32 protein-coding genes (1 of these 32 running past the window's edge) are annotated in these 57,671 nt (G+C 36.8%); 14 read left to right on the top strand and 18 right to left on the bottom strand.

What is annotated here, in order from left to right; all coding sequences use genetic code 11:
• The 10 genes from DSM02_RS06875 to DSM02_RS06830 form a co-directional block, all read right to left on the bottom strand.
• Nucleotides 1–1,420, bottom strand: the 5' portion of a protein-coding gene (locus DSM02_RS06875) for a glycoside hydrolase family 97 protein (RefSeq protein WP_128764923.1). 542 nt of this gene lie to the left of the window's left edge; the window shows 1,420 of its 1,962 coding nt (coding positions 1–1,420); it begins with the start codon at nucleotides 1,418–1,420; its stop codon lies beyond the left edge, outside the window.
• A gap of 10 nt (nucleotides 1,421–1,430) precedes the next feature.
• Nucleotides 1,431–4,538, bottom strand: a complete 3,108-nt coding sequence (locus tag DSM02_RS06870; RefSeq protein ID WP_128764922.1) for a glycoside hydrolase family 2 TIM barrel-domain containing protein — start codon at nucleotides 4,536–4,538, stop codon at nucleotides 1,431–1,433.
• Between the two features lie 30 nt (nucleotides 4,539–4,568).
• Nucleotides 4,569–5,900 (bottom strand): BNR repeat-containing protein, encoded by a 1,332-nt coding sequence (locus DSM02_RS06865; RefSeq protein WP_128764921.1) that lies wholly within the window; start codon nucleotides 5,898–5,900, stop codon nucleotides 4,569–4,571.
• Between the two features lie 55 nt (nucleotides 5,901–5,955).
• Nucleotides 5,956–7,173: a hypothetical protein gene (locus DSM02_RS06860; protein ID WP_128764920.1), complete on the bottom strand. Its 1,218-nt coding sequence runs from the start codon at nucleotides 7,171–7,173 to the stop codon at nucleotides 5,956–5,958.
• Nucleotides 7,174–7,200: 27 nt separating this feature from the next.
• Nucleotides 7,201–8,370, bottom strand: a complete 1,170-nt coding sequence (locus DSM02_RS06855; RefSeq protein ID WP_128764919.1) for a hypothetical protein — start codon at nucleotides 8,368–8,370, stop codon at nucleotides 7,201–7,203.
• 75 nt (nucleotides 8,371–8,445) lie between these two features.
• Nucleotides 8,446–10,188, bottom strand: a complete 1,743-nt coding sequence (locus DSM02_RS06850) for a DUF4998 domain-containing protein (protein WP_164918253.1) — start codon at nucleotides 10,186–10,188, stop codon at nucleotides 8,446–8,448.
• 22 nt (nucleotides 10,189–10,210) lie between these two features.
• On the bottom strand, nucleotides 10,211–11,413 hold the full coding sequence (locus tag DSM02_RS06845; RefSeq protein WP_128764918.1) for a DUF4959 domain-containing protein: 1,203 nt from the start codon (nucleotides 11,411–11,413) through the stop codon (nucleotides 10,211–10,213).
• Nucleotides 11,414–11,441: 28 nt separating this feature from the next.
• Entirely contained in the window at nucleotides 11,442–13,397 is a 1,956-nt protein-coding gene (locus tag DSM02_RS06840; protein WP_240673998.1) for a RagB/SusD family nutrient uptake outer membrane protein, read from the bottom strand.
• A gap of 36 nt (nucleotides 13,398–13,433) precedes the next feature.
• A complete protein-coding gene (locus DSM02_RS06835) occupies nucleotides 13,434–16,604 on the bottom strand; it encodes a SusC/RagA family TonB-linked outer membrane protein (RefSeq protein ID WP_128764916.1) in 3,171 nt (1,056 codons plus the stop codon).
• Between the two features lie 206 nt (nucleotides 16,605–16,810).
• A complete protein-coding gene (locus DSM02_RS06830) occupies nucleotides 16,811–17,938 on the bottom strand; it encodes a glycoside hydrolase family 43 protein (protein ID WP_128764915.1) in 1,128 nt (375 codons plus the stop codon).
• Between the two features lie 284 nt (nucleotides 17,939–18,222).
• Between DSM02_RS06830 and DSM02_RS06825 the strand changes: the two genes are divergently transcribed.
• On the top strand, nucleotides 18,223–22,293 hold the full coding sequence (locus DSM02_RS06825) for a hybrid sensor histidine kinase/response regulator transcription factor (protein WP_240673997.1): 4,071 nt from the start codon (nucleotides 18,223–18,225) through the stop codon (nucleotides 22,291–22,293).
• A 245-nt stretch (nucleotides 22,294–22,538) separates the two neighbouring features.
• On the opposite strand, the gene DSM02_RS20770 is transcribed toward DSM02_RS06825, so the two are convergent.
• Both DSM02_RS20770 and DSM02_RS06820 read right to left on the bottom strand, forming a co-directional pair.
• Nucleotides 22,539–22,721: a DUF6922 domain-containing protein gene (locus DSM02_RS20770; RefSeq protein WP_394342620.1), complete on the bottom strand. Its 183-nt coding sequence runs from the start codon at nucleotides 22,719–22,721 to the stop codon at nucleotides 22,539–22,541.
• 1,858 nt (nucleotides 22,722–24,579) lie between these two features.
• A complete protein-coding gene (locus DSM02_RS06820) occupies nucleotides 24,580–26,745 on the bottom strand; it encodes a family 43 glycosylhydrolase (protein WP_128764913.1) in 2,166 nt (721 codons plus the stop codon).
• Nucleotides 26,746–27,168: 423 nt separating this feature from the next.
• Between DSM02_RS06820 and DSM02_RS06815 the strand changes: the two genes are divergently transcribed.
• The 4 genes from DSM02_RS06815 to DSM02_RS06800 all read left to right on the top strand — a co-directional run bounded on the left by DSM02_RS06815 (nucleotide 27,169) and on the right by DSM02_RS06800 (nucleotide 34,114).
• Complete coding sequence (locus tag DSM02_RS06815) at nucleotides 27,169–30,153, top strand: SusC/RagA family TonB-linked outer membrane protein (RefSeq protein WP_128764912.1); 2,985 nt, start codon at nucleotides 27,169–27,171, stop codon at nucleotides 30,151–30,153.
• A 31-nt stretch (nucleotides 30,154–30,184) separates the two neighbouring features.
• Entirely contained in the window at nucleotides 30,185–31,819 is a 1,635-nt protein-coding gene (locus DSM02_RS06810; protein ID WP_128764911.1) for a RagB/SusD family nutrient uptake outer membrane protein, read from the top strand.
• Between the two features lie 172 nt (nucleotides 31,820–31,991).
• Nucleotides 31,992–33,098, top strand: a complete 1,107-nt coding sequence (locus DSM02_RS06805; protein ID WP_128764910.1) for a mechanosensitive ion channel family protein — start codon at nucleotides 31,992–31,994, stop codon at nucleotides 33,096–33,098.
• 134 nt (nucleotides 33,099–33,232) lie between these two features.
• A complete protein-coding gene (locus tag DSM02_RS06800) occupies nucleotides 33,233–34,114 on the top strand; it encodes a cation diffusion facilitator family transporter (RefSeq protein WP_128761149.1) in 882 nt (293 codons plus the stop codon).
• A 14-nt stretch (nucleotides 34,115–34,128) separates the two neighbouring features.
• Here the strand turns inward: DSM02_RS06800 and pgl are convergent, their stop codons facing one another.
• Nucleotides 34,129–34,839 carry a 6-phosphogluconolactonase gene (pgl, locus tag DSM02_RS06795; protein WP_128764909.1) on the bottom strand — a complete coding sequence of 237 codons (711 nt, stop codon included), beginning with the start codon at nucleotides 34,837–34,839 and terminating at the stop codon, nucleotides 34,129–34,131.
• A 30-nt stretch (nucleotides 34,840–34,869) separates the two neighbouring features.
• A complete protein-coding gene (gene zwf / locus DSM02_RS06790) occupies nucleotides 34,870–36,408 on the bottom strand; it encodes a glucose-6-phosphate dehydrogenase (protein ID WP_128764908.1) in 1,539 nt (512 codons plus the stop codon).
• A gap of 205 nt (nucleotides 36,409–36,613) precedes the next feature.
• Between zwf and gndA the strand changes: the two genes are divergently transcribed.
• The 4 genes from gndA to DSM02_RS06770 all read left to right on the top strand — a co-directional run bounded on the left by gndA (nucleotide 36,614) and on the right by DSM02_RS06770 (nucleotide 42,177).
• Nucleotides 36,614–38,026, top strand: coding sequence for an NADP-dependent phosphogluconate dehydrogenase (gndA, locus tag DSM02_RS06785; RefSeq protein WP_128764907.1), 1,413 nt, complete (start codon nucleotides 36,614–36,616; stop codon nucleotides 38,024–38,026).
• 211 nt (nucleotides 38,027–38,237) lie between these two features.
• Nucleotides 38,238–39,641, top strand: a complete 1,404-nt coding sequence (locus DSM02_RS06780; protein WP_128764906.1) for an amidohydrolase family protein — start codon at nucleotides 38,238–38,240, stop codon at nucleotides 39,639–39,641.
• A gap of 113 nt (nucleotides 39,642–39,754) precedes the next feature.
• Nucleotides 39,755–41,254 carry a S10 family peptidase gene (locus DSM02_RS06775; RefSeq protein ID WP_128764905.1) on the top strand — a complete coding sequence of 500 codons (1,500 nt, stop codon included), beginning with the start codon at nucleotides 39,755–39,757 and terminating at the stop codon, nucleotides 41,252–41,254.
• 92 nt (nucleotides 41,255–41,346) lie between these two features.
• The gene (locus tag DSM02_RS06770) at nucleotides 41,347–42,177 is read left to right on the top strand and encodes an HAD family hydrolase (RefSeq protein ID WP_164918252.1); all 831 of its coding nucleotides are present in this window, start codon (nucleotides 41,347–41,349) and stop codon (nucleotides 42,175–42,177) included.
• 70 nt (nucleotides 42,178–42,247) lie between these two features.
• On the opposite strand, the gene DSM02_RS06765 is transcribed toward DSM02_RS06770, so the two are convergent.
• Entirely contained in the window at nucleotides 42,248–42,670 is a 423-nt protein-coding gene (locus tag DSM02_RS06765; protein ID WP_128764904.1) for a secondary thiamine-phosphate synthase enzyme YjbQ, read from the bottom strand.
• Nucleotides 42,671–42,830: 160 nt separating this feature from the next.
• Between DSM02_RS06765 and DSM02_RS06760 the strand changes: the two genes are divergently transcribed.
• The 4 genes from DSM02_RS06760 to DSM02_RS06745 all read left to right on the top strand — a co-directional run bounded on the left by DSM02_RS06760 (nucleotide 42,831) and on the right by DSM02_RS06745 (nucleotide 50,501).
• Entirely contained in the window at nucleotides 42,831–43,841 is a 1,011-nt protein-coding gene (locus tag DSM02_RS06760) for a pirin family protein (RefSeq protein WP_128764903.1), read from the top strand.
• A gap of 108 nt (nucleotides 43,842–43,949) precedes the next feature.
• Nucleotides 43,950–47,654: a gliding motility-associated C-terminal domain-containing protein gene (locus DSM02_RS06755; RefSeq protein ID WP_128764902.1), complete on the top strand. Its 3,705-nt coding sequence runs from the start codon at nucleotides 43,950–43,952 to the stop codon at nucleotides 47,652–47,654.
• A gap of 13 nt (nucleotides 47,655–47,667) precedes the next feature.
• Nucleotides 47,668–48,612, top strand: a complete 945-nt coding sequence (locus DSM02_RS06750; protein ID WP_128765077.1) for a PorP/SprF family type IX secretion system membrane protein — start codon at nucleotides 47,668–47,670, stop codon at nucleotides 48,610–48,612.
• Between the two features lie 17 nt (nucleotides 48,613–48,629).
• On the top strand, nucleotides 48,630–50,501 hold the full coding sequence (locus DSM02_RS06745; protein WP_164918251.1) for an OmpA family protein: 1,872 nt from the start codon (nucleotides 48,630–48,632) through the stop codon (nucleotides 50,499–50,501).
• Nucleotides 50,502–50,672: 171 nt separating this feature from the next.
• Here the strand turns inward: DSM02_RS06745 and DSM02_RS06740 are convergent, their stop codons facing one another.
• The 3 genes from DSM02_RS06740 to DSM02_RS06730 all read right to left on the bottom strand — a co-directional run bounded on the left by DSM02_RS06740 (nucleotide 50,673) and on the right by DSM02_RS06730 (nucleotide 54,064).
• Nucleotides 50,673–52,136 carry a MoxR family ATPase gene (locus tag DSM02_RS06740; RefSeq protein WP_128764900.1) on the bottom strand — a complete coding sequence of 488 codons (1,464 nt, stop codon included), beginning with the start codon at nucleotides 52,134–52,136 and terminating at the stop codon, nucleotides 50,673–50,675.
• A 29-nt stretch (nucleotides 52,137–52,165) separates the two neighbouring features.
• Nucleotides 52,166–53,287 carry a vWA domain-containing protein gene (locus DSM02_RS06735; RefSeq protein WP_128764899.1) on the bottom strand — a complete coding sequence of 374 codons (1,122 nt, stop codon included), beginning with the start codon at nucleotides 53,285–53,287 and terminating at the stop codon, nucleotides 52,166–52,168.
• Between the two features lie 177 nt (nucleotides 53,288–53,464).
• Nucleotides 53,465–54,064, bottom strand: coding sequence for a fasciclin domain-containing protein (locus DSM02_RS06730; protein ID WP_128764898.1), 600 nt, complete (start codon nucleotides 54,062–54,064; stop codon nucleotides 53,465–53,467).
• A 182-nt stretch (nucleotides 54,065–54,246) separates the two neighbouring features.
• Here DSM02_RS06730 and DSM02_RS06725 point away from each other — a divergent pair, with 182 nt between their 5' ends.
• Nucleotides 54,247–57,462, top strand: coding sequence for a VPS10 domain-containing protein (locus DSM02_RS06725; RefSeq protein ID WP_128764897.1), 3,216 nt, complete (start codon nucleotides 54,247–54,249; stop codon nucleotides 57,460–57,462).
• Nucleotides 57,463–57,671: the final 209 nt, after the last annotated feature.

Here is a 57,671-nt window from a genome sequence, read left to right as displayed (position 1 = left end):
GTGTAAAAACCAAATTCTCTGAAGCCAATACCGCTTCTGAAGAAACAAAGTTAGGATACATACGTTGCCATCCTCTAGGCAATGTACAGCCGTGAAAGACAACTGCAAGACCATAGGTATTAGCATCAGTAAGAATATCTTCATAAAGCTGCATGGTTACCTGCTTGTCTCCACCAAAGAAGTCAACCTTTATTCCTTTAACTCCTATTTCTTGAAGCCACGCCATTTCTTTTTGGCGTTTATAGGCAGTATTCATCAAATCTTGTGGAGTCTGTGGAGCATTATTCCAAAAGCCGTTAGAGTTGTACCAAAGTAAAATTTCGACATCTTTAGATTTGGCATAGTTTACCAATTCAACAAAACGCTCCCGACCAATTACAGAGTCCCAGTTAGCATCTACAAGAATATACTCAAACTCCATCTCTGAAGCCAGATCTATAAATAGTACCTGATCGTCATAATTCATACTGGCATCTTGCCAAACGATCCAACTCCAGGTTGCTTTACCCATTTTATAAGCTACAGATGCCTCGTAACGTTCCTCTACAACATCAAAAGCAATAGTAGACTCAACAATAGGTTTTAATGATTTTCCTATAGAAATGGTACGCCATGGTGTGCTAGCAGGCATTGCCATACTTGCAAAAGCTTCTCCTATACCGTTATTCTCACCTTCTTGAGGAAATGCAAGCGGGAATAATCCGTCTTGTGTAGATTCTCCCAATCGCGAACCGGGATACGTTCCATCTACTCCGGTTTCAGAAATTAGAACCCAACCCTGCTCTGCATTTTTAAATAACGCAGGAAACGTATAACCAACACCATATTGTGACGGAGTTCCTAATTTTTCATCAAAAGTATATTCTTCTTCATAAGAAGGTTTGGTTTCTTCCCAGCCTGTTAACGGTAAGGCTTGATGCGTAATAAAAGAAGTCGCATCGTCTGGTAAATTAAAACCTGTAGCCTCAGATAAGATCTTAACTTTAGTATTCAGATCTTTTCCTATTAATTTGTAAGAAAATGCGATATCGTTATCTTCAACTCTAAAAACTACTTTTAAGGTATCTTTTTTAGCATTAGTGAAAGTTGCTACAAGTTCGTTTGCTGTATAACTCACCTGATTCACTTTAGCATTTTTCAATTCATACGATTCAGAAATAGTTTGTATGTCTGAATTTTCAAAAGTCAATCCTTTTGTGAAATCTCCTATCGAAGTCATTAAGCCTAAAGGCGAATCTTCCAAAAAAGATTCGCCATCAAGTTCTACTGAATAAAAAATGTTGCTTGCTTTAAGCTTAAGCTGAACTACCAAGCCTTCATCTGGACTCGTAACACGGGTAAGCGTATCTTGACTCCAAACTAAAGGTGCTGTTATTAAAATTAAAATCTGAACTACTTTCTTAAAGCTTATATTTTTCATCTATCACGTATTAAAATAAAGAGATTGTATAACTGTATGAGTACGTTTTGTCCTCTAATCTATATTCTCTAAAAGGATATTGTCCCCAACTGTTAAGTCCACCTAAACCGCGTTGTTTAAGATCTACGTGAAGAAATACTTTATCTTCTACGGTTAAATCTGTTGGATGCTTTTGTGCTTTGGTCATGCCAGGATCAAGATCTTCTGTAGAAACATCAAGCGCACTAAAACCTAACGGTTGATCTCCTACTATTTTCAAACCATTTCCTGAAGCATCAGTTAAGGTTAACCAACGCGTATCTGTATGATACCCTGACTCCTGTGGACGGATATACGTCCATGTAAATTGATTTTCTACTTTGTCTGTATAAATCCCTAAAAAAGCAGATTCATTTCTATCTGAATAATTTTCCCAAGGTCCGCGACCGTAATACGCTAAATTGTCAAAATCCCCATCTAAAACCAATCGCATTCCAAAACGAGGCATCTCAGGTGTTTTTTCATTTTTAAGTTCGATGTGAGCAGTAACTTTAATTGCTCCTGAATTTTCAATCAAATAATCAACGGTGTAAGCCGCAGCTATATTCGGTAAAGTATAGGTTACTGTAACAGGAAGACCTGCTTCAGTTTTTAAACCTACAAGCGTTTTGGTCACCACAGGACTTTTTGTTGCTTCTTTCCAGGCAGCTAGTTTACTTGGCATTCCGTTACCAAAATCATTATCTGTAGGAGCTCTCCAGAAGTACGGTTGTGGAAATTGAGTAATTACAGAAGCATCACTTTTCAATTTATATTCCTGAATTTTACCGGTTTTTAAATTGAAAATACCGGTTACTTTTTCAGTACTAAAAATCAAAGAATCACCTTCTTGTTCATAGACTAATTCTCCTCCTGTTGAAACCTCTTTAGGTTCATCAAAAAAGTCTGTACCTCCTACTTTAAATTGTTCGCTAGCTAAATTATATCCTGCAGGTATTAATGCAGAACCCGATTTTGTCGAAGCAAAAATACTAAGGTAATACTCACCATCTATAGTTTCGGGTAGATTCAACGCAACATTTTCTTTAGTCTTTGGTGCTGCTGAAACATTAAATGTACCGTTTGAAACCTCCTGACCATCTTTAAGTAATTTCCAAATAAAATTGAATTCTTCAAGATTGGTATAGTTGTATTTATTAATCACTTGAAGCGTATTTCCGTTAAGCTCAAATTCTATATTTTGATATACTTTTTTAACTTCAGCTAGTGAAGGATGTGGTTCACGGTCTGCAGTAATCAGTCCATTAGCAAGAAAGTTCTCATCGTTGGGCTGATTCTCTGCTCCTAGGTCACCACCATAAGCCCAGAATTCACGACCGTCTTCAGTCTCTGCACGCAATCCCTGATCTACCCAATCCCAGATAAAACCTCCTTGCATATGCGGGCTGCTGTCTATAATATCCCAGTATTCCCTAAAGTTTCCACTACTGTTACCCATTGCATGAGAATACTCACACATAATAAATGGTCGTGTTACATCGGTACGTTCTGCATATTCTTTCATGCTGCGAATACCCGGATACATAGGTGCTACCACATCTGTATCACGGTTTTGACCCGCTTGTTCAAAAGTTACTAATCGTGTGGGGTCTGTAGCTTTTAACCAATCGTAAGCTTCATAAAAAACAGGACCGTTACCACACTCATTCCCCATAGACCATAAAATGATGGAAGAATGGTTTTTGTCCATCTCATACATTCTTTTAATACGATCTAAATGTGCCGGCGCCCATTCTTCTAGATATGCAGGATGCTTATCCTTATCAATTCTTCCTTGCCATTCTGCTCCCATACCATGAGTTTCAATATTAGCTTCATCTACAATGTAAAAGCCCAATTCATCTGCAAGATCATAAACCTGCTGCCCATGCGGATAATGACTCATACGCACTGCATTGATGTTGTTACGTGCCATCAATTCAAAATCTTTACGTGTCATTTCAAGGTCAGGAACGTGACCTTTATCCGGGTGATGCTCGTGAAGGTTCACACCGTGAACGGTTACCGCTTTGCCATTGACCAAAAGCTGTGCATTTTTAAGTTCAACTTTTCTAAAACCGGTACGGCCAGCAATAGTTGCCAGTGTTTGTCCGTTTTTATCTTCGAGCTTTAAACTGTAAGTATACAATGTAGGTGTTTCTCCACTCCATTTTTCTACATTAGGAATTGTTCTTTCAAAAGAAATTGTACCACCCTCGCGAGGGACCGCTTTCTTTTCTGCATACATCAAGTTTCCTTTTTCATCAAAAAGCGCCATCTGTAAACGTGCATTTTTTACCTTGGTTTTTTCAAAAGACCGAATATCTACAACTGCTTGTAACATTCCATCCTTATAATTGGCATCCAGATCACTAACCACTTTGAAATCCCAAATAGTAGTTTTTGGCATGGCTTGAAGAAACACATTACGTTCTATACCACTTAAACGCCAGAAATCCTGATCTTCCAAGTAACTTCCATCGTGCCACCGCGTAACCTGGACAGCTAATAAATTTTCTCCTTTTTTAAGTAAACCTGTAATATCAAATTCTGCTGGAGTTTTTGATGCCTTGGTCATACCGGCTTCCTCCCCATTTACAAATATTCGGGCATAGCCAGATATAGATCCAAAACTTAAAATCACCTCTTTATCATTCCAATCTTCGGGGATAGTAAACGTTGTTCTATAGCTCCCTACGGGGTTATATTCTTGATCAATTTTTGGAATATCTTTTTTGAAAGGGTACTGAACGTTTGTATAAATAGGCAGGTCAAAACCCTCAGTCTCCCAGTTTGAAGGAACAGTTATATCATCCCAGGCAGCATCTGAAAAATCAGGTTTATAAAAATCCTTAGGTCTATCTGAAGTAGTTTTCACAACATTAAACTTCCAAGTACCGTTGAGGCTTTTATATAAAGAGGAATTTTCCGGAGTACGGGTTTCTGCAGCTTGCATACTATCATAAAGAAAAAAGAAACTACGCCCTTCTTCTTTATTGCGGTCTAAAACTGTAGGATTCTCCCATTCATTTTGCTGGTTTTGAGCGATAGCACTACAAAAAGTGAATACAGTCAAAATACTAACTAGTGTTTTTTTCATCGATTATTTGATTGTCTTTAAAAAGCTTTTTTAGTTTAAGGGTAAAGTATCTAATTCTAAAAGTTGAACAGGCGTCGCCGTTTTATTGGTCAAGCCTTCGCCATCAACCTGAGTGACCTCTTGCTGAAATATGTGTAATTTTCCGGTTTGTTTAAATAACTGTTTATCAAAATTGGGCTCCCAGTCTCCAACACTTACATCAGTCAGGTCTAAGAGTTTCCAATCATTTTGAGAAGCAAAATTTTTGTAGGCCATCGTGATTTTGCTACCACGCAGGTCATCTCTATAAAGTAAATAAACCGTCTTTTTATTTCCTTCATTTTGAACAAATATTTCCGGTCTGCTTATTGGTATTTTTTTTGTACCCCCACCACCTAACTTAAACCCAGAGTCTCGAAAGTTTGAGTTTTCTTTTTTCCAAATACCATCTTCGAGATAAACAATTTGATATTGGGTTTTTCCATCTACATTCCAATAGTTTGCGATATACGGATTTCCAGAAGCATCAGTAGTCATTGAAGTTTGATTGATCAAACTGCTATTTTGGGGAATTTTCCATGCATACTCTGCTGTCTCTTGCGTGATAGGTAATTGATAGGCTTCTCCAGTAGAACGCATCCAGGTTTTTCCTTCATCTGTAGATTTTGCATAAGCTATGTCGTGATTTGTAGATACGTCATAGGTCTCACGCCATACCCAAGAAAGATGTATTGTTCCTTGCTTATCTACATAAGCCTGCCAATACGCATTGCGCTCCCCTTCCCCATCTATTAGATTTTGATAAAGTTGTGACCATTTTTGAGCTTGAGGATTGTATGTATTAACTACTAATATTCCCTCGCCAGATTCACCAGACCGGTATAAATACAGTAATTTTTCAGTATTAACAAGATTATAAAACTGCGGATAGGTTACTTTGGCTTCTTCTATCCCAGACATTTTTTGTTTTTCGCCTAGCTCCAGACCTAAAGGTTCTAGACTACGTGCATACCGCAACGGGTTATTATGGTGATCCCAACTAACGTGTATATAGCCTTCGCCGTCAATAGCGATACTTATCGCATTATGCGCATCTTTCGTATTTCCAGTATATTGCGTTTGATGTACCTCCCATTCTCCGTCAGGAAGTATTCTCTTGGCAAGTATTAAATAAGATTCTGCATCGTAATAAGCTGCGAATTGAACATTATCGTGCGTGGTTACCGCATTTTGCCTAAAAATAACTGTATTAATAGAATTGTTTGCCCAGCCAGAACCAATAATACTTTTTTTAAAAGCAACATCTGACAAGCCTTTACAAGCAGAAAATATGCTTATACTGCTAATCAAAAGAACTAAAAACTTTAAGTAAAACAATCTCATAAGAATAAATTATAAATGTACAAATAACATTTATAACTAACAGCTTTTGAATTTATTAATTTGAAGGTAGCCCATCAGTTTTCATTCCCTGTAAGATTAAACAGTGGGTAATGTATAAGTCTTCTTCACCCGTATCTTCATGAGCTCCGTTAATACCATATGGCCAAAAATGAACACCTGATTTTCTAATATATTCCTCATCATCACCGCTCATCAATTGTATGATTTCTGCAGCTCTTTCTCCATTATAACGATTATCTGTAAATAAATCATCATACTTCCAATGTGTTCCTACACCAACTGAATGAGCCATTTCATGTAATGCTGTACCTGTTCTTTGGTAACTTTCAACTGGCCCCATATTAATCCACCCGTCAAAATTAGCATTAGCTGTTGGAGTGCCTGGTGAATAATTAACCGTGACATGCTTATTTATTGAAGTGAAGTTATTAAAGTACCAGGTCGCCTCATCGAAAGCACTCTTTATACGGGCGTGAATAGGATTGTTCAAATCTAAGGTACCATTAAACGACCAAGTAAAATTACCCTCTGGAATGGTAGAAATAATCATCTGTCTTCCGTAAACTGCCTCACCATCAGATATCTTATAAGGACGAATAAAATATACCGACTGCTCTTCAAGATCTGTTATACGTAGTTTAAAATGATCTTCTATAGTAGCGTGAATTATTTTATTGTTGTCTATTGTTGGTACTTCTTCAATTCCCCACACGACTCCCATTTCTGTAATGGGTAAATCTCCACGATCTATAAGTTCTACTTCTACAAAAATATCGTGAGCACCAGATATTGAGATCACTTCCGGATTAAATAAGGCTGACTCTGCAATTAATGTTTTAAAATTAACCTCATCGCCATAAACTACACCTGCTTCATTTACAGCATAAGGTTTAGCATAATATGTAGTTACCTGTTTTAAACCCGTTAGACTCACCGTAAACTCACCAGACCCTTTAACGCTCGAGGCTAAATATTTGTCTCCTTCATTTGAGTCAGGAGTGGTACTTAAATAAATACCTCGTTCAGAAATACTGCCATTACCATCATCAGTTACAGCAGCATGTACAATCGCATTGAATGTATCTATATTTGATACCTCTTGAATACTTAATACTGCTTGTACAATATTTTCTTCTGGAGTAGGACTTGACTCTATAATCACATCATCTGTATTGTCAGAACTACTACAGGATAATAAAGTGAAAATAAACAGTATTGAACATGCTAATCTGCTTATATATATTATATTCATATTTAATCTCATAACTTAAGTGTTTTTTTAATTTTGAGCTTGAGGGGTTGCCACAACTTTAATATTACGCGCACTAAAAACCTGATCTTCTGAGCGTACTATACTCTCATCATTAGTTGCTCCGCTAGCTCCTTCCATTTGCATATTAATAATTAGCCAAAACGGTTTATTGGTGTAATCTTTAATCTCGCTAGATCTCAACTCTCCATCTATATACATATTAACAGCCGTATCTATCTCATCAATACGACGCAAAATCAATTTATAACTGTGCCAGCTTGTTGCCGCATCAGGAACATCTGTTAAAACAGTTGTCCATATTGTCTTATCCCAAGACGGACCAGTAACTGTATTTTGTAAATTAGATGTGGTACCTTTGAATTCTAAAATATCTACTTCTGGAGGCCAAGAATCTGAGCCACTTATCCAAAATGCTGGCCATGAACTGGGAACAGTTGGTGCCATAAATTCCCCACTTATCTCCCAATAGGGTAATTCTTCTGTAACACGTATCTTATCTTTAGCATGTATTGCTCCGGAATGAAAAGTGATACGTAAATGAGGATCTGCTGTGCTATACCCCTCCCATTCCCAATTAGTCCACTTTGCTATTATTTCTAAAACACCCCCTTCTTTTAAAGATACGTTATCAGAAAACATGCGGGCAGACCCATTATGATCTGATCCCCACGGGTACAGCATATTCCAAGTCTCATCAAATTTATCTTGAGATGTAAAACTTTCAGAGTCAACAATTATAACCGGCTTTATTTCAGCCTTAGTTACTACACTTATAACATCTCCATAGGCTATCCCTGCTTTATTTTCAGCGTATGCTCTAATAAAATATGTTGTATTTTCTTTAAGACCAGAAATATCTGCAGTAAACTCTCCTGAAGCTTTGACAGTATTTGCAGCAAATTGTGTATCGCTTTCTGCAAGCTCTTCTTTAACTGATACCGAAATTCCACGGCTTAATACCGATGCTCCTCCATTATCTGTTATATATGCTGTAATCGTCATTGAAGACTCAAGAATATTTATAACCTGTTCAATCTGTACAGTGGGAACTTGACTCGTTACCTCAATATCTGGCTTTTCTATTGATGCCAAATCATTATTATTTTCGTCAGAACATGAAAATAAAACTAATAGTATTCCTAGTAAATAAAGTTTTTCTATATAAGATGATTTCATGATTTAGAGCTATACTATTATAAACAGGAAGCAGTTAGAATCTGCTTCCTGTTTTCAATTAAAAAAATGACCTGTTTATTGTTTTACCAGTTTAAATGACTCCACTTGTAAAAAACGACCTACCCCCTCTTCATTAGTAGTTTCTCCGCCTATAGCTACTTTAGTTGGTTCTGAAATTGTAAAACTTAAAATTCTTGTATTGTCATTTGCTGAGTCAACCCTATCATAGACTAGAGTTTCTTCAGCTGTTTCAACGTCAGCTACATCAGGTAATGTTTCCCCCTCTGCAACAACAAAATAAGCTTGATCAGAGGTACCCCGAGTACCAGTATAGTTTGTCGCAAAAATTGTCACAGTATACGTGTAGGTACCTGGTTCTAAAAATAAAACTTGATAAACTTTACCATTTACGATATTAGGTTGTCCCCAACCACTTTCTAAATCCCATTTTGCTGAGTTCCCATCATATGCACCTTGAGGCCCATTATCTGTATGATTCATTGCAGCATCATTATGTATCCAATTTTCAGGAGTTCCCCATCGACTTCCACTTGAAGACAATTTATAAGGTGCAACTGCATTTTCAAGATAGGGTGCTTTAGAAAATTGATTTAACTTAAAAGAATTAATCTTAAGATACCTACCTGCTCCACCATCGTTTGTAGTCTGAACACCTATAGATAATTGTGTTGTTTCTTCTAATGTAAACGTGAGTAAGCTATTAAGTCCGTTAGCTTTATTAACTCGTTCATATGCAAGCGTTTCAGAAGATGTCTCTACTTCAGATACATCTGGTAATTGTGGGCCTTTTGCTACTGTGAAGTACGCTTTATCTAAGTTATTATCTGCTCCCTCATAATTAGTCTCAGCAATATTTATAGAATATGCATAGGTACCTGCAGGTAAAATCACTGTTTGATAAACTTTTGCATTTATTAGGTCAGGTTCACCCCAACCACTTTCCAGATCAAATAATTCACCATCTAAAGCCCCATATCCCCCATGGCTAAGTGCAGCCTCATTGTGTATCCAACCTACTGGAGTTCCCCAGCGACTTCCACCTTCTAAAATTTCAAAAGGATAAGAGCTGTTCAAAAGATAAGGAGGATCTGTCAATTTTGGCTCTGGAATATAGCCTTGATAATCGGTATAGAACGTATCTATACTAGTAGGTTCCGGTTTAAAAATCGTTCGATATTGATATTCTGAACCGCTCGTAAAATCTTCTATAAAAGCCATAGCTGAATCAATAGGCACATAAAATTCTTCTATTTCAGAAGTATTGCTAGATGTATATTGAATTTCTGTACCTAAAACCCCAGTGGTTAAATCCATTGACGAATAACTCACCGTTAAATCATTACCAATCAAAACATTACTTATAACAGGTCTATTATAAAGTGTATTCTGATATCGCGAGCCATATACTTCTGCTGTTATATTTACTGGTATAGAACTATTTAGCTCATCATCATAGGTACGAACTTCAAGGTTGTATATATTTTCTTCTAAATCATCTATATATACACTTAAGGTATCTACTGGTTTAGTACGGGTTACCGGTACTACTACAGAATCAGCTTTACTGTTCCAATACACTCTAAAACTTGTAATTTTAGGATCTGCATTAACTATGCCCTGTAAATACAGTCTTTCTCTTCCTGTAAATACTTTTATAGAGTCCATTTTTTCTGTATAGTTAATTTCACCGCCTTCAGTAAATTTTCTGTAATCTTCCATCTCATCTGAACAAGCTGCAACAAGGACTAAAGCCACAAAACACAGCAAGAGAAAAAATTGTTTTTTAAATGTTTTCATATGAATACTATTTTTTGTGTTACTACTGTGAATTGCCATATGCCTGAAGTTCTCCTATAGCAAATTGTCTTCCTCCAGCCCAATTCTCTAAATTTTCTATTCTTATATACCTCACTCGTGGCATCTCTATAGGAATATCCCAACTAAAACCAGCATTTGCAGTTTGATAATCTTCATTAGTTTGCTGCCCATAGGGTAAGCCAGAAGGCTTTACCTCTTCATATTCTCCCAGCAATGTCCATTTAGAAAGATCTCCTGATGTCTCTAAAACATCAGACCCATATATTCTAAAGCGTTTCATACACGCTAAATAGTAATAAGACCTACCATTAAAATACTCAGGATAATCCCAAATCACAATTCTACTCAATTTTGCCTGCACTCCCATGTCAAATGTAAGTATGTGGTTAGAGGCTGTGTAAGTACCCTCAGTAAGATAAATTTGTGGCCAATCCATAATATTTCCATTCCATAAACCTTCTAAAGAAGTTGATGGATGAAATGGTGCATCATTAGGCAGTCTAACTCCTCTGTAACCAGACTTAGGAATTGCTTCTTCAAATAATGGTTTGATCTCCGCAAACAAAGTATCTGTATAATTTAACCATCTATCTCTTACTGCAATAGCGAACTTCTTGTTTATTGTATCCATACCTCTTAGGGTACTTTTCACTTCATTAGTAGATGTATAAACACTGTTTCCTAAAGTAACCCAGTCACCATACTCATCTTGTTCCATTACGAGAATAGCGATGTCTTCTCGTTCTGGGTTGTCCGCAGAAACATAAATACCCCCAAATGCAGGTGACACTTCTAAACTCTCATATACATCATATATAGGTGCCAGATTAGGAGCTACGGTTATACGAACAGGATCTGATTCAACTTCGCTTCGATTAACTGTTGTAACCGAAATCTCAACTTCAGAATTACCAGAAAATCCTTCTAAAATCATTGAACTGTTATAGTAGGATGATTTTACATTCATTTCTCTACCGTTTTCTAAAACATAATCTGCTTTGATGTATAAAAGATCCTGATCTTTAGGTAATGTATAACTTAGCTTGGCTTTTCCTGCTAGGTTTTCTACTATGATATCTGTTACCTGACCCGGTTTTTCAGAATTATTTTCTAAAGGCTCATTAACATCTTCTTCTGAACAACCAACTATAAGCATAGCGGCTATCAGGTAAAAACCCATCTTTTTAAATAATTTCCAATTCATAATATCTCTATTTAATTTTGTTATTCTATTACCATCCTAGGTTTTGAACCAAATTTGAATTTTGTAATAATGTATTTTCTGCAAGAGGCCAGAAGTAATCTCTAGGTGAAACAAATCGCTGTTGAAAAACAGTTCTAACCTGATAATATGATGCCTCGTCTTCTCCAAAAACATTCCAACCGCGTATGGGTTCATTAAACTCTCGAGAAGCCTCTTTCCATCTGCGAATATCCCAAAAACGACTCCCCTCAAAGGCCATTTCTATATTGCGTTCTTGATGAATAATAGCTCTTAATCCTTCTTTAGAATTAGGCTTATTAGGGTTTGAAGAAAAGTTAGCCCAAGATTCCTGTACTCCATCTAGACCAGCTCGATCTCTAACTCTATCTAAATATTCAAAAACTTCAGGGGTAGGACCTTGTACTTCATTTAAAGCTTCGGCATACATAAGATATAGATCGGCAAGTCTTAATTCGGGCCAAGCATAATCTCTATAAGACGCTGATGATTCTCCAAAACTTTGATTCCAATTCACTAATTTCTTCACATAATATCCTGTCATATTAAAGAAGAAGGCTGTATTACTTCCTGCATAATCATTGTATTTACCCTCTATATGAAATTTAGTATCGTCAGAACCGCTATCGTACTTATACCAGATAGATCCATCAAAACCTAAATCTGCATAAAATCTGGGCTCCCGGTCATAATTTAAAATAGAAGTGGTATAACCCTGTCTTATATTGTTTTTTTCTGAAGCACCGGCCTCTCTCAACTCAAGAATATCACTAAAGTCTAACGTAGTATCTTCATCAATTGGCACTCCGTTTTTAGTATAAAACTGTTGTGCTATTTTAAGAGTTGGAGACATTATTTTATGTGCATTATTGTGAGAATGCTCAATAGTTAATGGCGCCATAGCATGTAATTGTATTTCACTCGTTCGACTTACTGTATTTCCCCAGATTACTTCTGAATTCCAACGTTCTGATACTGCATTTCGAATGCTTAGCTTTTGGGTCGTAGTATCTGTTAAGGTAAAACCTGATCCCGGAAACTCATATAGTGAATGACCTGCATTTTCAGAAGCTTCAATAGCTGTTAAAGCTGCATCAGCTGCTAATTTCCATTTTGAGGCATCATAATCTGTATCAAATAATTGCGTACCATCTTTATTTACCAAACCGGCCAAATCTGAATTACCATTAAATAAAGGGCTCGCATCTGTTAATAAAATACGTGTTTTTAAACCCAATGCAATCGGTCTTGTGATTCTACCTAGTTCTGAATTTATATCAGTTATAGAAGGAGGTAAAATAGCGATAGCTTCATCACATAACTCTACAAGATATGCGATACTCTCATTCCAATTATCACGACTAACATCTAAGACTTCACTTGGCGCATCAACAGGAATATTCTCTCTCATAACCGGTATGGGACCATACATTCTCATTAAATAAAAATGATAATAAGCTTTGAGAAATTTAGCCTCTGCAATCCAACGCTCCCGCTCACTAGGCTGAATATCAGGAACCTTACTAGCGTCACTCAAATTTTCAATAAATATATTGCAATGTCGTATCCCATCAAAGAGGTTATATCCATCTCCAGGACCACCTCCATCATAATACCCGTCCCATGCATTAAAATACGGATTTGAAACACGTTGATTACCCATTGCTATATCTAATGAATAAATAGTCAGTGCCTGTCGCTGATCAGGTATCCACATTTCGTCTCCGGCTAACATTGCCGGATTGTGAATCAGACTCCCGTTTCTAGGCATATAAGCATAACAAGTAAACAAGTATTTTTCTGCCTCGTTGCGCAATTTAAAAGCCTGATCAATTGTTGCTACGTTATCTGGTACTACATCTAAAAATGAGTCTTCACAAGATTGTAAATTCAACATCATTGGAATAGCAATAGCAACACCCAGCTTTTTCCAAAGTGAACATTTTTTCATAGTTAATGTTTTCATTTTAACTGTTTTAAATTCTTTCATCATCATCGCTAATTAAAAGTTTACTTGTAAGCCTAAGTTGTATACCGATTGAATAGGATATCCTAAACCGTTACCTCCCATTTCAGGATCCCATAAATCAAAGTTGCTCCACACAGCCAGGTTAAGACCGCTAGCATAAAGACGTAAACTTTTAATATGAAATTTTTCTAGAAATTTTTGTGGAGCATTAAAGCCAACCTCTAAAGTTTTTAATCTTAAGAAATCTCCGTTACGCATCCACCAAGTGGAAGTCTGGTTATTATTCTCTATAAAAGTCTGACTTAAACGGGGCCAAAATGCGTAAACGTCACGGTTCTCCTCTGACCAGTAATCCTCTGCTACAACTTTGAGCAGTCCATTTTGTGCTCCGCCATTTATAACAAAAGGAGAAATATTCTGTGGGTTGATGAAAAAGCTGGAACCCGCAGATCCTTGAAAGAACACACTCAAATCAAAGGCTTTATAACCTATTGTACCTCCAAAACCATAAATGATCTTCGGAGTAGTAGGGTTACCAATTGGCACCATATCACTCTGTGAGATAACCCCATCTCCATTAACGTCACGATATTTTATATCTCCACCTGTATATTCTCCAAACTGCGTAGGGGAATTATCTACCTCTTCCTGATCTACAAAAAGACGTTCAGCGATATACCCATAAACCTGAGAAGCGTTTTGACCTATCTGCGACCTGTATGCTAAATTCTCCGGGTAATCGACCTCATCATATTCTAAAATCTCATTATCTGCATAGGTAAAATTAGCTCTCAATTGCGTCCATAAATATTTTCCCAACTGCTTGTTGTAATCTGCAGTAAGGTCAAGACCATAACTCTCTAACTTAGCAAAGTTTGCTTGTGGAGTAGCTGTTAAACCCAGAGCAGAACCTATATTAGATCTAGTCTGTAGAATATTTGTTCTATTCTGTCTAAAGATATCTGCTACGATATTAAGATCTCCAAACAGTCCTATATCTACTCCTAAATTTACTTGCTCTGATTCTTCCCAACCAATATCATAATTTGAATATCTTGAGATATAAACTCCATTACGATAATATCCAAAGTCTTGTCCAAAACTTACACCATAGTTTCCATCGTCTAAGTTAACATTAGATAGGTAGAAAAATCTATCTTCTGTGTTACCTATCTGATCATTACCTACAAAGCCATAAGTAACTCTAAATTTTAAATTAGATACAACATCCTTTAAAGGTTCAAAGAATTTCTCATTAGAAATACGATACCCCAAACCTACCGAAGGGAAGAAACCATACCTACTACCTCTTGCAAAACGCTCAGAACCATTATACCCAAAATTTCCTTCAAACATATAGCGATTATCATATGCATAAGTAAATCGTCCTGATACACCATGGTTTCTACTTGCTAAAGAACTTTGTACACTACCAGAGTTTCCGTTTTCATAACTGGATATTAAATTAAGTAACATTACAGAAACAGCGTGTTTTTCTCCAAAAGTTCTGTCGTAATTGATAGCAGTCTCATTATATATCCTAGAATCTAATAATTTATCACCTTCATCATAACCTAAATATTCTTGCCCTACAGTACCTATAGAACTAGCACTCCCGTCATTTAAAACCTGAAGTTCAATATTACCATCAATAGGGTTTAAATATGAGCTATAAAAAAAGGGGTTATATTGTCTAGAAACATTATATGTAGAATATCTACTCAGATATCCCATTGTACGCACTCTAAGACCTTCTGTTATAAAAGATAAATCTTGTTTCAATTCTAATTGTGGGCGAATAGTAGAAGTCTTTCTTGTTTGATACCCCCTTACCATCTGAGCATACGGGTTATTCAACAACGTTTCAGAAGCAACGCCTGTAGGTGCTCCTCCAAAAAGAGGATGCTCTATAAAAGGAAGTAATTCTGAAGGATAAATTGCAGGAAATGCAACCGGGTTAGACCAAACAGCACTATTAAAAATTGCCTGACCACCTCCTACAGGTCCATTATAATCATCAAACTGACCTGAAACTCTTATAATAGCTTCTGTGGTAGGAGTAAGCTGTAGATTAATGTTACTTCTTATAGAATAGTTACGAAGCTTTATATTACTGTTGAAGTTATTAATCCCAGCAACATCAAGCACACCATTATCTATATTATAGGTTCCAGAAACATAATACCTTGCCTTCTCACTACCTCCGCTTACATTTAAGTTCAAACTTTGATTTACAGTATAATCCTTAACAAGTTGATCAATCCAATTATTACTAGGATAGAGTAAGGGATTGTCTCCTTGAGCAGTTCTATCTATCTTAGTTTGAGAATAAGGTAAAATTGCATTACGGTCACGCGTAAGGGCTGCTTCATTTGCTAGATTCATATACGTAATATTATCTGCAAAATTGAAGTTTGTAGTGTTTGCCGAAACTCGTGTTTCAGATCTAAAATTAAACTGAGTTTCTCCTGCTTTACCACTTTTGGTACTGATCAAAACAACCCCGTTTGCTCCTCGAGCCCCATATACAGACGCTGCTGCTGCATCCTTCAATACCGAAAAACTATCTATATCATCGGGTTGAATACGAGCCATATCAGTTGTTGTAGACTCTATTCCGTCAATTAAAATTAAGGGGTTACGCTTACCTGAACCAAAAGTTCCCAGTCCACGTATAAAGAAGTCAGAATTATCTGCTCCCGGCTCTCCAGTTCTCTGATAAGCAATCATACCAGATACACGCCCCGCCATCATTGTTGTAAGGTTATTTGTTGGTCCCTTTAATTCTTTAGGGTTAATTGTTGTTATAGAGCTAACAACACTACCCTTTTTCTGTTTACCTCCAAACCCAATAACAACTGTTTCTTCTAAGGTATCCATATCAGGACTTAAGGTCAAGTCTATCTGAGACTCATCACCTACAACTACTTCTTGACTAACAAAGCCTACGTAAGTAAATACTAGAGTAGCACCCGCTGATACGGATATAGAATATTTTCCATCAAAATCTGTACTTGTACCATTTTTGGTTCCCTTTTCTACAATGGTTACACCAGGAAGTGGTGTACTACTATCACCCTCTAATATAGTTCCTGTAATAACTTTTTGAGGAGGCTTTGATGATAAACTTGCTCCATACAAATCTGTGGATATTGAATTGAGTAGCAAGCAAAGCAAAAGAATTATTCCAGCTTTTTGGTACATTAAATATTTTTTAATCATAATCAGAATCTCTTATTAGTAACTATTTTTCGATACTTTTAACTTTAATAGGTTCACTTGATGTTTTTTGATTTTTTTCATCCATAATTGTCTATTTATTAGTTGGTTATTTATTTATTATTAAATTTTAGTTTTAAACTCAATCGATTGAGATATCTCTAAAACTTGATCGCTATTTTAAGAATTAATCAAGGTGCTAATGTGTCAAAAAATGACAAATCCCATTCATCATGCCATTTGAATTCTGGTTTCCCATTAGTTATAGATATAGGTAACCATATATATCTGCCATCCCTATGATTTTTAGGATTCCAACGATCTCCCATATAGATATAAGCGTCTTTTTTACCTGCGACCGGCAACACAAATGTACTTTGAGACCTGAAGGTTAATTCTGCCTCCTCACCCACTGCAGGATTACCTAATTTTTCCCAAGGACCCAACATTGATTTTGATTTAAACGATCGTGCAGGGTTAGGATCCCAACCTGTTAAACCTGAAGTTATCATATAATATGTGTTACCTGACTTAAAAACTGCAGGTGCTTCATTCTGACCGCCTTCCTGAACACGTACATAAGTGTCTGTAAAATCTAAATAATCATCAGTAAGAAGCGATATATGTAAGGTTTGATTTTCTTCTGAAGAATGTACGTGGTATGCTTTACCATCATCATCAACATAAACCGTCATATCTCTTGACATCTGACCTTCTTCAAAATCTCTACGCACATACAATCCATCTATTAAAGATTCCTTCCATTCTGGTGTCCACCATTCTAACTTTTCATCTTCTTCATTGTAAACTTTCTCTGAATCATCTATATTTTTAGGCCATATCTTAGTATTAGGTCTAAATGATTTAATGTATTTAAAGGGGCCTAAAGGATTGTCACTTATCGCTACACCGGTACGAGCGGCAGCATAGCCTTGACCCTTTAATTCTAGATGAAACCACATTACATACTTATCAGTTTTCTTATTATAAATAACTTTAGGTCTTTCTATTACAGACCCTGTTGTAATTTCAGAATTAGGGTCAGTACTTACAGACAATGCCACTCCTTCATTTTTCCAGTTATATAAATCATCAGAGCTATAAACACGTACACCAACCTGTGCTAAACTGTTTTGATTTTTATGTTCCCCATACCAGAAGTAAGTCCCATCTTCGTAATAAAAACCACCTCCGTGAGCATTTATATGATTGCCATCTGCATCTTTCCAAATATCTCCAGGAGTAAATGAAGAATTATTTAGATTTTGCCCTGTGCAACTTTGTGTAATTATTAAACTAAGAATAAGTAAAAATCTCATCAACTTGGTTTTATAGCCTTAATTATCAATTTTGATATTCTGTGTTATTTTTAATTTATAGCTGTTCACTACAAATACTTAAAACAACCTTCACAATTTTCTAACATTTAAGAGTTATTAAGAAGGGCTATATCAATAAAATTTAGGGGGGTATGCGGTCAAATTGCTCACAAATAGCTTAATTTATTAAATAATAGTCATCACGAAATTTAAATCCCTAATTATTTCTTAATTTTTCAAAAAATTAAATACTTGACATTAACATGAATTTAAAATACTTTTTTTTGTTAATCACAGGCTTAGTCAACACTTTTCTTTTTGCTCAAAAAAACGATGATCAAGAAGCTTTTCCACTTAGTAACAGACTTACATTTTATAGCCTCGATACACAGCAAGGACTTTCTAACAATATTGTAAAAACTATCGAGCAAGATTCTTTAGGTTTCATTTGGATAGGAACTTCTGACGGACTTAACAGATATGATGGAGCAGATTTTAAAATCTACAGAAGAGAGAACTCCATGCTGAGTAATAATTACATCCAAGATGTATCACTTAACGAGGCTGGAGAAATCATTTTAGCAACAGATGGTGGTCTTAATATTTATAACCAAAGAATTGAAAAATTTGATTTACTCAACAATTACAATCCATACCTAAGACAAAGCATCAATTCTTATGAAGATCTTGGTGATGGTACTTACGCTGTAGGAGCATATAACCAGGGGTTACTTATATATGAAGGCTTCGAGGAAAAACTTTATTATGGTCAAGGAGATCAAAACACTAATGGATTAGCTTCTGTAAAAGTCTCTTGCATGACCAAACAAAAAGAGACTTTGTGGGTAGGATCTTTTGATAATGGGCTAGATAAATTTGATTTAAAATCCCATAAAATCACACATATACCACTAAAGATAAATAATGAAACTGTCGCTCAAATCAACACTCTTTTTGTTGATAGCCATAATAATTTATGGATTGGTACAAGTCAAGGTTTAATAGGCCTCTTAAATTCTGGTGAGCAAATAAATATAACAGAAGGTAAAAATTCTCAAAGACTAAGCAATGATCAAATTTTAGCTATAGAAGAAGACAATTTGGGAAAATTGTGGGTAGGCACCTATAAAGGGGGGCTTAATGTATTTGATATAGATGCTATAACAAAAGACAAAAAAAAATTTAATGTTATAAAATACACCCCAAAAGAAAACGGAACAAGTGTTTACAATGCCTCTATTAATGCTTTAAAGAAAGATAGAAATGGTTTTATGTGGATAGGTACTAACGCAGGAGTCAACTTTGTTGATCCTTCTGGAGAGCCTATAAAGTTGATAAAAAACAACCTGATGGGTGGTCAAAAGTTAGTACATAACCGTATTAACGGAATGTTTGAATCGCAAAACGGAAAGGTCTACTTAGCAACAGATGGCGGAGGTATTGATACATATTCCCCAGAAACCGGTCTTTTTAATCATGGTGTTATGAGTAAAAAAAATGGCTTAACAACAGACCATATCAATACAATTTTTGAAGATTCTAATGCAAATATCTGGATAGGCACCTACCAAGGCGGACTTAATAGATATAACACAAAAACAAAAAACTGGCAATATTACCTCAAAGGTGAGAATAAAGACGGTAGCGACGTGAGATGCTTATTTCAAGCCAAAAATGGAAATGTATGGGTAGGTACAAATAGAGGCGGTTTGTTTAAATACGACGATAACACGAATACATTTAATTACAGCAGTGACCTAGATAAGATTTCAAGTCGTATGGATATTAGAGCCATTGATGAAGATAGTCACGGCGTATTATGGATGGCTACGTATGGAAATGGAATCATAAGGTTTAATCCTAAAACAGGAGACGTAAAATCATTTTATAATGGAAACCTAGAAGGCTTAACTAATAATGTAGTTTTTTGCATCAAAGTTCTTAACGACGATAGTATTGTTGCAGGTTTAAAATATGGAGGGGTTATTCATTTTAATGATGATGATGAAACTGCTTTAAATTATACCGAAGCTAACGGATTAAGCAACAATACTGTAAACAGTATCGTAGTTCATGATTACGAAACTATATTCTTAGGCACATATAAAGGCATCACTAAATACAATTACAAAAAAGGAGAGGTAGAAAGTTTAAATTCTTTCAATAACATTCAAAAGAGTGAATACAACATAGGGGCTACATTTAAAAGTAAATCTGGTCATATATACTTTGGTGGTAACAAAGGCTTAAATGTTTTTAAACCCGAACAATTAAAAGTTAGTGCTCCTAAAAATAATATTATTATAAAGAACTTTAAACTTTTTGATAATGATGTTCCTATAAAACCAGAAGAACCAAAAAGTCTTTTGACTGAATCTATTTTATTCACAGAAAAAATTCAGTTAAACCATGACCAGACTAATTTCTCTTTAGATTTCACAAACTTAAATTATCCATTTGCATCTAATACAAATTACTCTTACTCCTTAGAAGGCTATGATAATCACTGGATTGATTTAAAAAATTCAACCCGAATTAATTTCAGCAATCTTACACCAGGTGATTATACCTTAAAAATCAAAGCTCAAAACCAAGGTAATCCTGCAATTTTTAAAGATTTAAAAATTACTATACTCCCGCCCATTTGGAAAACAATACCAGCATTCATTCTTTATATAGTTGTATTTATATTCCTCTTTTGGATAAGTCTCAATTATTATGCAGAGCGTATTAAGCTTCAAAATTCTTTAGTTTTTGAGCAAAAACAGAGACAACTTGAAAACGAATTAAATGAAGAGCGTATTCGATTTTACACCGGCTTTTCTCATGAATTAAAAACTCCATTAACTTTAATATTGGCTCCTTTAGAAACCCTGCTAGAGGAGACCGTACACAAACAACATCGTAAAAGCTTAAAACTCATAAAACGCAATGCAGACAACCTGTTACAGTTTATAAACAAACTGCTTGAGTTTAGAAAAAGTGAAAAGGGTTTAAGCAAATTGAACATTAATCAATACAACTTAACTAAGAATTTGGCCAACTGGCTTGCTAGTTATGATCCGCTGCTAAAGAAAAAAAGTATTGAGTTAGTTATCACAATGCCTCAGACACCTCTTCGTGTTTATTGTGATTTAGAAAAAATTCAAGTAATTATCAATAACCTTGTTTCAAATGCTATTAAATACAGCCCAAAAGGTGAAAAAATATACGTTGAACTTACGCAAGATGAACAACAGTTAATCTTAAAGGTTAGCGATAATGGCAGCGGCATTAAGGCCCAAGATCTAAATAATATATTTGAATGGTATTATCAGTCTAATACCTCTCTTAAAAAAGATGGAAGCGGCATTGGTCTTGCCCTTTCTAAGCGTTTTGCTGAGCTACATAAAGGAACGCTAGAAGTCACTAGCAAAGAAGGAAAAGGAAGCGTCTTTACTTTATATATTCCTAAAGATGAAAGCTTACTTGATGAGTATCTCACCGATAACAATTACCCACTAGATGATAAAAAATTAATTGAACACCAGATCAATACTAATAATTTAAACGTTGAAAAAAGAGAGGTTAAAAACATTCTTGCTTCTCCAGAAAATAAAAGAAAGCTTATCCTACTCATTGATGATAACCCAGATATTCTAGAATTTCTGGATAGTACGTTAGCTCAGGAATATGACCTCATTCATGCAGAAGACGGCGAAGAAGGTATTGAAAAAGCTATAAACTATATACCAGATCTGATTATAAGCGACATTATGATGCCCGTCAAAAGCGGAATTGACCTTTGTAATTTTATAAAAAATAAAAAGGAAACTTCACACATTCCCATAATTTTATTATCTGCTAAAAGTAACTTTGAGATGATTGAAACCGGCTATACTGAAGGCGCTGACGATTATATGCTTAAACCCTTTAATGTACAGGTGCTTAAAGCAAGAGTTACTAATCTTATTGAAAACCGGGTAAAGCTTCTACAACGATTTGCAGAATCTAATTTATCTGAAGAGGATAATGATCAAAAAAGGCTATTAGATCTAGAAAAAGAATTTTTATCTGAATTCCACAAAATAGTTTTTGATAATATGCAGCAAGGTATTAAGACCGTAGAAGTTGTTTCAGAAAAAATAGGTATGAGTAGATCTTCCCTTTACCGAAAAATCAAAGCAATAACAGGTCAAAACATCAATGAATACATAAGAAATATAAAAATTGAGCACGCAGCTTATTTAATAAAAAAGGAAAAATTCACCATCTCGCAAGCTGCCTATGAAGTTGGTTTTGGTGACGCAAAATACTTCCGGAAGATTTTTAAAGAAAAGTATGGTAAACCGCCCTCTGCTTTTAAACCGAGTTAAACCCTGTTCCCCGAGGGTAATTCACGGAATAGGGATACTGTTGTTAATTAATTTAAAATGATATATTTTTCAATTGAAATAAACAATAGCGTCTGTAAACAAATCAATATCCACAGATTCCCGGTGGCCTAACTGAAGGCTTATGAAGTACCCCGACCAATCTAAAACGAATCCAATTCCGGAATCTTCATCAAGCCTTTAAGTGAACTTCCAAAGCAAATCAGAAGCACTATTTAGGTAAAGCCTCATCGGTATTCAGCAAAGCTATAAGGCTTAACATTCTCCTCAAAAGGAGGCAGATAACTCTTCTTGATGGATTGAACGACCTTTGAAAGAGTCTGATTTTCGTAAAAATCAATGAGCTCCTCTATTTCTTCCTGATTACCTCGTTCGAGCACCCGTTTTATAACGGCTCGCTTATGGGGTATTCCAATCGATTTTATCCAATTGGGTATCCCAAAAAGCGTTTTTCTAAAATACTTTAAATTGGGCGTTCGCTTAGGACTTTGTTTCTACAGCCTGCTGCGCATCATAACAGGCCTGTAGCAGCATAAAGTAATCTGCACGTGCATCAAATACTTGAGCCAACTTGATGGAACGTGTAGGATTTACAGATCTTCGTCCGTTTAAAATCGCTTGCGGTCATACCTTTCTTTTTTAGAGCACGTTTTAAAACTGCCCCGGGATGAATGCTTCTAACTTTTTCCAGATCGGGTAACATAGCATTTAATTTTGTGTTACTCTGATTTTGACCTGAAATTCTCATCGATTTAAAATCTCCTTGCATGGAATAGCTTATTCCATAATCAAGCTGCTTTCGTATATGGAATTCTCTAGGATACCTCCCGAGAAAAGCATAATGAGTCCACACTGACCCCACACTCCAACCACACTGCAACCACACTTTACCACACTTTTTGTGGGTGAATATGGAGTTACTATGGACTTACTTTAGGATTAACTATACGCATCTTAAGACGATTCCTACTAAATATGAGTGACTGGGATAGGAGACTTATCCCTACCGTTTTTCATTTATTGTATGCAAAATCCACAGGAATGACCGATAACTTCAGGTAGCCTTGAAACTAAAGCGTCTCTTTCTTTTTTAGGCAATGCAAAAAAGAAACCGACTTTAAGAGGTTCACAAACACTAAAACCATGCAATCAAGTAAGCTAAACAAAAAAAGCTAGGCTTATTTTTACACCCTTGAAAACGACACAAACCCCTTATCAGGCGGATGGCAAACCGCTGCGCCTGTGCATTCCTCTCGTTACACTCGTCGGATGCAAGCCCCACATCCAACGCTGCGGTATTTGCTTGTTTTACTACAGGTCTAAAAAGCAGACCCTTAAAACATTCAGATAAAATGGGCTTTTACTGCAACACAGCATAGAAACAGAATACTCTTCATTCTGAATCTAACTTCAATCGTAGTGTTAATTTCATTCTTTAGTATTCCTTTTCTTCAGTATAGCCAGAAGTTTCTGTTAAGAATTTTCGAAGCCTTGGAGAAAGTTTAGGGAGGTTATGGCGGTTTTAAAATACCTAAAAAAACGCTCTTTTTTTCTGCATCCGACGACCGCAGGGAACCAAATGCACTGTTCAAAGAAGCAATAAATTCCATACCTCGTAGAGGTCACGAGCAAATCGACGTTAGGAGATTCACGAGCTTTATAATCAATAGCAAAAAGTGAGCTTAAGAAAACGATAATACAACTTCAATTAGTATTTCTGTTCTATTTTTTACTAAGGAGTTATCTATTTCACGAGACTTCGTGAATCTTTGATTTCCATCGATGAAAAAACGAACCAAAAAATCAAAGCTTACAAGAGGTTCTCTAATTTTTTTGTTCGTTATACTGCATGCGCTTAACTCGGCCGCCAGCTACGTTACGCTCCCGTCAAATTTAACGACAACCTCCTGATAGGCCAATACGGGGATTTATTTTAACGGCATACTTAAAAACGAATTTTCAATACCCATAGGGATTCTATTCCATAAGTATATTTCAGAATACGGACGCTCCGTTCACTTTCAAGAATATTGTATAGCAGGCATCCTTTTGGTCAGAATAGCGACAGAATTCCGTTAAAAACTCATAAAGCCTTGAAAGGAATTTAGGAGAATTAGTGCAGATCACTAAAAGTGGACGACCTCAATTCATAACTGGGGCTAATATTTAACCAATTCTTATCTATATTTAAAAAAAAGGGTTCAGCTATAAAAAGCCAAACCCGCTGAAATTCTGTTTCCACAAAATCTTAGATACTGTCGTTAAATATTATTCAGAAATCGTAATTGGTGCTATACCAGCTACTGTAGGAGTTACTTCTAATATACTACCGTCTTCTGCAAACGTAAGTTTATCTATACATACTTCTCTATGAAAACCTGCAGGACCTCCCATACTAATTCCTTTAGGACGTGTAAAACGGTGGTAAACGATATACCAATCGTCTGTACCCGGCACATTAATTACCGAATTATGACCCGTACCGTAGATTTCTGCCTCTTCATCTTTTTGAATCACCATATTCTCTTCTGGAATAGTTAGGGGACCTAATGGTGTTTCAGCGGTAGCATAACGTACGCGATAATTAGGACTTCTTGTGTCATCTTCAGACCATAAAAAGTAATATTTTCCCTTTCTAAAAAACACTTCAGTCCCTTCTCTATACGTTCCATCTGGTGTAAGCTCCTTTAAAGTTTCCTCTTTATAAGACATCATATTTTCATCAAGCTCTGCGCCTGCCATATAACCATTACCCCAATAAAAATATCCCTTTCCGCTCTGCGGATCAATAAAAACATCAGGGTCTATAATCTGACCTCCTCTACGCTTTACTGCATCAGGCTTCTCCCCTACGAAAGCTTTACCCATGTCTATAAAAGGGCCGGCAGGATTATCTGCGGTTGCTAAACCTATATTTTGTGCTGCAGAAAAGTAATAGAAGTATTTATATGCTCCATCTATTTCCTTTTCTGCAATACATGGTGCCCAGGCATTTCTATTAGCCCAAGAGACATCTTTAAGAAGATCTACAATAACACCTTCATCTTTCCAGTGAACTAAATCTTTAGAAGAAAAAGTTTTAAAATAGGTTCCACTCCAGCCATCAAAACCATCACTCGTAGGGTATAAATAGAATTTTTCATCTTTATAAGAATAAATAATCTCAGGGTCTGCATAGAAACCATCTAAAACCGGATTATTAGCAACGGCTGCTGCTACACTATATATTTTCTGAGATCCGTCTGGTAAGCTAAGCGTGTAAGAATTAGCGCCTGTTGAAAAGTCTTTAGCTCCATTTTCTACAATTGAAACCCCAGGAAAAGCAACTAACTCCGGAGCTAAATCTGTCAAACTACTATCTGTATAAACCGGTAAATAAACCGATGCTTCTTCTGGGTTTACTACTATATTTTGTTTACGAATGGCAGCTCCATTAGCTCCAACAATCAACGGCAAATCTACAGAAGGAAATTCCTTTAACAACGAAGTAGCTTCTGCTTCTGTAACAGGAATTATCGTTCCATGACGCGGGTGAAAATTCATCGAGATCTTATCAGCACCTAAAGCTTTAAAGTTTAATAAGTCTGTACTTTCTGCAAATTGATATTTACCGTCGATATACATATCATATAGTAAAATATACGTATCGCTGTCGATCATTTTAAACACAGACGAACCTTCAACCGCTCTATCTGTTTGGTCTTTGTACCCTTCTTCAGGTACATAACCAGACGTCAAACTATCAGAAACCGCAACCCGAATCCCCTTAGTAGCTGTGCCTTCGGTTTTATAGAACATATAAAATTTATTTCCCTTTTTGATGATATCTGCGTCAATACAAGACTTCTCATCCGGACTGTAAAATAAGTGTTCAGGAACAGTTTCTAAACCTGTAAAATCTTCATTTGCATACGTATAATATACTTTATCATAACCACCGGGCTGCAACATTGAGAAATAGATCATATACTTACCAGCCTCTGCATCATATATAGTTTGAGGAGCCCAAGCCCGAGTAATATCACTAAATTCAGAAAACTTTTTGGCAAGATCTATTCTGCTGGTTTCCCAATTTATCAAGTCAGATGATTTTGCTAAAATAATTCCGGTATTATTCCATCCTTCGTTTGTCTTTAGGTCAGTAAGCACCATATAAAAATTACCATCTTCTCCTCTTAAAATATGAGGATCTCTCACGCCACCTGTGGTACTTATACTATCTGTAGATACAATAGGCTTATCATTATTTAGTGCATAATAGTCATATCCATTTTTACTAAGGGCATAATGAACAGCTTCTTCCCCAGGACCATTACCTGTGAAATACACAAAAAGATATGCAGAGAAGTCATCTTCTTTTTCTGTCGTAACACAGGAAGAAAAAAAAGTTGAAAATACTACAGCGAAAACAAAAACCAATTTAGATTTTAACATTTGAATGATGCTTTATAAATAATTCATTAAAGGAATATTCTTAATATTCAAACTAAAAGATACTAGTTCAGAATTGTGAATATTATATCTACAAATAAAATAAAAATAAATGTTCTATTTACATTTATTTTTAATAAATACCGATTCAATTTAACCCAATTATACTTGTAAAAAAAACTTAACCAATGATCTAAACAAGATTTTGAGTTAAATAAGTATCAATTCAACAAACATATTGACAAATATTCGATATGCAAGTAAGCACTTAAAGATTTAATATTAAGCGAATTAATTAATATTGACTGATTTACCCCCTCTTAAAAATCAATTTACCCACCATGTCTATATAAATTATTACTGAATATTTGATAAATGTCATATTGACATTTATCAAATATTCAGTAATAAACTATTATTTATTTTATGAGACAAAAAACTTTACGCTTTAAGTCTATTTTGATTTGCAGCTTTTTGTTAACGCTTATTGCATTTCCTTATGATGGAATTGCAAAAGTGAAAACAGGAATACAGCAAACAATTAGCGGAACGGTTACAACAGCCGCAGATAATATGCCCCTACCTGGAGTTACTGTAATAGAAAAAGGAACTTCTAATGGTACGACTACAGACTTTGATGGAAACTACGAACTTGAAGTTGGTTCAGATGCAGTACTTGTTTTTTCTTATGTAGGAATGAAAACGATTGAGTTACCGGTAAATGGTCAAACTACACTCAACACTTCTCTTCAAGAAGATATGGGGGTTTTAGACGAAATCGTTGTCGTGGGATACGGTAGTCAGAAAAAATCTGATGTAACCGGATCGGTATCTTCAGTTGATGAAGATCGCTTAGAAAACTTACCGGTTACTAACCTTACTCAAGCTATTCAAGGTACGACTGCTGGTCTTAATATTAGTCAGGGATCATCTGTTCCCGGTTCTTCTGGATCTATTCAGGTACGTGGTGTAAATTCTATCACGGGTAGTACTAGTCCGTTTATAGTTCTTGACGGAATTCCTTTTACAGGTACTCTAAATGATATTAATACTAGAGATATTCAATCTATTCAAATTCTTAAAGATGCATCTGCAGTTGCTATTTATGGTACTCGTGGTTCCAATGGGGTTATTCTTATTCAAACTAAACGAGGTGTAACAGGTGAACCTGTTATCAATTATAGTACGTATGGTGCCTTTGAAGAATTTGCAAATATTCTTAAACCACTTGGGCCAGATGCATACGTTCAAAAATATGCTGATTTTTTCAGCCAAAATAATCCGGGAGCTGAGCAAGATCGCATTTTAGCTAACCAAAGTGAGATTGCTAACTACGATGCAGGAAGATCAACTGATTGGTTTGATGAAGTAACCCGAACAGGGATTATTCAAGAACACAACCTGAGTATACGAGGGGGTAACGAGAGTACAAAATACTTCCTATCTGGCAGTTACCTAGATCAAAAAGGGGTTATTGAAGGTTATGATTACCAGAAATTAACGTTACGTTCTAATATCGACGTGCAACTTACCGATTATTTAAAAGTGGGATTAAACGCCTTCTTTGCTAATAATAATTTTGACGGTGGTAGAGCTAACCTTTTGTTAGCAACAGCTATGAGTCCATACTCAGTACCCTATGATGAAAATGGTGAAGTCATTATAAATCCTATGCTTCCTGAACTTCTTTATGAAAACCCACTATTAGGATTGCAAACTGATCGTGTTGAAAGAGAGCGTACACTTTCTGGAAATGCTTTTGCAGAAATCACACCGGGATTTGCTGAAGGTTTATCTTATCGTATTAATGCTTCATATACATTCAATCCGTATATGTACAGAAATTACACTGGTCGTGCTGCTAATGACAACCGCGGTACAGCTAATGTGGGAGGTGATGAAGAAAAAGTATGGATTATTGAAAATATCCTGAAGTATTCTAAAAGCTTTGGAAAACACAATTTAGACCTGACTGCTTTATACAGTTCTCAAGCAACTGAATTCTTTCAGGAATCTTTAACGGGTGTTGGTTTTGTAAACGATCAACTATCTTATAACAATATTGGAGCTGCAGAGAATATCACCGGTGGTACTTATAGCAGACGTTCTACCCTACTTTCTCAAATGGGGCGTTTGAACTATAATTACGACAGCAAATACTTGTTTACGTTTACCGTAAGACGTGATGGGTACTCTGCTTTTGGTGCAAATACCAGTAAATATGGTGTCTTTCCTTCTGCCGCTTTAGGATGGAATATTCACAAAGAAGCCTTTATGGAAAATGCAGATGCTGTAAGTAATCTTAAATTACGTTTTTCTATTGGTGAGACCGGTAACCGTGGAGTTGGCATCAACCAGACACAAACTCGTGTAGGAACATTGCTATATCCTTTTGGAGGGCAGTCGTATACAGGTACATTTATTGATGGTCTGGGAAATCCAAACCTTAAGTGGGAGACAACGCTATCCAGTAATATTGGTTTAGACTTTGGATTTTTCAACAATAGAATTAATGGTACTGTAGAGGCTTATAAGTCTAAAACTGAAGACTTACTTGTAAATAGAAGTATCCCTGCGCTAACAGGTACTACAAGTATTATAGAAAATATTGGTGCCGTAGAAAACAGAGGTTTTGAATTTAGCATCAGCTCTACTAATATTGATACAGGAGATTTCAGATGGGAAACCAATGTGAATTTCTCTACGTTTAAAAATGAGATTTTAGACCTTTATGGTGATGGTGAAGACGATATCCCAAGTAGGTGGTTTATTGGCAAGTCACTTGGTGCTATTTACGATTATAATATGGTAGGCGTTTGGCAAGAAGGTGAGGATACCGGTAGTTTTAATGCTAATCCCGGTGATTTGAAGTTTGAAGATGTAAACGGTGATGGTGTAATTGAACCGGAAAACGATCGTAAATACTTAGGAAGTTCACTACCTAAATGGACTGGTGGTATTACGAATACCATCTCTTACAAGAATTTTGATTTGTCTTTCTTTATTCAAACCGTACAGGGAGTTCTTAAAGGAAACCCAGATATCAACTATGGTGATGAGTTATCTAGAAGGAACACTCCACAAGATGTTGGGTATTGGACTCCAGAAAACCAAAGCAACGAATTTCCATCACTTACCTATCGCAATACATTAGGTTATGGCTATCCTAGAGATGCAAGTTACGTGAGGCTCAAGGATGCTCGTATAAGTTATAGATTCCCTTCAGAAAAGATTGAGCAATTTGGTCTTTCTAATCTTGTGTTTTATGTAGCCGGTAGAAACTTATATACCTGGACAGACTGGATAGGTTGGGATCCTGAAAGTGATCAGCAATACAGAGGTTCTGATGGTTGGACAAACAACTACCCTGTAGTACGTACTTACTCAGTGGGGGTTAATGTATCGTTGTAAAAAATTGGAAAAACACAAAAAGATAAACTTTATGAAAAATATATCTAAACTAATAATTGTGCTACTTGGGTTAAACCTTGTGCTTAGCTCTTGTGGTGACGATTTTCTTGAAGAAGAAATACGTTCTGATTTTACACCAGAAACGTTAAATGATGAATTGGGTTATAAGGCTCAACTGATAGGATTGTATCAAATGTTAAGCACTTTTGAGACCCGGAGTGGGGATCAGGGTTGGTTATGCGTTTGGCAAGCCGGTACAGACATTACGTGGCCTACAGAACCTCAGGGAATAGAAGTTCCTTACTATAAATACAATCAGCTTACAACAGATGATAATGCTGCTTATCAAAGCTGGCAGCTTTGGTATAATATGGTAGAAAATACAAATAGTATAATTTCTAGTGTTGAAAACAATACTTCAGAAGAAATAGCTCAGGAAGAAAAAGATGCGATCAATGCTGAAGCGCGATTCTTTAGAGCCTATGCGTATAATAATCTAGCAACACTATTTGGTGGGGTTCCACTCATTACAGAGCCGGTTACCGAAGCACGCTTTGATTATACGCGTAATTCATTAGAAGAAATCAATGCACAAATTGAAGAAGATTTAACTTTTGCAACAGCAAACTTAGGCGAACCTACTTCTGCTCCAGAATTTGAATCTCGTGTAAATAAGTATGCTGCACACCAACTTTTTGCGACTTTCTATCTTAGAAGCGGGCAACCAGACTTAGCAGAAGATCAAGCTAACATTATTATAAACAGTCAGGCATTTCAACTTGTTGACGAGCGATATGGTGTAAAGTCTAGTGAACCGGGAGATCCTTTTTCTGATATGTTCTTCAAAGGAAATCAAAGACGTTCACAAGGAAATACAGAAGCTATCTGGGTTCTTGAAAATGAAAACCCGGCAGACGTTCGTGGTGGTTCAAGTGGTAATCCACAACACCGTAGAATTTGGGGGGCAGGATATCATAATATCAATGGTATGATTCCGGCTGATTCTTTGGGTGGACGTGGTGTTGCTCGTATTCGGTTGAATAACTGGGTTATTTATGACCTCTATGATGATACGGATATGCGTAATTCTAAATACAACATTCACAAACGTTTTAGATATAATAACCCAGATCCCAATTTTTCTGATATCTACGGGGAGCTAGTACCCTATACAGGGATAGACACATTAGCAAGAATTCAACCATATACATTAAAATGGGGACATTTTGACCCTGCTGACGTATTTGGTTTTGGTATGTGGAAAGATTTTATACTAATGAGACTTGGTGAAACCTATCTACTTAAAGCAGAAGCACAAGTAATGCAAAATAATCCAGGAGGAGCAGCTACAACTATAAATATTCTTAGAACTCGAGCCGAAGCTCCACAAGTAAGTGCTGGTGATATGGATCTTGATTTTATACTTGATGAGCGCGTACGTGAATTATTAGCAGAAGAAAATAGAAGAATGACGTTAATGCGTACTAAAATGCTTGTAGAACGTGCAACGCGCTTAAATGTACAAGATGAAAGTATCCCCTTACCACAAACAATGCGCATTGAAGGTTTACAAGAATTCCACGAATTGTTCCCTATCCCATTAAGAGAAATTCAGTTGAATAAAGAAGCAGAGTTAACTCAAAACCCGGGTTATACGAATGGTTAATTGTAAATAAATTTTTATTTAAGCTAAAAGGCGCTGTTTTTATACAGCGCTTTTTTTACATCTAAAACTAACCAACGTTATAGTTAACTTGTATTAAAAATTTTAAATAATCTTAACTTAATTTAGAGAGGTTACCGCTTAAATTCAAAAATGAATATAGAAAACCTGCATTATGCTTAACTATTTAGACTCTCACACATCAAAATTTTTACTCATTACGCTCCTTGCGGGAATAATTATTTTTGGTCTGATCTTTTACTTTTTTCGAAAATTAGGCAAGAGTCCAAAAAATATCCTACCGGTAAATTTTGCCGGAAGAATACGAATTCCATTGGTGCTGTTTATGCTGGCTTTAGTGACTCGTATTCTTAAAACAAATGATAAGATACTTGAGTTTATAAATGAAGAAGTACTTTCTCATACCAGTACCTTACTTTTCATATTGAGTATAACCTGGATTTTAATTGTTATTCTAAAAGCTTTTAAGAGCAATATTTTAATCAAATACGACATGAGCGCTTCAGATAATGTACACGCTCGTAAGATTTACACACAATTCACAGTATTAGAACGTGTTTTGATGTTTCTAATCATACTTTTTGCAGTAAGTATAGCGCTGATGAGTTTTGATAGTATTCGCTCTATTGGTGTTAGCATGCTTACCTCAGCTGGTATTGCAGGGATTATAATTGGTTTTGCTGCGCAGAAAGCATTAGGTACTTTAATGGCGGGGATACAGATTGCATTTACACAACCCATCCGTTTAGATGATGTGGTGGTTGTAGAAGGAGAATGGGGTCGTATTGAAGAAATATATCTAACCTACGTTGTTGTAAAAATCTGGGATAAACGACGCCTTGTTTTACCAACTACTTATTTTATAGAACAACCCTTTCAAAACTGGACGCGTAACTCCTCAGATATTTTGGGAACTGTTTTTATCTATACTGATTATAATGTTCCCTTTGACGCCTTGCGTGAAGAACTTACCCGTATCCTAAAAAATACTGACTTATGGGATGGTGAGGTCAACGTGCTTCAGGTGACAGATACTAATAATGAAATGGTTGAAACCCGTGCTTTAATGAGTGCGATAGACTCTCCTACTGCTTGGGATCTACGGGTACACGTAAGAGAGAAACTCGTGATCTTTATTCAGGAAAATTATCCGCATAGTTTACCGCGTACTCGTATTGAAATGCAAAAGCGTGAGGATAGTAAAAAAGTCGAAAAATCTATAAAAGAACCAGATAAGTCAGATTTGCTTAGAGATAAGTAAACTACCTTGAGGTAAGCCTAGGAGGCATTCAACGTATTGCATTGTGCCAATAAACACAAATCTTAACGCTTATTTTTTCTTTTAGGCCGCTTAAATGTGTGACCTTTGCGCTCCCTTAAATCTACAATAAAGCGATGAGCAAAACCAAATCTGCAATTAGTGCCACTTATTTTAGTATTGTAGGTAATACTATACTGGCTATTGCTAAAGGCTTAGCTGGTATTTTTGGAAACTCGTATGCGCTTATTGCTGATGCTATAGAATCTACAGCAGATATTTTTGCTTCTTTATTAGTGCTTTTCGGCCTCAAATATGCAGAGCGACCTGCCGATGATAATCATCCTTACGGGCACGGTAAAATAGAGCCGCTCATCACGTTTATGGTGGTAGCTTTTTTAGTTACTTCAGCAACTTTTATAGCATATGAAAGTGTGCAGAATATTCTTCTAATTACACCTCAGGAAACTCCAAAACCCTGGACGCTTGCAGTGCTTGCCACAATAATTATCTGGAAAGAAATATCTTTCAGAATTGTTTTAAAACGCAGTAAAGAGACAAACAGTTCTTCTCTTAAAGCTGATGCCTGGCATCACCGCAGCGATGCCATTACGTCGATAATGGCTTTCTTAGGAATCTCTATTGCTATAATTTTTGGAAAAGGATTTGAAACGGCTGATGACTGGGCTGCGCTTTTTGCTTCCGGAATAATTCTATATAACGCGTACCTTATTTTTAGACCTGCTTTAGGCGAAATAATGGATGAAAACCGCTATGATGATGTCATTGAAGCAGTGCGTGAAAAGGCTTTAGAAGTTCCCGGAGTTATCGATACCGAAAAGGCATTCATCAGAAAAGCCGGAATGAGTTATCATCTGGATTTACACGCAATAGTTGATGGAAGCATTACAGTTGCTGAAGGTCACGAGATAGCACACCGCTTACAGGATCATCTTAAAGAAGAAATTCCCAACCTCAACTTTATTTTAATTCATGTTGAGCCTGGGAATTGTCCTTAATACTAGATTATTTCTTAAAATCCTGCTGCTGCGTCCTGATCTAAAAACCAGTGCAATTCACCTTGTTTAGGAGAGACTAAACTTGCAGGATATTGTTTATACCCTTCTTGCTCTTTTATGATACTGGTCACTTTTTCAGTTTTACCGGCGCCGGTTACTAAAAATGCAATCGTCTTTGCATTATTTACAATCTTACCGGTAAATGTTACACGTTGTTGACCGCTGTCAGGATGTTTTGCTACACGGCAATTCTCGGGCATTTCCCATAATTCTATATTGTAAGGAAAAATAGAAACAGTATGGCCATCATCTCCCATACCCAGCATTACCAAGTCAAAACAGGGAATTCCGTTCGCTTTAGGCAATTGCTCATCAAGAACGTTAGAATACCGTTTTGCTTCTTCTTCAGGATCATCTTCACCTAGAATTCTGAAGATATTTTCTTCTGGAATATCAATTTTAGAAATGAGGTGCTCTACCGTCATTTTATAATTACTCTCTGAATCTGAAGGTGGTACGCAACGCTCATCACCCCAATACAAGAAAACTTTTGACCAATCAATTTCAGCTCCATATTCTGCAGCTAAATGATCAAAAACTATTTTAGGAGTGCTTCCGCCAGATAATGCGATATGTACATCATCACCGGTTGAACACTTTTCTTTAAAAAATTCAGAAAACGCTTCAGCTACTAACTGCTTTGTTTCTTTTATATGTAAATCCATCAATGGAAGTTTTATAATTAAAAAATTAATTTAAATAATACAGAAACCGGTTTCGTCTGTCAATAGCTCTCCCGGATTTCTCCAGCCGTTACTATCTTCTATAAGATCATCAGAATTTTTAGGTCCCCAGGTTCCGGCAGGATAACCGTAAGTAGGAACATCTTTATCATTAGCCCAATAATCTAAAATAGGATCAACAAATGCCCAGGCCGCTTCCACTTCATCTGCTCGCGCATATAGAGTAGTATCTCCCTGCATAGCATCAAGTAATAAACGCTCGTAAGCATCCATAATATTTTTATCTGCAAGACTGCTGTAGTAAAAGTCCATATTTGCGCGTTCTACTTTAAAGCCTTGCCCGGGTACTTTTACACCAAATTTGATGAGGATACCTTCATCTGGCTGAATACGTATAACCAGCTTATTATCTTTATTATTAACGTCTTGCTCTTTAAAGACCTGATGATGCGGTGTTTTAAAGTGAATAACCACTTCGGTTACTTTAGTAGGCATACGCTTAGCAGTACGTACATAAAATGGTACATCTTTCCAACGCCAGTTGTCTACAAAAAACTTAACAGCCGCATAGGTTTCGGTTTTAGATTCAGGGTCTACACCTTCTTCTTCACGATAGCCTTTTACGCGTTTTCCGTCTATACTAGAAGCTACATATTGCCCCTTCATTGTATTATTGAAAAGGTCGTCTTTACTAGTCATCATTCTTATTGACTTCAACGCTTTTACCTTTTCATTATGTATCTCATCAGCCTCTGCACTTATAGGTGGCTCCATAACGATAAGCGAAACAATCTGTAATAAGTGACTCTGAAACATATCGCGTAAAGCTCCAGACTTATCATAATAACCACCACGCTTCTCTACTCCTACCGTTTCGGCATTAGTGATTTGCACGTGGTGAATGTAGTTACGATTCCAAAGCGGCTCAAAAATAGAGTTAGAGAAACGGGTAACCATTAAGTTCTGTACAGTTTCTTTTCCTAAATAATGATCTATACGGTAGATCTGCTTTTCCTTAAAATACTTCTGTAAGCCTATGTTCAACTCTTTTGCTGTCTCGAGACTATAACCAAATGGTTTTTCAACAACGATACGTCTAAAAGCTTTGTCAGTACCAGAACCTTTAGTTAGCCCTTGATCTGAAAGATTTTTTGCAATAGGCTCATACAAACTAGGTGGCGTAGAAAGATAAAAGGTATAGTTCTCGTCTAGTTTATGTTCTTTGTTAAGCGCTTCAATACGCTTATTCAAGTTGCTATATTCAGAATCATAATCACTTCCTAAATCTGAATAAAACATTATATCTGCAAACTTCTTGATGAAGTCTTTATCTTTCTTTTTTACTTGTTCTTTTAAAAACGGACTCTCATAAACTACGCGTTTTCTAAATTCTTCATCAGTGAGGTCACTTCTACTCGCTCCCAAAACCGCAAAATTTTCAGGGAAATGTCCGCCTTCATATAAATTGTATAGAGCAGGGATAAGTTTACGAGCCGTTAAATCTCCAGACGCTCCAAAAATTACCAATAGCTGGTTAGATGTATTATTCATAAAAAAATAATGATTTTCAGTTTTATGGTGTGTTAGTTGGTTATTTGCAATTATAACATGAGTTTATAGAATAAAGCAGTAAAAAGTCAATGTTATCATTTAATTTTGGCTTTAACCAATACAAAAATAAGGCATCTTTACGGCACACGGGAGGCTTTATAAAAACATTATGGTGTCAAATTAAAAAGAACAATAACTCATTATTATGGAGCATAAAAATTATGATTTTGGCCTGGTAGGTCTCGGTGTTATGGGACGCAACTTTATATTAAACGTCGCAGACAACGATTTTAAAGCTTTTGGCTATGACCTAGATCAGGAAAAAGTTGATGCTTTAAAGAAAGAAGGTGGAAATTTAGAAAAAGTAGATGCTTCTACCGAAATAGAAACTTTTGTAGATGCCCTGGCTGCTCCCCGAAAAATTATGCTGCTTGTTCCTGCAGGTAAAATTGTAGATCAAGTAATAGAAACTTTATTACCACATCTTGATAAAGGTGATATTATAATAGATGGGGGTAACTCATTCTTCACAGACACAGACCGTCGTGAAGCTTATTTAAAAGAAAAAGGTATTAATTTCTTTGGTGCTGGTGTTAGTGGCGGTGCAGAAGGTGCTCGTAAAGGACCTAGTATTATGCCCGGCGGTAATGCAGAAGCTTACACGCATATTAAACCTATTTTTGAAGCTGTTTCGGCTAAATTTAACGGTGAGCCTTGTGTAGCGCATTTAGGCCCTAAATCTGCAGGAAACTACGTGAAGATGGTTCATAATGGTATTGAATACGGTTTGATGCAATTAACATCAGAGATCTATGACTTATTGAGAAAGTCTGTAGGTTTAGATAACGACGAACTGCATCAGGTTTATGACTTGTGGAATAAAGGCCGTTTGCAATCCTTTTTAGTTGAAATTACTGCGGAAATCTTTAAACAAGAAGATGACTTGGGTGATGGTAGATTGGTTGACAAAATATTAGACAAAGCCAAGCAAAAAGGTACTGGTAAATGGACTTCTCAAAATGCAATGGATTTAGGTATACCAGTCCCAACAATAGACGTTGCGGTTAGTATGCGTGAGATTTCTGCATTAAAAGACGAGCGTATCGTTGCTGATAAATTGTACAGTCGCCCGGAACCACAACCTATTGATAAAGATAAGATCATTGCGCTTGCAGAAGAGTCTTTATATTTTGCGTTTATCGTAGCTTATGCACAAGGTTTACACCAGCTTGCTGATGCTTCTAAAGAGTATGAATATGATTTAGATATGTCTGTAATTGCAAAAATATGGAGAGCAGGTTGTATCATACGTGCAGGTTTATTAGAAGATATTTCTGACGCCTACACCGCAGATAAAGAACTACCTAACTTGCTGTTAGCGCCTTCATTTGTTGATAAAGTTCAGGGTACGTTAGCTTCTGTTCGCGAAACTGTAGCTTATGCAGCTCAAAGCGGTATTCCGGTTCCCGGACTTTCTAGTGCATTAAATTATTTTGAAGCATATACTTCAAGTCATTTACCGCTCAACTTGATTCAGGCACAGCGTGACAACTTTGGTTCTCATACCTACGAGCGTATAGATCGTGAAGGTGTTTTTCATACCGAATGGGGTAAGTAAATTACCCAAGGGTAAGCTTACGAGGAATTCGTTAGAAACAAATTTCCTATTTCGAGACAAGCTTCTGAATAGTAAACCCTCTGGCGATGCCAATAAAATTATCCTCTTAAATATAAAGTATAAGAGCTCCTGTTATGGGGCTCTTTTGCTTTTATAGATTTCCTAATTGAATAGATTGCAGTAATTTTCTAGAAATTTAAAAATCCCTCAAATGCGACTGATTTTCACGCTTATTCTTTCAGCTTTACTTTTCAATTCCTGCGGAAACCCACCGCCGCAATTTAGTGCAGCGATTCACAATGTGAATATCATAGATTTAGAAACCGGTGAAATCCTTAAAGATCAATCGGTATTCATCGCAGGAGATACCATTCATTCCATTATAAAAAGCAAAGACCTTTTAACCAGTTCTGCAGCACAGCAAATCGATGGAAGCGGCAAATATCTAATGACGGGGCTTTGGGATAACCACGTTCATTTTAGAGGTGGAAAAGAGCTTACAGAAGAAAATAAAAAATTACTCAACCTCTTTATTGCAAACGGTATTACAACAGTACGCGATGCCGACGGTGATTTGACAACCGCTATAAAAGAATGGCAAAAACAAATCGCTGACGGTAACCTGGTGGGGCCTACAATTTATACTTCAGGGCCTAAGATAGACGGTCCCGGGGCGACTTGGGCTGGTTCACTTGAGGTTTCTAATAATGAAGAAATCAATACTGCTTTAGACTCTTTAGAGCAATTGAATGTAGATTTTGTAAAGATCTATGACAGCAAAATTAATGGCGAGAATTATTTAAAAGTTATCGCTGAAGCAGAAAAACGTGGAATGATTACCAGCGGTCATATGCCGTATACCGTTACGGTTGAAGAAACTACAAACACAGGCATTGATGCTATTGAGCATTTATATTATGTTTTAAAAGGATGTTCTATAGAAGAAATCACAATCACCGAAGCTGTTAGAAATAACGAAACAGGGTTCTGGAATTCCTTAGACCGCGTGATGAAAACGTATTCAGATTCGGTAGCTCAAGAAACTTTTTCTAAGCTTAAAGAAAATGATGTTTATGTAGTGCCTACTTTACACATAGGGCACACCTTAAGCCATCTTGATGAAACCGACCACACCACTGACGAATACTTAAAATACATAGGGCCCGGAATTCAAAAAACCTATGCTGATCGTATAAATAGTGCTAAAAATGCTTCCCCGGAATTTGTAATTATGCGTAAAAATCTGGATTCGGTATTTGTAAAACTGGCTGGAGAACTTGCTGCAAATAATGTGAAACTTTTAGCTGGTTCAGACAGTGGTGCATTCAACTCCTATACCTATCCCGGAATTTCACTTCACAAAGAATTAAAAGCTTTAGTAGCTGCTGGTTTAACTCCGCTACAAGCTTTACAGACTTCTGCTTCTAATGGGTCAAATTTTTTACAAAAGCAACTTCCGGAAATCAAAAGTGGCGCAGCTGCAGACTTAGTTTTGCTCAATTCCAATCCGCTTGAAAATATTCAAAACACTCAAGATATTTTTATGGTAATTAAAAGTGGAAAAACATTGAGTTCTGAAGATTTAGAAAAACTTCTAAAAACAAGCACCTATTAAAATCAATTCTTGATTTTTTAGAAGTTTTTATTATCAAATCTCGACCACCTATTTCAACGTATTAAGCTAAGGTTTGATTAATTTTAAGTTTTCAGAATTAAACTTTTCACTAAATGAATCTAAAAATTACATTTTTTAAAAGCCTGTTAGCTTTTGGTTTTTTCACCACGCTTACAGCTCAAAAAGTTAGCGTTCCGGTTGACACGACAATTATTTCTAATCATAGCGTTGCAATAAAAGGCAAAACAATCCCGTATCAGGCAGAATTAGGTTTTCAGCCGGTTTGGGACGACATGGGTAATCCCGTAGCAACTTTAAATTACACCTATTATTCCAGAACCGATATTAAAGATAACCAAACCAGACCATTGCTTATAAGCTTTAATGGTGGTCCCGGTTCTGCTTCCGTATGGATGCATATTGCGTATACCGGTCCCCGAATCTTAAAAATTACAGATGAAGGATTTCCTGTTCAGCCTTATGGCATCAAAGACAATCCTAATTCTGTTTTAGATGTAGCAGATATTGTTTTTGTAAATCCGGTGAATACGGGCTATAGTAGAATGGTCCCTGATTTAGAAGGTAATCTTCCTAAAAGAGATCAATTTTTTGGTGTGAATTCTGATATCGCTTATTTGGCTGATTGGGTAAACACATTTGTAACACGTCACAACCGCTGGCGTTCTCCTAAGTTTATAATCGGTGAGAGTTATGGCACGACGCGGGTATCAGGCTTAGCTAAAGCCTTACAGCAACGCAACTGGATGTACTTAAATGGGGTAGTTCTGGTATCTCCTACCGAAATTGGATTTGAATTTGAAGGTCCTGTAGAGATCGCTAACCGTTTACCTTACTTTGCAGCTGCTGCCTGGTATCACAACGCCCTACCTCCTGCTCTTCAGAATAAAGATTTAACTGAGATGCTTCCCGAAGTTGAGGAATATGCCGTTAACGAGTTACTCCCTGTTTTAGCAAAAGGAGGTTATGCTTCTGCAACTGAAAAACAAGCTGCAGTTAAAAAAATTGCATACTACTCTGGTCTTTCAGAAAAGACAGTGAATCAAAACAATCTTGCTGTACCATTTAATTATTTCTGGAAAGATCTTCTACGTGACAAAGAAGGGTTTACTATTGGTCGTTTAGATTCACGCTATAAAGGATTAGACATCGCAGATGCAGGTTCTTCTCCAGATTATAACAGCGAATTAACCTCCTGGCTTCATAGTTTTACACCGGCCATCAATTACTATATGCGCGAAGAGTTAGGCTTTAAAACGGATTTAACTTATGATTTGTTTGGTGATGTTCACCCTTGGGATCGCTCTAATAATCATACCGGTTCTGATTTAAGAGATGCTATGGGAATGAACGCTAATCTGCATCTGATGGTTCAGTCTGGGTATTATGATGGAGCTTGTACCTATTTTAATGCTAAATATATTATGAGTCAGATCAACATCAACGGGAAGTTTACAGACCGTATGGATTTTAAAGGATATCGCAGTGGTCATATGATGTATCTGCGTGCTGAAGATCTTAAAACGGCAAATCAGGATTTACGTGATTTTATAGAAAAGGCAAGTATAAGTATCGATCAAGCAGCTAAATATTGAAAAAATAGAAATCTCAAAAATTCAATGTAATTTAAGAATGAATTAATAGAACCCATAAACACAGCTAGTGTTTATGGGTTATTTTTGCAAATATGGATTTGACACAAGTAAAATTAGTCGTTACAGACATGGACGGGACACTCCTTAATGATCAGGGAAAAGTAAGTCCACGATTTTTTGAATTATTTAAAGACCTTCAAAAACACAATATTCAATTTGTTGCCGCCAGCGGAAGACAATATTTCAGCATCATAGACAAATTAGACCTAATTAAAGATGAGATTACAGTAGTTGCTGAAAACGGTGGAATTACCGTTCAGAACACAGAAGTTTTAGATACCTGTACAGTAGATGTAGAAGTCGTACACGGTTTAATACGTCAAATGCGTGAAATTGAAGATGCGCACATTGTACTTTGCGGAAAAGAGCAAGCCTATGTAGAATCTGACCACGAACCTTTTATTGAAATTTTTCAGGAATATTATACCAAGTTTAAACGCGTACCAGATCTAACTGAAATAAGCAACGACCATTTCTTTAAAATCGCGGTTTATAGCTTTGGAGGTTCAGAAGAGACCACTTATCCTATCGCTCAAAAATTAGAAGATCAGGTTAAAGTAAAAGTTAGTGGTGAGAACTGGTTAGACATCAGCCACCTGGACACTGATAAAGGTCGCGCTCTTAAAATTTTACAAAACAGTCTGAATATTACAAAAGCCGAAACAATGGCTTTTGGTGATTACAATAACGACTTAGAAATGATAGGCCTTGCAGATTATAGTTTTGCTATGCAAAATGCGCATCCTAACGTTACAAAAGCTGCTAAATATCAAACTAAGAGTAATAACGAAAATGGCGTAGAACACATTCTTGAGCAACTTATAGAAGCTAAAGAACGTTTACTCGGTAATCGAGTTTTATAAATCTATGAGGCTCGGCTAGAGTTCAGGAGATGTTTCCAGATTATGCTTTATGGGCTTTCCTCAGGGTAATTTAGTTACCAAGTAAAGTAAGTACTACTTTACGCGATCCCCCGTTATTGCGGTGCTCACACAAATAAACACCCTGCCAAGTTCCCAGATTTAAGCGACCGTTGGTTACCGGTATCGTTACTGATGCTCCCATTAATGAAGCTTTTATATGAGCCGGCATATCGTCTGGACCTTCATACGTATGTATGTAATACGGTGCGTTCTCAGGAACCATTGTATTCATATGGCTTTCAAAATCCTGACGCACGGTAGGATCGGCGTTCTCATTTATGGTCAAACTCGCTGAAGTATGCTTGATAAACACCTGCAATTGACCGGTTTTTATATTGCTCAATTCATCCAACTGACTGGTAATTTCTGTAGTAATTAAATGAAAGCCGCGGCTTCTTGCTTTTAAATGGATTTCTTTTTGATAAAAATTCACAACGCTAGTTTTTCGGTAATTAACCTGATTTTAATTCAAATGTGAAAATACAAATTTGATAATCGCTAAATTCTTATGAATATGTTATAAGTAGGGCTTTTTAATTTTTAAAATTACACTTGTCGCTCGTATCTTCGTATTCCACCTAAAGTAAATTACAATGGCAGCAATACAAAAAATAACCCGTTTACAAATGCAATGGGATACACAAGACCCCTTCTTATTTTGTGCTTTTCATAATGATAATTTCCCTAAGGGAAATGGCAAATATGGCCCTGTAGATTCTCTTGCCGGTCGTAATATTGGTCAGGATTTTACTAAAAAAGACGGCTGGGCAATGTATCACGGTTCTAAAGTGCCTGGTTTTCCTGCACATCCTCATGTGGGCTTTGAAACCGTAACAATCGCAGAGCACGGTTTTGTTGACCATTCTGATTCGTTAGGTGCTTCAGGTAGATTTGGTAAAGGTGATGTACAATGGATGACTGCCGGTAAAGGCGTTCAACACAGTGAGATGTTTCCTTTAATAAATACCGAAAAAGAAAATCCACTTTTGTTGTTTCAAATTTGGTTGAATTTACCTGCGAAAAGTAAAAGCGTCGAGCCTTATTTCGGAATGATGTGGCATGAGAATATTCCTGTTGTTTCCAAAGAAGATTCAGAAGGAAATAAAATTGAAGTTAAACTTGTCGCAGGGAGCTTTGATGGTCACAAAGCATTAGACCCTGCACCTGACTCTTGGGCAGCAAATCCTGATAACGATGTCAACATCTGGCTAATCTCATTAGAATCAAATGCAGAGTTTACCGTACCTAAAGGAATTGATGGAGCTAACCGATCGCTATATTTTTATGAAGGTGATGCAATTGCCGCTGAAGGTTTTGACATCCCTCCTATGCACCAAATAAAAGCTGATGTTAACGAGGTCTTGACGCTAAAAAATGGTTCTGCTCCCGCTCAATTACTTCTTTTAGAAGGAAAACCTATTGGTGAACATGTTGTTCAGCACGGTCCTTTTGTGGGGAATTCAAGACAGGATATTGAAAAGGCATTCTCTAATTTTCAGGAAACCCAATTTGGAGGATGGCCATGGTCTACAAATGAGCATACCCATTCTCCCGCAACCGAAAGATTTGCTATATATCCAGACGGAAAAAAGGAAGAATTATAATTAATAATTTTAAAATATAGGAGAAAAATTAATAATTTATTACATTTAATCGATACAATATGTAATTAATCGGTTATACTTGTACTAAATTTTACTAACCCAACTCCTATGCATAAAACAATTACCTTGTTTGGAAAAGCAGCACCCCTGTTTTTCTTTTTACTTCTTACAGGAATTTCATCTAAATCATACGCACAATGTGCTGGAGAAGATGCTTCTACCACCTCCTGTGATAAAGAAACGAACCAATTTATAGATCTTTTTGCTGCCCTCAATGGTTCACCGGTAACGGGCGGAACCTGGTCTGATGACAACAACAGTGGTGGTCTTAATGGCACAACCGGTGAATTAAACACGTGGTTAATTAACCGAGGTGGTACCTTTAATTATACCTACACTGTAGAGGACATTGCAGACTGTACAGATAATCAAGCTACTGTAACGGTAACTCTCGCAGGCTATGCAGGTCGTGATAACAACGATGGTGTGGCTTGCGAGACCGAAAACGATGTAAACCTCTTTCAGTTTGTAGGTTCTAGTCCTAGCCCTACTCTATTTGGAACTTGGGCTATTACTGTTGGGCCAGCTAATGCACTTAACGGGCAAATTTTTAATGCGCAGCAAGCAGGACCTGGCAATTATACCTTCACGTATACTGTAGCGTCTCAAGGCTCTTGTCCTTCTACGATGAGTACCGTTATGGTAGAAGTTATAGAGGCTCCAGATTCTGGTTCTATAGACAATACTGTTAACACTGTATTTTGTGAAACCGACGATCTAAGTGGTTTTACAACATTTAATCTTAGAGATGCTATCATTGGTGAAGATAACGGAGGGGTTTGGACTGAAAATCAAACCAATGAAATAAACGGATTTAATGATAGTACTATAGATATTCAAAATATCAGAGACACTTTTGGCCCTGGTACATATACATTTACGTATACCGTTCAACCGGTTAATCCTATTTGTACTTTCAGTCAGACAACTGTTGCAATAATTATTGAAGAAGTTGTAGATTTTACAAATGCCGCGTTAGAATTGACTACTCCTGATGAAGATATCTTTTGCGAAGATATACTACCTATAGATGCTGTTGCTACTATTACAGGTGATATCGCTGATATTCCTAATGGTAATTATGAGCTTACTTATAACGTTAGTCCTGCTCCTAACACAGGTACAGATACAGTAACACTTTCTATGACTGAAGGTGTTGGTCGTTTTAATATTAATCCTGATTTCTTTACTGCAGCCGGTGTTGCTACGATACGAGTGGTTTCTATTATTGATCCCAATACTCAAAATGCTTGTGATGTAAAGTTAGATGACTTAAGTGATACACTAACTATTGTAGCTTTACCTGATGTTAGTGATTCTGCATTGAGTGTAAAGCAGCCTTTATGTTTTGGTGAAGATGGAACTCTAACAATTTCTGATGCCGGTAATACTTCAGAAATCGAACTTGCTGATGGTGAATATACTTTTTCATACACATTAGCCAGTTCTACTGCTACTCAAGACTATGATGCAGAGAATGTAACAGTTACTGATGGGATAGCGGAAATCCCATTATTAGCTAATGATTTGGCAACTTCAGATGATTATATTATAACGCTAAACGCTATTGAAAACAGCACAGGCTGCTCTACCACTGCAGCTATTACTACTACATTCACGGTATCTCCAAAACCAGATGCCCGAACACTAACTGTAAGTATTCTCGACACGTGTGAAGATGATACGGTTACAGTTACCATTACAGATTCATCAGATACGCCTAATCTTGTGGATGGAACTTATAATTTCACCTATGACATTTCCGGTAGCATAACAGCAACAAATCAACCTGCTGACGATGTAACAATCACTGATGGAACCGGAAGTTTTGATCTTCCTCAGGCTATTTTAGCTAATGGTAATTCTACATTAACCTTAACCGCAGTTAGTAACACAGCTAGCACTTGTGAAGCAGATAATCTTGCCAATCCCACTGCTTCTTTTAATATTATTGCAACTCCAGATGCAACTGGTGCTGTTGTAAGTATTGATGACTCCTGTGAAGATGCAGCAAATACAGTAACTATTACTACAGACCCTACTTTGATTCAAGATGGAGATTATATACTAGTTTATAATTTAAGTGATGCAAACCCTTCAGCTGAGGATACTGATGTTGAAGTGACTTTTACAGGTGGAAAAACCACTTTTGATTTAACGGCAACTCAACTTGCTGAAGCGGGTACAACTACAATTACTATTATTAGTCTAGCTACAGCTTCACAGCGTTGTGCAGCGACAGGGCTTCCTATCGCTACAACTTTTGAAGTATTACCAGTGCCATCATTAGAAAATACAACTTTATCTGTTGCCTCCGTTTGTTTTGGTGAAAGCACAGAATTACTTTTTACGAATTCAGATTTGAGCGATGGTAATTATGATATAAACTATGAATTAATCGGTGAAAATACATTTTCAGATAATGCAAGTATTGAATTTATAGCTGGTGAAGCTTCATTAACTATCGCTGCCGAAACAATAACAAATACTGGTTCAACTACGATTACTATAAATTCTATTGCAGATCCAGGTTCATCATGTGCAAATACAACAGCAACCTCAACTTCTTTTGAAGTAAATCCTGTACCAGAACTTGCAGATGGTGATTTATTAGCTTCAGATATATGTCTTGCAAAAAATGGTTTTGTAACGATCACAGCAGGAGCAAATCTTGCTGATGGCGACTACATCATTACTTACAATCTTAGTGTTTCTAATACTGCACAAGACCTAACAGCTGATGTTGAAATCACAAATGGTCAAGGGTCATTTGAAATACCTGCTATTAATCTTTCTGCAACTGGTACAACAACCATTACTGCGACCTTAATTAATAGTGATGCGGGTTGTTCTTCTGTTCCTGTAACTGTTAATGATGATTTTGAAATTTTCCCGTTACCTGATGCGACAGGCATTACAGGTACTGCAAATGATGTTTGTTTTGGAGAACCAGTTACCGTGAGGCTTTCTGGCGCAACAGTATTATCTGATATTGATTATGAGATTTATTATCAACTTAGTGGTGCAACCGAATCTGAAATAATCACAGAAACTGTCAAATTTACCGGCGGAAGTGCAGATGTTATTCTTGAAAGCTCAGTTTTTAATTCTGGAGGTTTGACAATGTTTAATTTGTTAGACATTCAAAATAGCACAACAGAGTGTAGTGCTACAAATTTACCGGTAACAGTGGTCGATTTCACGTTAGAAAATCCTGCTGTTCCAAGTATCACTAGTGATGGAGCTGTTTTCTGTATCAATGATGATCCAACAGTTGCAGACCTTGAGGCTAATATCAGTTCTTCTTTTACCATAATTACCTATGATTCTGCCACAGGAACTTCAGTGGTTAGCCCTTCTACTCCACTTAGGGCAAATACAACCTATTATATCACAGCTCAAAATACAGCAACAGGTTGTGAAGGAAGCCAAAGACTTGAAGTTACTGTAGATCTAAGCGGTTGCGATTCGGTATTTATCCCTGACGGATTCTCACCTAACGGAGATGGTATCAATGATCTTTTTGAAATGAAAAATATGGAGATCGTGTACCCAGATTATACTATTGAGATCTTTAACCGTTACGGGCAGGTTGTTTTTAAAGGCGACAGCAGTACTGGTTTCTGGGATGGTCACGCCAATCAAAACCGTTTAGGGGGTAATACGCTTGCTAACGGTGTGTATTTCTACATTATAAATTATAACGATGGGCAAACCAGCCCAAAACAAGGTAAAGTTTACCTCAACAGATAAAAGGATGCTCCCAATGATAAATACAACTTCAAGATTCACATTATTTGCAACATTCATTCTTTTATGTGGAAGTCTGTTTGCTCAACAAGATCCCGAGTATACCCAGTACATGTATAACATGAGTGTTATCAACCCTGCATACTCTTCAGTAAATAAAGCTAAAGTAGGAGCTCTTTATCGTGCCCAGTGGGTTGGTATAGATGGTGCACCTACTACAGCGACATTCTTTGGTCATTTACCCATGTCTGAAAAAGTAGAAATAGGCTTAAATCTGGTTCACGATGAGATAGGTGATGTGGTTCAGGAAACTAACATCAATGCAGATTTTGCGTATAAACTACCTATTCAGGAAAATGCAACCCTTTCATTAGGTCTTAAAGCCGGTGCTTCTTTTTTTAGCACAGATTTTAGCCGGTTACAACTGGGCAGTGGTGCTCCTGCTACAGATCCTTCTTTTGCGCAGAATATCAACCAGACCTATCCTACAATTGGTATAGGTGCTTATTATTTTTCTGAGCGTTATTATGTAGGGCTTTCTGCTCCTAACCTTGTTGCTTCTACACATATTGAAGATGAAGACGGGGTGCAACGTTTAGGAAGTGAAAACACACATTACTTCTTAACAGGTGGTTATGTGTTTGAACCATCAGCTGATTTTCAGGTAAAACCTTCGTTTATGGCGCGCTGGGTAAACGGTGCACCGGTAAGTATAGATGTAAATGCAAACGTGCGTTTTTATCAACGTTTTGAAGCAGGTATAGGCTACCGACTGGATGACGCAGTTACCGGTATGGTAAATTTTGAAGTTACACCGGGAGTACGCGTAGGCTATGCTTATGATTACACCACTTCAAATCTTGGTGAGTACAACAACGGTAGTCACGAGATCATGGTTCTTTTTGACTTTGATATTTTTGGCAAATTACCTTCTTACCGCAAATCACCACGCTTCTTTTAATCAAAACTACTATGACTATGAAAAATTATACGCTACTCTTCATTCTGCTAGCCGTTTGTCAGGTAGGATTTGCTCAAAACAAAACACTTGAAAAAGCTAACAAACTTTTTGCAAGTCAGGCTTATGCCGAAGCGATAACCGCTTATGAGAATGAATCAGAATTAGATGCTGATGCTTCTTTAAATCTTGCTGACGCCTATTATTTTACTGGTGATGCTACTCAAGCTGTAAAAGCTTACGACGTTGCCTGGGAAATAAATGAGGGGCGATCCCCTGAAGCACATTTTCGCTATGCTGATGCACTAAAACGCAATAAAGATTATAACAGAGCTAACGAGATATTGACTAACTACACAGGTACTAACATAGATATTCTTAAAACTATGGAAGCGCATGATATGAAGGTTTCTCAGTTCTTTTTACCTGAAGTTATAGATGCTGCTTCTGATTACGATGATTTTGGTGCTGCTTATTATGATCGTCAAATTGTTTTTGCTTCAAACCGAAATGGTGCCCGACCTATTTACCCTTGGACGGGAAAACCTTATCTGGATCTGTATTACGCAAAAACTAATGGTGAAGCGATTACTGATGAAGGTTTTTTTCCCGGAAATATAAATACAGATACACACGAGAGTAATGCTGTATTTACTGCAGATGGTCAAAAAATGTACTTTACACGTACCAGTGATAAATTTACAAAATTAAACGGTGCAAAAGTCGCGCCTTTACAACTCTATAGCGCAGAATTAATTTCCGGTAAATGGGATAACATTGTGATGTTGCCTATTAGTTCTGATGAATATTCTGTTGCGCATCCTGCCTTGAGCCCCGATGAGAAAACCCTTTATTTCTCAAGTGATATGCCCGGTGGATTTGGAAGTTTTGATATTTATAAGGCTGAGATCACGGGGAATAACACCTTTGGTTCTCCAGTTAATTTAGGTAAAAACATAAACTCTGATAAACTAGAGCAATTTCCTTACGTTTCAGAAAATGGCAATTTATATTTTGCTTCAAACCGTATTGAAGGTTTGGGTGGACTTGACTTGTATAGTAGTGATCCTGAAGTTGGCGCTTTCGCGGAAGCATATAACTTAGGAAGTTCTATAAATTCTAACGCAGATGATTTTGCGTTGATCATAAAAGAACGCGAGGCAAGTGGTTTTATCTCTTCTAACCGAACAGGAAAAGACAAGCTTTATAGTTTTGAAACATTTCCTAACCTTGATTACCAGATCTTGGGTAACGTAGACGATAAGAAAACTCTTGAGCCTTTACCAGGCGCAGAAGTAACCTTATTCAGACCTGAAACGGGAACTATTCAAAAAATGACTACTGAAGCAGATGGAAGCTTCAAATTTATGGTTCGTCCTAATAATTTGTATAAAATTAAAGCAAGTAAGGCGCTTTATGCTCCAGTAGAAAAAGAGGTTAAAATTGAATATTCTCAGAATACTAAGACACTCATTAAACTACAAATGTCGGCTTATGCAGACACTGAAAATATAGTAGCAGTAAACGAACGTAATCAATTAACTCAGGTAAATCTTGAAAAGATCTACTTTGATTTTGATAAATCAAGTATACGTCCTGATGCTGCTGTAATTCTAGATAAACTTGTAGATCTAATGCAAAAATATACTGAGATGAGTATCGAAGTTGCATCTCATACGGATCAGCGTGGCTCTGATAAATATAATAAAGAATTATCTGAAAAGAGAGCGCAATCAACAGTAGAGTATTTGGTTTCTAAAGGTATCGATCGCGATCGCCTACAAGCTAAAGGATATGGTGAAACAGATCCTATAAATGATTGTAACGATATGAATTGTACCGAAGAGCAACAAGACGTTAACAGAAGAAGTGAATTTACCATTCTAAAGTAAACTACCTCAAGCAGGCCCACAAGGGATTCGTTAGAAAACAAAATTCAATTTCGAGCCAAGTATCGGGGTATTTAATCCTTTGGTGGTGCCAATAAAATCAAATCCTTAAATCAGAAAAACCCGTTAAGTGCTGCTTAACGGGTTTTTTATTTTCTTTATTAAGACGAAAGCTTACAGTCCGCTTATGTAGCTCCCATATAGATCTTTAAAACGTATACCATCTGTCATACGGTATTTGCTTAACTTCTGAAATTCTACCAAAGCCCATAAAATAAATTCTTTCATAAAGTACTTATCCTTTGGCTCTAAATCAGGCAAATATTCGTTTACAAGCTTTTCTAAAGGAGTAACCGAATCTAACATCTTTTTATATTCCTCTTCGGTTAAATCATCTAGCAATTGAAAATCGCTTTGGTCGAAAAACCAGGTCACGATCTCGTCATACGGACTTTTCTCGTTCTGCTTTTCAAGTTTTTTTATTTCCGGGAAATACGTCACAAATAACGTCTGAATCGCATCGCCTATCAACGTATGTGCAACAGATGCAGCTCCCTCCTGCTCGCCTTCATAAACCAATTCTACTTTACCAGTAATCGCAGGGATCATTCCCATAAAATCACCAAGACGAACAGTAGTTTTATCATCACCTGCCAATAATGAACGACGCTCAGCTGTACTCAACAGATTTTCAAAAGCGGTAATGCTCATACGCGCACTTACTCCACTTTTAACGTCTATAAATTCACTCTCGCGAGCTTCAAAACTTATTTGTTCTAAAAGGTCTTTTGCTAAAGAAGGTACATAAACTTGTTCTTCATTACGTGCATCACGCTTTGCTTCCTGCTCTGTGATAGCACGAGCGATCTCAATACTCTCTGGATAATGTGTAAGAATTTGAGAGCCGATACGGTCTTTAAGCGGTGTCACAATACTACCTCTATTTGTATAATCTTCGGGGTTTGCCGTAAACACAAATTGAAGGTCTAACGGAAGTCTCAATTTAAAACCTCGAATCTGTATATCACCTTCTTGTAAAATATTAAATAATGCTACCTGAATACGCGCTTGTAAATCGGGTAATTCATTAATTACAAAAATGCAACGATTAGCCCGTGGAATCATCCCAAAATGCAGCACTCTATCATCGGCATAACTCAATTTTAAATTGGCTGCTTTTATAGGGTCAACATCCCCTATCAAATCGGCTACAGTTACATCTGGAGTTGCGAGTTTTTCAGCAAAACGCTCATCACGATGCATCCATACAATTGGTGTCTCATCTCCTTTTTCGGTGATCAATTCTTGTGCATAGCGCGATAGAGGTTTTAACGGATCATCATTTAATTCTGAACCTTCAACCACCGGAATCCACTCATCTAACAGTTTAACCATCAAACGCGCCAAACGTGTTTTTGCCTGCCCGCGTAATCCTAAAAGATTGATGTTATGCTTTGATAGAATGGCTCTTTCCAATTCTGGAATAACCGTATATTCATATCCGTGAATTCCTTCAAATGAATTTTTACCTGCTTTTATATTGTTTACCAGATTTGCACGAAGTTCATCTTTTATACCTCGGCTTATATAATCTGATTTTTTTAGCTCACCTAGTGTTTTAATAGCTGGTTTACTCATAGTTTCTTTTTCGATTTAGTATTCTTTTTCTAGCGTATTCTTTTCTTTCTGTTGGTCTCATAATCTTCAAAAATCATCTCACCCAGACCTTGCAGACCGGTGTAAAAAGCTTTCCCTTGATTAGCTTGTGTAAATTGACGCACAAACTTCATTAAATAAGGATCTTGAGCGATCATAAATGTAGTTATCGGGATCTTGACCTTACGGGCCTGACTTGCCATACTGTAACATTTGTTTACAATATAATCGTCTAGACCTACACTGTTTTTATAATAAAATCCATCTGGTTCCCGCACGCAGCTGGGCTTACCATCAGTTATCATAAAAATTTGTTTGTTAGTGTTTCGTTTACGGCGAAGGATATCCATCGCTAATTGTAAGCCGGCAACTGTATTGGTGTGATACGGTCCTACTTGCAAATACGGCAAATCTTTGATTTTTATAGGCCAACTATCATTCCCAAAAACAATAATATCTAACGTATCTTTTGGATAGCGGGTGGTGATCAATTCGGCTAAAGCCATCGCAACTTTTTTTGCCGGAGTTATTCGATCTTCACCGTAAAGAATCATACTGTGACTGATATCTATCATCAGAACGGTACTCATCTGGGCTTTAAACTGGGTTTCTTCAACGATCAGATCTTTTTCCGTCAAATCAAAATTACCAATGCCATTATTGATCTGAGCATTTTTGAGACTTTCGGTCATTGAAACCCGTTCAAGAGCATCCCCAAAACGATACTCCCGATATTCACCGGTATGCTCGTCTCCACGTCCTACTCTATTGGTTTTATGATTTCCGGCTCCGCCACGTTTCAGTTTCCCAAAGATTTGATCTAGCGCTCGCTGACGTATCGCACGTTCTGTCTTTGCAGTAATTGACATACCACCGTTACCATCTGGTTCTATCTCTTCTCGAATGTAACCCTTGTCTTTAAGCTCCTGAACAAAATCATCTAAGGTATAGTCTTCGTTGGTAAGCTTGTATTCTTTGTCAAGTTCTTTTAACCAATCCATTGCCTCATCAAAATCTCCAGAAGTATGTGTGATCAATTCTTTAAAGATTTCAAAAAGTTGGTCAAACAGCGATTGTTCCGGGGCTTCGTAGCTTTTAAATACAAATCCCTTTCTTAATGTTTCCTTTTTCATAGTGTATTAAAATTACGGCATTTTGAAGTTTTGACCTCAGGAAGAAGTAAAAAATATGAATCGTATTTTTGGGCGTAACAACTTATAAAACCTGACTTTTCAATAAAAAAGTCACTTTCATTTATGCATAAAAAAACCCTCCAGAAATGGAGGGTTTTAAATTCTATATGTGTATAATTAAGATTTCGGCATTACAACTGCATCAATTGCATGAATTACTCCATTAGAAGCATCTACGTCAGCCATAACTACAGTAGATTTATTTCCATTTGCATCCGTTAAGATTACCTTTTCTCCATCTAAAGTAGCAGTCAATTCTTCACCTTCAACAGTCGCGATAGTAAAACTACCATCATTATCTTGAATAGCTTTTATTATATCTGCTGCCATATATTCACCAGAAACTACATGGTATTTCAAAATATCTGCTAATTTCTCTTTGTTTTCAGCTTCGGTTAACGTTGCCACAGTTCCTTTTGGTAGTTTATCAAATGCTGCATTAGTAGGAGCAAATACAGTGAATGGTCCTTCACTTTTTAAAGTTTCTGCAAGGTCAGCTGCTTTTACTGCTGTTACCAGCGTACTAAAATCATCATTATCCATTGCGATTGCAGCAATAGTTTCTTGCTCTGGCATAGTCGCTTCGGCAGAAGTTTCTGTTTCCATAGCAACTTCTTCTTGGGTCATCACGTCTTCAGATTCAGACTTTTCATTATCCTTACAAGATGTAAATGCGATAGTTGCAATCATCGCCATACTTAAAACTAACTTTTTCATAATTATTGTTTTTGAATTTTCTTTTGTTCAAAGGTATTAGCTAAGACTTAAACAAATCACAAGACTACCGTAAGCTTTTGTTAATTAGCGATATATTATGTTAATCTGCCTAATATTATACACATCGCGCTTAAGCTTTTAAGTTTTTGTTAACTTAGAACAAAACTTTAGTACATTCTTTCATGAAAAAAATTTTACTTCTCTGTTTACTAAGCTTTTCAAGTATCGGAATTGCTCAAAAACTAAATCTTGACCTTTTAAAAGATATGAAACCTCGTAATGTGGGACCTGCCGGTATGAGTGGTCGTATTACCGCAATAGATGTGGTTACAGATAATCCAGACATTATTTATGCAGGTTCTGCATCAGGTGGTTTGTGGAAATCTACATCTGGTGGTGTTACTTGGAAACCGGTTTTTGAAAACGAAGCAACGGCATCTATTGGTTCTGTGGCAATTCAGCAATCTAACCCTTCTGTAATCTGGTTAGGAACCGGTGAGGGAAACCCCAGAAACAGTTTAAATGGTGGCTTTGGTATTTATAAATCTTTAGATGGCGGTAAAACATGGAAATGTATGGGGCTCGAAAAAACACGCCATATCTATAGAGTGCGTATAAATCCTTCAAATCCTGATATCATTTATGCCGCTGCAATAGGCTCTCCCTGGGGAGAACATGAGGAACGCGGGGTATATCGCACAAAAGATGGTGGAAAAACGTGGCAAAAAGTACTTTATGTAAATAAAAAAACGGGTACTGCAGAACTTGTGATGGACCCAACTAATCCCAATAAGCTTATCGCTGCGATGTGGGAACACAAAAGAGATCCTTGGTTCTTTAAAAGTGGTGGTGAAGGTTCTGGCTTATACATCACTTATGATGGTGGAGATACTTGGAAAGAAATCACCTCAAAAAACGGCTTGCCTGAAGGTGAATTAGGGAGAATGGGGCTTGCCATTGCTACAAATAAACCCAACATTGTTTATGCTTATGTTGAAGCTAAAAAGAACGGACTTTACCGCTCTGAAGATGGGGGTGAAAATTGGAAATTGGTAAATGATGATATGAATGAAATAGGGAATCGCCCTTTTTACTATGCCGAAATTTATGTAGCTCCTAATAATGAGAATCGCGTATATAGCGTCTTTACTTATGTGAACGTTTCTGAAGATGGCGGGAAAAGTTTTGAAGAATTGATGCCGGCTTACGGAGTAGATAATGGGGTTCATCCCGATCACCACTCATTTTTCATCCATCCTGAACATCCGGATTTTATGATTGACGGAAACGACGGTGGATTGAACATCTCTCGCGATGGCGGAAGCACGTGGCGTTTTGCAGAAAACATTCCGGTGGGGCAATTTTATCACATTGCAGTAGATAATGAATTCCCATACAATGTTTATGGAGGTATGCAAGACAATGGTAGCTGGCGTGGACCGGCGTATATCTGGCGTGCACAAGGCATACGTAACTCCTACTGGCAAGAAATTTCATTTGGAGATGGTTTTGATGTTGTTCCAGACCGTGACGATTCGCAATATGGCTGGTCTATGAGTCAACAAGGATACGTGAGCAGGTATGACTGGATAACCGGTTCTAACTATTCAGTACGTCCTACGCATACTGATCCTGATGTAGAACTGCGCTTCAACTGGAATGCAGCTATAAATATTGATCCGTTTGACAACAGCACCTTATATTTTGGCAGTCAATATGTACATAAATCAACTGATAAAGGATTGACTTGGGAGGTTATTTCACCAGATCTTACAACTAATGATCCTGAAAAACAAAAGCAAAGCGAAAGCGGTGGTTTAACGATGGATGCTACCGGTGCCGAGAACCACACTACGATATTGGTTATTGAACCCAGTCCTGTTCAAAAAAATATGATCTGGACAGGTTCTGATGATGGTAAGGTATTCTATACAATAAATGGTGGTGAAGACTGGACAGATGTTTCTAATAATATCAAAGGATTACCTGAAGGAAGCTGGGTCGCGCAGATCAAAGCTTCTGCAACCAATAAAGGAGAAGCTCTCTTAGTGGCTAACAATTATCGGAGATTTGATTATAAACCCTATGTATACCGTACTACAGATTATGGGAAATCGTGGAAAAGTATCGTTGATGAAGATGATGTAGAAAGTTATGCTCTGGCCATTTTAGAAGATAAAGAAGAACCTAACCTTATGTTTTTAGGTACAGATGATGGATTATACGTGTCTATTGATGCCGGTGAAAACTGGGAGAAATGGACGAATGGTTTTCCTACTGTCCCGGTAAAAGATTTAGTAATTCAGGAGCGTGAAGATGATTTGGCAATTGCAACTTTTGGTCGTTCTATTTGGGTTTTAGATGATATTAAACCGCTTAGAGCGCTTGCAGCTAATACAGATCTAGGTGTAAATATGAATATGGAAGAGGGTACTGTTCTTGAGGTAATTCCTCCTGCTGTTGCGTATCAAAATGCTTCACAACAACCTACCGGAAGTCGTTTTGGTGCAGATGCAACTTATGGCGGTACTAATCGGGAGCGCGGTGCTTTTATAAAGTATATGTTCAATCCTAAAAAAGTTGAAAAGACTGAATCTGATGATGAGGCTGAAGACTCAGAAAAAGAAGAATCAGCAATCAAATGGGATAGCGTTTTTCTCAATATTTATGATGGAGATCGCCTAATTAGAACACTAAAAACTAAAACACCAGACCCTTCTGGGATGTATAGCTTTAGATGGTTTCTGGATGAAAAAGGGGTTGAAAGGCCTTCGCGCCGCATTCGTGACAATGATTATGAGCCTGGTGGCGTGACAGTAAAACCGGGAAACTATAAAGTTGTGATGAGCTATGGTACTCTTGAAGATTCAGAAATGATAACTGTGAAAAGTGATCCGCGTTTGGATATTTCCGCAAGTGGTGTCAACGAAATTTATGCTGCTCAGAAAGATTTAGAAGATATGACTCAGGTTTCTGCAGATGCGGTTAAACAATTAGTTGAAAGTAAAACCATAGCTGAAGATTTCATTTCAGATTTAAAAAAGCTAGACAAAGAAGAATACAAAATCCAGATTGACAGTTCAGAAGCTATTGTGAAGAAGATAGACGAGAAAATTGCGCTATTTTTAGGTAAAGAAGATGACCGTCAGGGTATCACGCGCAATGCCGAGGTTACTGTTCTTAATCGTATTTATCTTGCAAGTAGTTATGTACAAAGCAGACCTAATGGATTGACAACTACAGAAAACACCCTAATCAAACAAGCTGAAGACGAATTGAAAACTGCACTTAGCGAAGTAAATACATTCTTTAAAGAAGACTGGAGTGCATATGAAGCACAAATGAAACAGTTAGAAATTTCTCCTTTTAAAGAAATAGAAAGCTTTAAATTAGAATAGTTAAACAATTTTATAGAACAACAAGAGGCCGTCTAAAAACATTTAGGCGGTCTTTTTGTTTTTTTGCTGTAGCTATTTTTTTTGGTTTTACGGATCGGGTAGGATTGTTAATCGTTAATAATTAAAAGCTTTTGGTCTCGCTTTAGATGACCAAAGCTAGCTTTTTAAGGTTGTGAGCCATAGCAACCAGCCCTATTTCTACATTTACT

Origin of the sequence: Leeuwenhoekiella polynyae (assembly GCF_004104075.1) — a bacterium.
In the GTDB taxonomy this organism is placed as follows: Bacteria; Bacteroidota; Bacteroidia; order Flavobacteriales; family Flavobacteriaceae; genus Leeuwenhoekiella; species Leeuwenhoekiella polynyae.
The sequence above is the reverse complement of the archived record's forward strand: the minus strand, read 5'-3'. Positions and strand labels throughout refer to the sequence as shown.

Bases quoted from the DNA above. Each gene is read 5' to 3' on its own strand.
- DSM02_RS06870 (WP_128764922.1), bottom strand. From the start codon at position 4,538: ATGAAAAAAACACTAGTTAGTATTTTGACTGTATTCACTTTTTGTAGT.
- DSM02_RS06865 (WP_128764921.1), bottom strand. From the start codon at position 5,900: ATGAGATTGTTTTACTTAAAGTTTTTAGTTCTTTTGATTAGCAGTATA.
- DSM02_RS06860 (WP_128764920.1), bottom strand. From the start codon at position 7,173: ATGAATATAATATATATAAGCAGATTAGCATGTTCAATACTGTTTATT.
- DSM02_RS06855 (WP_128764919.1), bottom strand. From the start codon at position 8,370: ATGAAATCATCTTATATAGAAAAACTTTATTTACTAGGAATACTATTA.
- DSM02_RS06850 (WP_164918253.1), bottom strand. From the start codon at position 10,188: ATGAAAACATTTAAAAAACAATTTTTTCTCTTGCTGTGTTTTGTGGCT.
- DSM02_RS06845 (WP_128764918.1), bottom strand. From the start codon at position 11,413: ATGAATTGGAAATTATTTAAAAAGATGGGTTTTTACCTGATAGCCGCT.
- DSM02_RS06840 (WP_240673998.1), bottom strand. From the start codon at position 13,397: ATGAAAACATTAACTATGAAAAAATGTTCACTTTGGAAAAAGCTGGGT.
- DSM02_RS06835 (WP_128764916.1), bottom strand. From the start codon at position 16,604: ATGTACCAAAAAGCTGGAATAATTCTTTTGCTTTGCTTGCTACTCAAT.
- DSM02_RS06830 (WP_128764915.1), bottom strand. From the start codon at position 17,938: ATGAGATTTTTACTTATTCTTAGTTTAATAATTACACAAAGTTGCACA.
- DSM02_RS06820 (WP_128764913.1), bottom strand. From the start codon at position 26,745: ATGTTAAAATCTAAATTGGTTTTTGTTTTCGCTGTAGTATTTTCAACT.
- DSM02_RS06815 (WP_128764912.1), top strand. From the start codon at position 27,169: ATGAGACAAAAAACTTTACGCTTTAAGTCTATTTTGATTTGCAGCTTT.
- DSM02_RS06810 (WP_128764911.1), top strand. From the start codon at position 30,185: ATGAAAAATATATCTAAACTAATAATTGTGCTACTTGGGTTAAACCTT.
- DSM02_RS06805 (WP_128764910.1), top strand. From the start codon at position 31,992: ATGCTTAACTATTTAGACTCTCACACATCAAAATTTTTACTCATTACG.
- DSM02_RS06800 (WP_128761149.1), top strand. From the start codon at position 33,233: ATGAGCAAAACCAAATCTGCAATTAGTGCCACTTATTTTAGTATTGTA.
- pgl (WP_128764909.1), bottom strand. From the start codon at position 34,839: ATGGATTTACATATAAAAGAAACAAAGCAGTTAGTAGCTGAAGCGTTT.
- zwf (WP_128764908.1), bottom strand. From the start codon at position 36,408: ATGAATAATACATCTAACCAGCTATTGGTAATTTTTGGAGCGTCTGGA.
- gndA (WP_128764907.1), top strand. From the start codon at position 36,614: ATGGAGCATAAAAATTATGATTTTGGCCTGGTAGGTCTCGGTGTTATG.
- DSM02_RS06780 (WP_128764906.1), top strand. From the start codon at position 38,238: ATGCGACTGATTTTCACGCTTATTCTTTCAGCTTTACTTTTCAATTCC.
- DSM02_RS06775 (WP_128764905.1), top strand. From the start codon at position 39,755: ATGAATCTAAAAATTACATTTTTTAAAAGCCTGTTAGCTTTTGGTTTT.
- DSM02_RS06770 (WP_164918252.1), top strand. From the start codon at position 41,347: ATGGATTTGACACAAGTAAAATTAGTCGTTACAGACATGGACGGGACA.
- DSM02_RS06760 (WP_128764903.1), top strand. From the start codon at position 42,831: ATGGCAGCAATACAAAAAATAACCCGTTTACAAATGCAATGGGATACA.
- DSM02_RS06755 (WP_128764902.1), top strand. From the start codon at position 43,950: ATGCATAAAACAATTACCTTGTTTGGAAAAGCAGCACCCCTGTTTTTC.
- DSM02_RS06750 (WP_128765077.1), top strand. From the start codon at position 47,668: ATGATAAATACAACTTCAAGATTCACATTATTTGCAACATTCATTCTT.
- DSM02_RS06745 (WP_164918251.1), top strand. From the start codon at position 48,630: ATGAAAAATTATACGCTACTCTTCATTCTGCTAGCCGTTTGTCAGGTA.
- DSM02_RS06740 (WP_128764900.1), bottom strand. From the start codon at position 52,136: ATGAGTAAACCAGCTATTAAAACACTAGGTGAGCTAAAAAAATCAGAT.
- DSM02_RS06735 (WP_128764899.1), bottom strand. From the start codon at position 53,287: ATGAAAAAGGAAACATTAAGAAAGGGATTTGTATTTAAAAGCTACGAA.
- DSM02_RS06730 (WP_128764898.1), bottom strand. From the start codon at position 54,064: ATGAAAAAGTTAGTTTTAAGTATGGCGATGATTGCAACTATCGCATTT.
- DSM02_RS06725 (WP_128764897.1), top strand. From the start codon at position 54,247: ATGAAAAAAATTTTACTTCTCTGTTTACTAAGCTTTTCAAGTATCGGA.